This window comes from Bacillus sp. FSL M7-1020 (genome assembly GCF_038050415.1).
In the GTDB taxonomy this organism is placed as follows: Bacteria; Bacillota; Bacilli; order Bacillales; family Bacillaceae_G; genus Bacillus_A; species Bacillus_A toyonensis.
Map to the genome: position 1 here is coordinate 4,852,508 of NZ_JBBOTW010000001.1, position 57,671 is coordinate 4,910,178.

Below are 57,671 nucleotides of genomic sequence, written 5' to 3' on the forward strand. Positions count from 1 at the left end.
CATTAAAGCTCCTAAATCTTTTGCCTCTTGGATCATATCAAGCTCTCCATAAGCAGTCATTAAAATTACTTTAATACTCTCATCAATTTCTTTTACATGCTTTAAAATCTCTATACCATCCATACCTGGAATTTTCATATCTAACACAACTAAATCTGGATTATCTTTTTTCACGATATCTAAAGCTTGAAATCCATTCGCTGCTTGGAACGTCTGATAACCTTCTTTTTGGAACACTTCATGTAATAACACACGAATGCCATATTGATCATCAACGATTAAAATTTTCCCTTCCATAACTCCCAACCTTTCTGTATAAATACAAGATTTAAAGCTTCTTATATCTTAACGATTTATTTTCGCTATTCTTTGGCAAATTCCTTCCTATTCTTTCTTATTTTACCGTTTCCTTTTTTGTTATGCTACCCTACGATTTCACCTTTCTAAAAAAATACACTATAATGAAAGCCGGCGAACACGTACGAAGGGAGTAACATTATGTTAAAAATTTTTTCGACTCAATTAAGTGGTTATTTCTCCAGAGTTTCTCAAAAAGAGGAAATGAATATAGAAGATAGCGCTCGTCTACTTGCTCAAGCATTAGTTGGCGATGGCTTCATTTATTTACATGGTACAAATGAAATGGATGGTGTCGTTGCTGAAGCACTATTCGGTGCTGAACCAATGCAGCAAGCGAAACGTTTATTTGAAAATGATAAAGAAGCAGAAGTAACTTCTGCAGACCGTGTACTTCTTATTAGCCGTTTTTCAACAGATGAAGAAGCGGTAAGTATTGCAAAAAAACTTCAAGAAGAAGGCCACTCTATCGTTGGAATCTCTGCTATTCAAGAAGGTATTGAATCACTGGAACAATATACAGATGTACATATTGATACAAAGCTGTTAAAAGGTCTTATTCCAGACGATGAAGGTAATCGCTACGGATTCCCAAGTTTAATGATAGCCTTATTTGCTTATCACGGATTGAAATTTACAATTGATGAAATGTTAAACGAATATTAAAAAAAGCGCCCTATTTCAGGCGCTTTTTTATTACTTGCTCTCTTTATTCGTAATAGAAGCACTTACGAAATCATGGAACAATGGTTGTGGACGGTTTGGACGAGATACAAGTTCTGGGTGGAACTGTGCTGCCACGAACCAAGGATGATCTTTTAATTCAATGATTTCAACTAGGCGACCGTCTGGGCTTGTACCAGAGAATACAAATCCTGCTTTTTCCATATCCGGACGGAATTGATTGTTGAACTCATAACGATGACGATGACGCTCATATACAACCGGCTCACTGTAAGCTCTATAAGCATTCGTTTCTTCAGAAAGCTTACATGGGTATAGACCAAGACGAAGTGTACCACCTAAGTCTTCTACATCTTTTTGCTCTGGTAATAAGTCGATGATTGCATAAGGTGTGTCAGGATTAATTTCAGAAGAGTTAGCTCCTTCTAATCCTAATACGTTACGTGCAAATTCGATTGATGCAAGTTGCATACCTAAGCAAATTCCTAAGAATGGAACTTTGTTTTCACGAGCATATTGAATTGCAACGATTTTACCTTCTACACCACGATCTCCAAAACCACCTGGCACAAGAATACCATCTGTGTCACCAACTAATTCTTTTACGTTCTCTGCTGTTACGTGCTCAGCGTTTACCCATTTCACTTCTACATCTGTGTCGAATGAATAACCTGCATGACGAAGTGCTTCTACAACAGAAATATATGCATCTTGAAGCTCTACGTATTTACCAACAAGAGCGATTTTTGTTTTCTTAGAAAGGTTACGTACTTTATCAACTAGCGCAGTCCACTCTGTCATATCTGCAGCTGGATTGTCTAATTTTAAGTGATCGCAAACGATTTGGTCCATGTTTTGCTCTTGAAGAGATAATGGAACCGCGTATAAAGTATCTGCATCGCGTGCTTCGATAACTGCTTTTGTATCGATGTCACAGAATAATGCAAGCTTGTCTTTCATATCTTGAGAAACAGGCAGTTCTGTACGAACAACGATAATATTTGGTTGAATACCTAAGCTACGAAGCTCTTTAACGCTATGTTGCGTTGGTTTTGTTTTCATTTCACCCGCTGCTTTTAAGTACGGGATTAACGTACAATGAATGTACATTACATTGTCACGACCGATGTCGCTCTTAATTTGACGGATTGCTTCTAAGAATGGTAGAGACTCGATATCACCAACAGTTCCACCGATTTCTGTAATAACAACGTCCGCATTTGTTTCGCGACCAGAACGATATACACGTTCTTTAATTTCGTTAGTAATGTGAGGAATAACTTGAACTGTTCCTCCTAGATATTCACCACGACGCTCTTTTTGAAGAACTGAAGAGTAAATTTTACCTGTTGTTACGTTGCTGTATTTGTTTAAGTTGATGTCGATAAAACGTTCATAGTGACCAAGGTCTAAGTCCGTTTCTGCACCATCATCTGTTACGAATACCTCACCGTGTTGGTATGGGCTCATAGTCCCTGGGTCTACGTTAATGTACGGATCAAACTTTTGAATCGTTACGTTTAAACCACGATTTTTTAAAAGTCTTCCAAGAGATGCTGCTGTAATACCTTTACCTAAAGACGATACTACACCGCCTGTTACAAAAATATACTTAGTCATGAAAAAGCTCCCTTCTACCTTGTTGTTATATAATCACCGTTGCAAAGCGCAACGTATGTAGATAACACTGTATCTATCTTATTGTTAGACTCTTTTTGTATTCTAAACAAAAAACAAAAAAGAAAATTGCTCCCCTCATCACAAAAAGTAACAAGTAGGGAGCAATTTTCTTTTATATTTACACTTTAAAAGTATTATCGTCCTTTTTTAAAGAGCCCAAAAATGATTCTACATGGACGATAATGAAAAGTCAAGAACTACAGTTCTTCCTCTTCTTCTTCAGTTTCATCATACTCAAGTTCTTCTTCAGCGAAGTCATCTTCATCATCTTCATCTAAATCATCAAGATCATCGTCATCTCCGTCTTCTTCTTCAAGAACCTTGTCCAAATCTTCTACTTCTTCTTCCTCTACATTTCCGTCTGCATCGTCGAAGTCATCTTCGTCTTCCATGTAGTCGTCAAAACCGTCCTCTTCAACTTTACGTTTCTTCTTCGGTTTTGGCTGAGGCAGAATTTCTTCATCGATTTGCTCATATGGGTACCAGCTACGTAGTCCCCAACGATTTTCTCCTAAATTAATGAAGCGTCCATCGATGTTTAAATCTGTATAAAATTGTGCGAGTTTCGCATTAACTTGCTCTTGAGATAGTCCCAGCACTTGAGCGATTTCTTTAACCAACTCGTTGAATGTCGTTGCTTGTCTTTTATCCCCTAAAACGCTATGTACAACTTCAATCATTGAACATTCTTTTAGCTCTTCTGGTGAATATTGCTTAAAATTCACTTATGCGGCACTTCCTTTCATCAAATATAACCTTATATATAACGGTCTGCTTAAAAAAATCCATACTATTCATTATAAACAAAAGTCGCACAAATATGCTACAAAAAAAACGGGAAACTTTTATCCCGCTATTTGCGAGCAGTAAAACTCCCGCCTCAACATTCGGCTGGAGCAAAGAAGTTAGGCGGAAGCCCCGCTACCTGTAAACGCCTGATTTGTGAAGGCTACTAATCGGCTTTGGATGAACATCCTCACTTTATATGGTAATAAAATTATAATTTGTCCATTCCTTACTTCGGAAGCATATGCGCCCCTTGCAACACATACCTAATTTGCATTTCTGTATATTCTTCGAGCGTATACAGTTTTTGCAGCGCCCAACGTCTAAATCCCCACATCTGTCCTTGTATGAAAATGTTATGCGCAAGAAGCTGTATTTCTTTTTTATTTAATATAAATGTTCCATTTTCTGTACATTGTTCTAAAATATTCTCAAACATTCCTACCATTTGAAACTCTTTCTCTAGTACGTATGGGAGTGATTCTTTTGGTAAAAACCGTACTTCTTGATACATGATTAATACTTCTTCTTGCAATTCGTCCATCACTTTAAAGTAATTTGTTATCGCTATCTTTAAACTGTCTATACTTCCCTTCTCCGTGCATACTACTTCCTCTAATCGTTCTTTTACATGTTCATAAATACTATCACAAACTAAATATAACACGTCATCTTTCGTACGAATGTATTCATATAGTGTTCCGATACTAAATCCAGCCGCTTTTGCAATCTCTCTCGTTGTTGTACGCGGGAATCCTTTTTGCTTAAACAGTTGCACCGCACCTTTAATCATTTGTTCACGCCTTAACGCAACTAATTTTTCATCTTTTACTGACGCATGCACATTATGTTTAACCATCCCCTTCACCTCTCTCTATTATTTTTTGGAAGGAAAAAGCGTAGGAAAATACCTACGCCTTTGCCCCTACTTCGTTAACATACGAGAAATTACGAGCCTTTGAATTTCTTGTGTTCCTTCATAAATCTGTGTAATCTTTGCATCTCGCATATAACGCTCTACTGGATAATCTTTCGTATAACCGTAACCACCAAATACTTGCACAGCTTCAGTCGTCACCTTCATCGCTGTATCACCTGCAAATACTTTTGACATCGCTGATTCTTTCCCATACGGAAGCCCTTCCGATTCAAGCCACGCAGCTTGATATGTTAAAAGGCGCGCAGCCTCTACATCCGTTGCCATATCCGCAAGTTTAAAGCCAATCCCTTGCTGCGCCGCAATCGGCTTTCCAAATTGATGGCGCTCTCTTGCATATTCTACAGAAGCATCTAAAGCCCCTTGTGCAATACCAACTGCTTGTGCAGCAATACCGTTACGACCGCCATCTAACGTTTGCATTGCAATCTTAAATCCTTGCCCTTCTTCTCCTAGTAGATTTTCTACAGGAATACGGCAATCTTCAAACATAATTTCAGTCGTTGGCGAAGAGCGAATCCCTAGTTTACTTTCCTTCTTCCCAACCGAAAATCCTAGCGTGTCGCTTTCCACAATAAATGCGCTCGTGCCGCGCTGCTTCGATTCAGGATCTGTTAACGCAAAAACAACATAAATGTCAGCAATACCGCCATTTGTAATGAAAATTTTCGATCCATTTAATATGTAATGGTCTCCATCTCTTTTGGCGATTGTCTTCATTCCACCAGCATCTGATCCAGAACTCGGTTCCGTTAAACCGTATGCACCAATTTTCTTCCCTTCAGCCATCGGTCGCAAAAACTTTTGCTTTTGCTCCTCCGTTCCGAATTTAAAAATCGGCCACCCAGCAAGTGAAGTATGCGCGGACAGCGTTACACCTGTAGAAGCACAAACGCGTGATAATTCTTCAATCGCAATTACGTACGCTAAGTAATCGCTTCCAATTCCACCATACTCTTCAGGCCATGGAATACCTGTCAAACCAAGCTCCGCCATATGATCAAATAGCTCGCGGTCAAATCTCTCTTCCTCATCACGCTCAGCTGCCGTTGGTCCTACTTCGTTCTTAGCAAAATCCCGAACCATTTTTCTTATCATTTCATGTTCTTCTGATAATTTAAAATGCATTTCCGTCTCCCCCTCTTCCCTTTATAAAGCACGGCTAATAACAAGTTTTTGTATCTCACTCGTTCCTTCATAAATTTGCGTAATCTTCGCATCACGGAAAAATCTCTCTACCGGATAATCTTTCGTATAACCGTAACCGCCAAATACTTGTACCGCTTCAATTGCAACTTCAACTGCTGTCTTAGAAGCAAATAACTTCGCAATAGACGCTTCTTTACCGCATGGTAATCCTTGTGCTCTAAGCGATGCAGCCCTATATACAAGTAATCGTGCCGCCTCCACACTTGTCGCCATATCTGCAAGTTTGAAGCCAATCCCTTGCTGCGCCGCAATCGGCTTCCCGAATTGCTCTCGTTCCTTTGCATAATCTATCGCACATGCGAGCGCTGCTTCCGCGATCCCTAACGCCTGCGCCCCGATTCCAATTCGTCCAACATCTAAATTCGCCATCGCTACCTTGAATCCTTGTCCCTCTTCACCGAGTAAATTCTCAGCCGGCACTATCATATCTTCGAACGTAAGTTGAACTGTACGAGAACCGAGAAGTCCCATCTTATGTTCATCTTTTCCGATAATTAAGCCTGGCGTATCTTTCTCTACAATAAATGCAGAAATACCACTTTTTCCTGCATCTGGATTTGTAGAAGCGAAAACGATGTATGTACTTGCTTCGCCGCCATTTGTAATAAATACTTTCGATCCATTAATGATGTAATTATCACCTTTCTTGACAGCTCGTGATTTCAAACTCCCTGCATCTGATCCAGCATTTGGCTCAGTTAAGGCGAATGCACCTAAATATTCACCAGCCGCAAGCTTAGAAACATATTTCTGCTTCTGCTCTTCTGTTCCAAAGTATAAAATCGGGTTCATTCCAACTGACGTATGTACAGCTAAAATTACACCAACCGTTGCGCTTACTTTTGAGATTTCCTCAATTGCTAAAATGTAAGAAATAAAATCCATTTCTGCGCCGCCGTATTTTGCAGGCGCTGGAATACCCATTAATCCAAGCTCACCCATCTTTTGCAAAATCTCTGTCGGGAACACCCCTTGTTCCATGCTAGGAACAAAGGGTGCTATTTCCTTCTGTGCAAAATCCCTAACCATTTTCCTCATCATCTGTTGCTCTTCATTAAAACGAAAGTTCATATACTCCGCCTCCATTTGCTATATATCTTTTAACAATTTGGTAAGACCACTACTCTATACAAGGAGGGATTTACTCATAAACGTAGAAACCACGGCCCGTTTTACGCCCTAACCATCCTGCATTTACGTACTTACGTAGTAATGGACATGGGCGATATTTACTATCTCCTAATCCTTCATGCAACACTTCCATAATGTATAAACACGTATCTAAACCGATAAAATCAGCTAGTGTCAGAGGCCCCATTGGATGATTCATCCCAAGTTTCATTACTTCATCAATCGCTTCTTTCGTCGCTACACCTTCATATAACGTATAAATTGCTTCGTTAATCATCGGTAATAAAATACGATTCGATACAAATCCCGGGAAATCATTTACTTCAACTGGCACTTTTCCGATTTTTTTCGTAATATCTTCAATCGTTTCATAAACTGTATCATCTGTAGCTAAACCACGAATAATTTCAACGAGCTTCATAACGGGAACTGGATTCATAAAGTGCATACCGATTACTTTTTCTGGGCGTTTCGTTACCGCTGCAATTTCAGTAATTGGAAGAGATGACGTATTCGTTGCTAAAATTGTATGATCTGGAGCAATTTCATCTAAATTCGCAAATATTTTCTTTTTAATATCCATTTTCTCAACAGCTGCTTCAATAACAAGATCAGCTTCTTTCACACAATCTAAATCAAGAGTTACTGTAAGACGATTTAACGTTTCCTCTTTCTCTTCTTCCTTCATGCGTCCTTTTTCTACTTGACGCACTAAGTTTTTCGTAATGATAGCTAATCCTCTATCTAATTGCTCTTGTTTTAAATCTTGAATCTTCACATCATATCCTGCCATTGCACACACTTGCGCAATTCCCGATCCCATTTGTCCCGCACCAATTACAACTATTTTTTGTACACCCATTCTTTCTTCCCCCTTAATATAAGTCTGTAATAAATGAATCGTTTTCTCGCCGTAAATTAATGAACCTCAATCATAACTGCATCACCTTGACCGCCACCGCTACAAATCGAAGCAATTCCAATTCCGCCGCCGCGCTGCTTCAGTGCATGGATAAGTGTAACGATAATACGCGCTCCGCTTGCTCCAATTGGGTGTCCCATTGCTACCGCGCCGCCATTTACATTCAATTTTTCTGGGTCAATACCTGCAATCTCTGTACTCGCAATTGCTACTGCCGCAAACGCTTCATTAATCTCGAATAAATCGATGTCTTCAATTGTCTTGCCGGTCTTTTTCAATAATTCGTTAATTGCATAACCTGGCGTTCTTGGGAAATCTTTTGATTCTACCGCGATTGCCGTATGTGCTAAAATCGTCGCCAAAGGCTTTCTTCCTTCTTGCTTCGCTCTGTCCTCGCTCATTAATACAAGTGCAGCACCGCCATCATTCAGTCCTGGAGCGTTACCAGCTGTTACTGACGATGTCTTATCAAATACAGGTTTTAATTTCGCTAACTTTTCAATTGTTGTATCTTCACGCGGCGCCTCATCTTTAGCAACGACGATAGGATCGCCTTTTCTTTGCGGAATTGTTACTGGTACAATTTCCTCTTCAAAACGCCCTTCTTTATGCGCTGAAACCGCACGCTGATGACTACGATATGCCCATTCATCTTGGGCTTCGCGAGAGATTCCGTCTTCCTTCGCAACTTCGCCGCCATAAACGCCCATGTGTATGCCTGAAAATGCGCATGTTAAACCATCTGCCACGTTTAAATCGATAACTTCGTTGTTACCCATTCTGTATCCCCATCTTGCACCTCGTAAAATGTAAGGACTGTTACTCATTGATTCCATTCCACCAGCTACAATAAGTGATTGATCACCAGTACGAATAATTTGATCTGCTAACGTAACCGCACGAAGTCCCGATGCACAAACTTTATTTACTGTTTCCGTCTGTACTTCCCAAGGGATTCCAGCAGCTCTCGCAGCTTGACGAGATGGAATTTGCCCCTGTCCACCTTGAATAACCGTTCCAAATATAACTTCTTCAACATCACTAGCAGAAACATCTGCTCTTTCAAGCGCTGCTTTAATTGCAATTCCTCCAAGTTCTGTTGCCTTCACATCTTTTAAAGATCCTCCAAATTTTCCAACCGGTGTTCTTGCAGCACTTAAAATAACTGTCTTATTCATATTTCTTTCCCCCGTTTCTTTTTTAGTACCGAGCGCTCGCTCGGTATCCTTGCGTTGAGAAGAGGTGCAATAATTGCACCTCTTTCTAAAGTTGTATACATGCTTACAAACTACATTGCTTCTTTCTTCTGTCCGATAACAGATCGTTCTAAAATCTCTGTTACATCAAGTGTTTGAACTTTCTCTTCTACTTCCTTCGCTTTCGTCCCATCACTAATCATCGTTAAGCAATACGGACAACCTGTACCGATAATGGATGGTTGCACAGCTAGTGCTTGTTCTGTACGAGCAACGTTAATACGAGAACCCGTTGTCTCCTCCATCCACATTAAGCCACCACCTGCGCCACAGCACATTCCTGTTTCACGGTTACGTGCCATTTCTACAAGATTCACACCAGGAATTGCTTTCAAAATATCGCGCGGTGCTTCGTACACTTCGTTGTATCGTCCTAAATAACAGGAATCATGGTACGTAACTGTCTCCTCAATAGCGTGAACAGGTTTTAAGAGTCCTTCTTTCACCCACTGAGCTAACAATTCTGTATGATGATAGACTTCTGCTTGTAAGCCAAAGTCTGGATACTCATTTTTGAATGTGTTATAAGCGTGAGGATCAATCGTAACGATTTTCTTCACTCCTGCTTTTTCAAATTCTTCGATATTCTTTGTTGCCATCTCTTGGAATACGAACTCATTTCCAAGGCGGCGCGGTGTATCTCCAGAGTTCTTTTCTTTATTACCAAGAATCGCGAATGAGATGCCTGCTTCGTTCATTAACTTCGCAAACGATATCGCAATCTTCTGACTACGATTGTCGTATGATCCCATCGAACCTACCCAGAATAAATATTCGAACTCCTCGCCAGCTTTTGATTTTTCTTTTACAGTCGGAACTGTTACTTCATCATCACCTTGGCGCCATGTTTCACGCTCTTTACGGTTCAGACCCCATGGATTCCCTTGACGCTCGATATTCGTCATCGCACGCTGCGCTTCCGCATCCATCTTTCCTTCTGTTAAAACAAGATAGCGGCGTAAATCAATAATTTTGTCAACATGCTCATTCATAACCGGACACTGATCTTCACAGTTACGGCACGTTGTACAAGCCCAAATTTCTTCTTCTGTAATAACATCTCCGATTAAACTCGGATCGTAAGCTAGCGCTGTAGCTGCTGATTCTTGCTGCCCTTTTCCAGCTGCCATCATCGCTAATTGATTTCCTTGTGTATTATTAAAAGCAACTACTGGAACCCAAGGTGCTTTCGATGTTACCGCCGCTCCTTTATCAGTTAAATGATCCCGAAGTTTTAAAATTAAATCCATCGGTGATAACATTTTTCCTGTTCCTGTTGCCGGACACATATTTGTACAGCGCCCACACTCTACGCAAGCGTATAAATCAATAAGCTGATTTTGTCTAAAGTCTTCAATTTTACCAACACCAAATGTTTCTTGCGTTTCATCTTCAAAATCAATCTTTTCAAGCTTCCCTGGATTTGAGAGACGACCGAAGAAAACGTTAGCTGGTCCAGCAATTAAATGTGCATGTTTTGATTGTGGAACATAGACTAAAAATGTTAACAAAATTAGTAGATGCACCCACCAAGAAAAATAGAACACTGAAATGGCTACGGTTTCATTTATTCCCGAGAAAACGTAAGCGATTGCAGAAGCGATCGGTTCACTCCATGAAAGTTCCTCGCCGTGCCATATAATTCCCATCCCATTACCAAGTAGTACAGAAATCATTAAACCACCGATAAAGATAAGAACAAGACCTGATTTAAAATTACGTTTCAAACGAACTAGCTTCTCAACATAACGTCTATGAAAAGCCCAAAAGACTGCGATTAATATAACGAGTGTGACAATTTCCTGGAAGAATGTAAATGCAGGGTATAGTGGTCCAAGTGGAAGATGCGATCCTGGTGCGAGTCCTTTCCAAACGAAGTCAATTGCTCCAAATTGGACAAGAATAAATCCGTAAAAAAACATAACGTGAATAATGCCGCTCTTTTTATCTTTCAGCAGCTTTTTCTGACCGAAAACATTGACCTTAAGAAGATCCCAACGTTCTTTGAAGCGACGGTCAAATTCAATCTTTTTTCCTAATTGTATGTAGGCCATTCTCGTTCGTATAAGATATACAAACAAATATCCCGCATAAGCAATAACAGCAATGGCAGCCAGCCAATTAATGATCAGTAAGCTATTCATTTTTATGCTACCCCTCTCTTTGTAAGCCTTCTTTCTTTTTTTAGAATCTTCAAAAACATATAATTTTCTGAATTTTATCCCCTACCTTCATTATATAATGAGTGAGCATTCAGTCAACAGTTTTTTGTTATACAACAACATATTTTTTAATAAACCTGTTTATTTGGGTGAAACTATAAAGTGAAACTTTAGTCAATGGGGACTGTCCATCCCCCACTAATTATTAGTTAAATCAATCGGGCTTTTACGGGCAGTTGATTTCAACCGAGCTTCCTCGTATTCAGCGGATTTTAAGGCGATTGTCTTACTGCCCGTTGAAGCGGGATAAAGTGAAACCTTAATGAACAAACCGGGCTATCTTCTAGTTAAATTTTTGGTAGCATTCTTACTCCCCATATCATTTGTAACACACTGAAGGTGAAAAGAATGCAAAGGAGGGACTTCACTCATGTTCTATTTCTCTCTCTTATTCATATGCGTTACTCTTTGGATCACAATTGACCTTTCATATGGGAGACTTCTTCATTTAAAACGTGTGCGTTCCCGTACTTTCCCTTTACGTCAAAGTGATTTTCACCTTTATACATATGGGAAAGATTTATACGATGCTTTATTTACTGATATAAAACAAGCCCAGCACCACATTCACGTTTTATTCTTCATTGTAAAAAATGATAAGATCAGTCGTGAATTTTTAAAGTTACTTATTGATAAGGCAAAAGAAGGCATTGAAGTAAGACTGTTACTTGATCGATTTGGTAGCCATTATTTATCAAATGAAGCAATTCGTTCCCTACAAAAACATGGTGTCTCTTTTTCTTTTTGTCATAAAGTCAGATTCCCTTTCCCTTTCTTTTCTGCCAATCAACGCAATCATAGAAAAATTACAGTGATTGACGGGAAAATTAGTTATATTGGGGGATTTAATATCGGCGAGGAATATTTGGGACATAATGAGCAATTAGGATTATGGCGAGACTATCATTTACGTCTTACAGGAGAAGGCGTTCAAGATTTACAAAAACAATTTTTACATGACTGGTTGGATGATACGAACCAAAATTTATTGGATGCTCCTCTTTATTTTCCGAAACAGGAACCTGGTACCATCCTACATCAATTCATTCCAACCGATGGTGCCTATTTACAACATACCTTTTTACATTTAATTAAAAGTGCGAAAAAGGAACTTTTTATCGGTACACCATATTTCATTCCTGGCAAAAAAATTATGAACGCTCTATTAAAAGCACGAGAAAGAGGGGTCCAAATAACAATTCTCGTTCCAGAAAAGGCTGATCATGCCCTCGTTCGAGAAGCGAAATTCCCGTACTGCCGAAAGTTAATACGGGCTGGTTGCAATATTTACGCATTTCAACAAGGTTTTTTTCACGCTAAAGTTATTATAGTGGACGATGATATTTGCGATGTTGGAACTGCAAACTTTGATATGAGAAGTTTATATAGTAACCATGAAATCAACTGCCTCTTATACGATAGGCACTTCATACAGGTGGTAAAAAATAAATTCCATGAAGATTTAAAAAATGCGTCATTACTTTCCTATGACGATGTTAGCCCGCTTTCCCTTATAGATAGAGGAAAGGAATGGATAGGAACGATACTTGCTTTCTTCTTATAAGAAAGGTGATGAATAAAAGAGGTGTATTCCTTATGATTATGCGGTTTGGATACGTCTCACATGCAATGGCATTGTGGGACTGTTCTCCTGCTAAAACGATGACATTTACAACTTTTAAAAAACTCAATAAACAAGAGCGAGAGGATAAACTGTACGATGTTACAAGGCAAAATTTAGAACATACAATACGTATCCTTCATTACAATATCGCACATGAAATCCCATTATATCGTCTTTCTTCTTCCATCGTTCCACTTGCAACACACCCTGAAGTTGAATTTGATTATATTGGAGCATTCATGCCGCTTTGGCGTAAAATAGGGTCGTTAATTCAAGAGCACAATTTACGAGTAAGTTTTCACCCAAATCAATTTACATTATTCACAAGCGATAAGCCGCATATTACAACTAATGCAGTTACGGATATGACCTATCATTATAAAGTATTACATGCGATAGGAATTGCAGATTCTTCTTACATTAACATTCATGTAGGTGGTGCCTACGGAAATAAAGAAGCAGCAGTTGGACGCTTCCATGAAAACATAAAAAAACTTCCTGTACATATAAAAAAACAAATGACTCTAGAAAATGATGATAAAACATATACAACTGCTGAAACTTTATCAATTTGCCAAAAAGAAAAGATCCCTTTCGTATTTGATTATCATCATCACATGGCTAATCTTTGCGAAGAATCACTAGAAGAATTACTTCCTGCAATTTTTGAAACTTGGTCACATACAAATATCCCACCTAAAGTTCATATTTCCTCTCCTAAATCAGAAAAAGAATTTAGGGCTCATGCAGATTATATTAATTTAGAATTTATTAAGCCCTTTTTACACATTGCAAAAAAAATTAATTATAATTTTGATATTATGATTGAAAGTAAACAGAAAGATTTAGCAATGTTACAATTAATAAGTGAGCTTTCTTCTATAAAAGGAATCAAAAGAATAAATGGCGCAACATTACAATGGTAAATTGTCATGTTGCGTTGTTTTTTTCAAAAAGTAATTCTTATAGTAAAAAAGTTCCTATTTTATATGATATTATTTAAATTAGCATTTTCATCCTGCGATTCAACTTTATTGAAACGGAGTCATCATATGATTAATCAAAAAAAATATGTACAATTTGTCATGATGTATATAATTGTATTTTCTCTTTGGATATTCCTTATTCCAAATGAGTGGAACATAAAAGAAATTGGAATCCTTTTCTTATTTTGTTTTGCCGCAATCTTTTCTTGTTATTGTTCCTATAAAGCAATTAAAAAAATGAAGCGTGGTGATAAATTATTTTGGGTGTTATTATTATGTACTTGCCTATGTGGATTGGCTATGGAGATAACTTTATTCCTTCATTCACTTTCTATATGCGATCAAGTCCTATTCTCTTATGAGGCACTACCTTTTTTCATCATACAATATATTTTACTCTTTTCTGGATTTGCTATAAAGTTCATAAAACATTACTCTATTAGAGGCCTTGCTCAATTTTCATTCGATAGTATCTTTATCGTTATTATGAATATTTATTTTACCTTAACCTTTATTTTAGATCTTTCAAGCTTTCATACGTTAACAAAGGATACGTGGGTTTTAATTGGATATTTTATTGCACAATCATTAGTCATTTACGCCGTTATTAGCCTATATAGAAGAGAACAATATTCTTCTAGTAGAATTTCATTAATTATTGGCTTTACTATCATTCTTGTATACGGATATATACAGCTATTCCAGTTAAACACAGGAATAAAAACTTCTGCTGAATTCTCTTATTTAATACATACTGCTTCGATTTTATTAATTGGTTTATCGTCCATACTATACATTTTAGATAAGCCAATGCAACATGAAACAAAAACGAAATATTATCGATTTGATTATGTACGCTTTATATTGCCTTATTTTAGTATAATCATTACTTTTTCCTTTATTATCATTCAGCCTTGGGATGATAAATTCATGTTAATTGGTCTTGTATTATCACTTATTTTATTATTCTTGCGACAACTTTACATGTGGAAAGATAATAAAGTCTTAATTGATACATATGAACAGCTGACTACACAACTAGAAGATGAAGTTGAAGAAGGTGCTTCTGCGTTATCAAAAAGTGAACAACGTTATAAATCTTTATTTGAAGATCATCCTGATGCCGTTTTCTCTTTAAATATGCATGGTGTTTTTCAGCAATCTAACACAGCTTGTGAAAGCTTATTTACTGCTTACTATTGTGAAGTAGCAAGCTATTCCCTTCTGCACTTTATTGATCCAAAAGATCATGACTTACTAAAAAGAGCATTACAAATAACAAAAGAAGGTAGACCACAAACTTTAGAGGTTCGTACGAAAGAACAAGAAGGCTATTACTATTACCTTCACATTACACTCATACCTACTTTTATAAATAAAGAAGTTGTTGGGATGTTTGGGATAGCGCGTGATATTACGACTTTATATGAAAAACAAAAACAAGTAGAACATTTGGCATTTCATGATGCACTTACTGGATTACCAAATCGCCGCAAATTCGAAAAAGATTTAAAAACTATTTTAAATACAGCTCAAACTAGCGCAAATGATGTTGCCGTCATGTTTCTTGATTTAGATCGATTTAAAAAAATTAACGATCGACTCGGTCATGATGTCGGAGACTTATTACTAATTGAAGTAGCAAAAAGGTTACGCGGATGTTTGCGTTCAAAAGATATCGTTGCCCTCCAAGGCGGAGATGAGTTTACAATTCTATTACCAGATATGTACTCAGAAAAAAGTGCGGCTTTTATAGCTGAACAGATTTTAACTATTTTAAACAAACCATTCTTCATTAAAGATGAAGAACTATCTGTTACACCGAGTATCGGCATTGCAATGTATCCTGATTACGGAACCGATGTAACTGAATTAATGAAAAATGCCGATTTAGCTATGTATCGTGCGAAAGCAAATGGAAAAAACAGATTTGTTTTCTTCTCGAAAGAAATGAGTATTGCACAAAATGAGATTGAGTTCTTAGAAGGTGAACTTTCAAAAGCATTACAACAAAATGAATTTTTCCTTGAATACCAACCACAAGTAAGCACAAAAACAAAACAAATTATCGGTTTTGAAGCGTTAATTCGTTGGAAACATCCAAAACTCGGTATCGTATCTCCTGCCCAATTTATTCCTCTAGCAGAGGAAACAGGATTTATTATTGAACTTGGAAATTGGATTTTACGTACTGCCTGCTCAGAAGCAAAAAGATGGCATAATCAAGGTTTTTCTCACTTAAAAGTTGGTGTGAATTTATCTGTTGTTCAATTTAACCATACAGATTTAATCCCAACTATTTCAAAGGTGTTGAAAGAAACAGAACTAAAACCGGAAGCACTAGATATTGAAATTACAGAAAGTATCGCTATTAACCAAAATCAATCTGTAGTTGCAAAGCTAGAGCAGCTTCAAAATCTCGGTATTCAAATTTCAATAGATGACTTTGGAACTGGTTATAGTTCTTTAGCTTATTTAACAAAATATCCAATCAACACATTAAAAATTGCTCGAGAATTTATTTGTGGAATTACAACAAGTCCTTTAGAGGAAGCAATTATCTCTTCCATTATTACACTATCAAAAGAATTAAATTTAGAAGTTATTGCAGAAGGTGTAGAAACAGAAGAACAATGGAAATTTCTTTATGAACAAAACTGTGACCACATTCAAGGATTCTTTATTAGCAAACCTGTTTCTAGTAAAGACGTTTGGATGTTACTCCATAAAAAAACAACCGCCTAAGTAAGACGGTTGTTTTTTAGTACTCATAAGGTACCTCTTGAGCTAATTGTACCTCTTGATCATTATGAGAAATTATTTGGCTTTTCTCTAATGCTATATCTCCTAATGAAATACCCCATGCCATCGCTAACGTTAATAGACTACCAATAAGCAGTTTCTTCATATTCCATCACCTGCATTTTTTCTTTAAATATACCATGAAAATTTATCCACATTTTATGCAATTATGCATATTTGTTTTTTAGGTCTTTTTTATTTTTTCATTTTTTTCATAAGTGATTCTTTTAATGCGTGGTTTCCTAACATATCAAAAAAGAAGCATGCTTTTTCGTAAGCATCTTCAATTTCTGCTCTATCAGACCCTAGCTTTGCTAGGCATTCACCTTTTCGAAAGTATAGCTGTCCAATCAATGTCATACTATTAATTTGACACGATAGTTCAATAGCTTTATTTGCGTGGCAAAGCGCTTCTTCGTATTGATTATCTGAGTATAATGCTTTTGCATGATTATGTCTCACCTTTACATCAAATTCTTTATTATCATGCAATGTCTCTAACTGTTTTAATATATTTTCAAATAACTCAATAGCCTTCTTCAAATAGCCATTTTCAGCATAAATGTTTGCAATTGCGTTTTCAATATAAAGATTCTGATATACATCTATTCCTGCCAATTGTTGATTGAGCAATTTCTTTAATTCTAAAATACAATATTCGTAATCAATTTTTTTCAATACGTAAGCTGCTACATGATATTGCCATTGAAGAAATTGCTGAAGCTCGGGATGATATTCTTCCTTTTTCAGTTCATTCCATACCCTATTATAAATTTCTTTATATTTTTTTTGCTTACAAAGCATAATAATTCGATCTTTTAACTGCTTATTCCTCTCAATATCAGAATAAATGAGTACCTCATAAAAATGAATAATGGGAACTTGTAATTTTGCTGCTATACCTTGCAATATATCCATACTTGGGTATACCGCACCCGATTCAATTCTACTCACTTCTGATTGATGACATATGTTCTCGGATAACTGTTTTTGTGTTAATCCTCTCATCACCCTAATTTTCTTAATTTCAATTCCTAATTTTTCTGCGTGCATACTTACTCACCATCCCATTATAACAATCTAATTTTTTGAGTTGTCATACCACTACAATAATGTGAATTCGACAATTTTTGATATGAAATAATGCATAATATATATAAAATCTGGCAAATGTTTCATACAATTCATCTCACATACAATAGATTAGGAGTGTTATAGATGAATTATAGAAAACTTGCTAGTGCATTCGTTACATTCGGTCTCCTTTGTCCTTTATCCACAGAAGCTATTCATGCCCAAGAATTAAACAAAAATGAAGTGAAAGTTGAAATTGCTCAGCCTGGTTTAACAATCGGTAAATTAACAGAACCTCAAAATGATACGAAAGAGAATATTGCTAAAAAATATTTAAAAGGTGAGGTAAACGGGGCTAAAGCTCAACAAGAGCAAGTTACAACTGAAAAAAATGTTGATTTTCAACCTACAAATAAAGAAACAAAAGAAAATCAAACCGAAGTTCGCCTTGCACAAACTTACAAAAACTATAAAGTATATGGTCAAGATCTTATTGTAAACGTAGATAAAAATGGAGTAATTACAACTGTTAGTGGTAAAGTTGTCCAAAATTTAGACCAACAACCTAATCTTACTATAACAAATTTTTTGTCGAAAAATGAAGTAAAATCTAAATTACGCGATATACTTCAAATTCCAAGCGATGCGACTGAGACAGAATTCACCAACGAAACCGTTGTTTATAAGAAAAAAGATGGATATTACACATTTGCAACTGTTATTACCTTTACTTACGAAAACAATGAACAAATTATAAACGGTAATGCAATCCTTGATTTAAAAACTGGCGAGGTACTTTTCCAAGAAAAATTCATTAAAAATAAAGAGAATAAAACTATAAATCAAGTAACATCACCTAGACTATCCCTCGCAAGTGAGCAAGGAACTGGAAAAAATGCACTTCAAGAAAACATCTCTTTCAATATCGCCAAAGGGACTGACGGAAAATTTTATTTAGCTGATTTATCACGCGGAACTGGCATATATATTTATAATGCAAACTATGCGGACTCTCTCGGCGGATATAGTCAAGCTGGTTATCCAGGGACACTAGTTTCAAGTAGCACTCCTAACTTTGCAGATAAAGAAGCAGCGGGTGCTATGAAGAATATGAGTGATATTTATGACTACTTCAAAAAAGAACATAATCTAAAAAGTTACGATAATAAAGATTCAAAAGTTGTTGCTAGTGTACACGGTTTTGATTCTACTGAAGTTAGTGATGGTGTAAAAGAAGATTATGTAAATGCATTTTGGCACCCTGCTTGGAATCAAATGGTATTTGGTGATGGTTTAAACGGAAAGCTCACTTCAGCCCTTGATGTAACAGCCCATGAATTTGGACATGCTGTATTCAGCGGTACGACAAAGAATAAAATTGTGAGATATCCAAGCGCTGAAACATCTGCGTTAAACGAGGGACTAGCAGATTTCTGGGGCACACAAATCGAATATTATGTAAAGAAAGATAAGGGAAACTGGATTATGGGCGATACACTAGGTGGCCTAACAATCCGTGACATCCCGGGAGAAATTGGTGACGGTGGTCATAAATTATATACAAACTTACAAGATTTTTATAACGATGGAAATAATCAAGAGTCTCACGTAAATTCTGGTATCATCAGCCACGTATTATATCAATTAGCTGAAGGTAAAACATATAACAATGTTGCTGTTCAAAAACAAGGCAACGAAAAAGTAAGTAAAGTTGTTATGCGCACATTGCAAAATTACGCAACTTCAGCTGAAGATTTTGAATCACTCCAATCCCACATCGTACAAGCTGCAAAAGATTTATACGGAAATGCCGTATCAAATGAATTTGCAAAAGCATTTGAAGCACATGGTTATAAACCATTACAAAAAATAAATAGAGTAATAGAAGTATAATAATAAAAAAGAAGTTTACCGTTCGTAGGTAAACTTCTTTTCATATCCATCCCTTTTCTTCCGCAATTGTAATTGCCTCAATTCTATTTTTCGCATCGAGCTTCGTTAACACTTCAGAAATATAATTACGTACTGTGCCCGGTGAAAGATAAAGTGTTTTCGCAATTTCATTTGCAGTCTTTCCTTCTTTAGCAAGTAACAATACTTCTTTTTCACGATCTGACAACGGATTTTGCTCCTGCCATAAACCAAACATTAAATCTTGAGAAACCTCTCGTTTTCCCTTCATTACATTACGAATCGCTGCGGCTAAATCTTCACTTGGGCTATCTTTTAACAAATATCCGTGCACACCAGCTTTCATTGCTCGTTCAAAATAACCAGGTCTTGCAAATGTTGTTAAAATCATTACTTTGCATGATGATTTTTCTTTCTTTAAAGTCTCAGCGACATCCAATCCACTTTGAATCGGCATTTCAATATCCATAATACTTACATCTGGCTTTAACGATTCAATTAATTTTAACGCCTCTTCTCCGTTCGCAGCTTGCCCAATCACTTCCATATCATCTTCTAAATCAAGTAGGGCTCCTAATGCACCACGAAGCATCCGTTGATCTTCCGCAATAATAATTCGAATCATACCCTCACCTCATCTTTTCCTGTTCTAATGACCACTGGTACTTTTACTGTTAATAGCGTCCCTGAATGTATCGTATTTAGTTCAACAAATCCATCAATAAGAGCAATTCGTTCTTTCATGCCGCGAATACCATTTCCATCATTGTTTTGATCCTCTAAACCAATTCCGTTATCTTCTACTTTCAAAATCAGTTCACCTTGTGATTCTAATACAGAAACTGTACACTGCGTCGCCTTACTATGTTTTACAACATTCGTCACAGCCTCACGTAAACACATGCCTAAAATATTTTGTTCAATCGGTGATAACGAACTTGCACTCGCTTCTTGTTCTATTTCTAACTCAATGTTAGCAGCTTGTAAGATCGCTTTTATTTGCTCAAGCTCTTCTTCTACTGTAATCATGCGCATATCAGAAATTAATTCCCTCAGCTGTTTTAAAGCGGTACGAGATGTTTGTGTAATTTCCTTTGCTTCCACACTTGCACGCTCTGGATTTTTTACGATTAACTTCTCAACAAGCTGGCTTTTTAACGTAATAAGAGATAACGTATGACCTAACGTGTCATGAAGATCCCGTGCAATTCGCTGCCGTTCTTCACGTTTTACTAAATCTTTAATTTGCTCATTCGCTTCGTTTAATTGGTTCTTTAACATCTTTTTCTGATTAAAATTACGCATACCAAATGGCGTAAGAAGCATTAAAATAAACATCGGAACGATATTTACTAAATTTGCCGGTGTTAGTTGATTCATATTTACAAATACAAATGCTCCGAGCATTACAACTAACAGACATAGTAGCACTCGAAATACTTTCTTACTTCGCGCAAAGCCCATCGCACTTGCCGTGAAAAAGCCAAAGAATATCATGAAAGGATTATAAAATATGGCAAATAAAAAGGTTAATATCATTTGAATAAACGCCCACAAAACGAACGTCTTCTGAACAAAATAAAGTTGACGGTATGTGATAATGAAGACTATCAACATACCGATCCCCATTACAAGTTTCCATCCTGATACTTGTGTTAAATTATAAATTGGAAATAACAAATATACGAGCCACATATACGGAAAAAAACCCATATGTTTCGGAAAAATTTCCATCCTCTTCTCTATCATTTATACCGCTTCCTGTCTTTTTCTTATATATATTGATACTACAACAAATATAAGGAAATAACCTCCTAATACCGCGATATTTTCCCATCCAATTGATTTTCCAGCTACAATATCCCACGCACCGCTTCCAAAATGATATGTCGGTGTCCATTCACCAATCGTTCTTAATATTTTCGGGAATACTTCAATCGGCATCCATAACCCGCCAATTACAGCTAAACTCATATTTAAAATATTTGCTAGGCCAGCAGCTGCATCCGCCTTCTTAATGGAACCTATTACTGTTCCGAGTGCTAAAAATGGTGTCACACCTAACAATAACCATAATCCAGCACCAATCCATTGTCCTACCGTTAACTCAACATGATTAATTAATATCCCTGCCATAAAAATAACTAAGATTGAAAAAGCATTTACTACTGTTTGAGCGATAATTTTTGCTGTTAAATACGCCCCTTCAGGAAGCGGTGTAATTTTTAGAAGATGTGTCCAACCTTGCCCTCTTTCCTGAGAAAGTCTCACACCAAAACTAAAAAGTGCAGTCCCTACAATACTAAAAGTCGCCATAGAAATTAAATAATGTGCTTTCCACGCATCTCCGTTTTGTGGCACTTGCACAACATTTGTGAAAATGTAGTAAAACATAACTGGCATTAATAATGAGAAAAAGATAAATAATTTATTACGGAACGTACGTAAAATTTCTATTTTGCATTGCATCCATAAAGCTTTCATGCAATTTCCCCCTTTTGATTTGCGACAAACTGTTCAAATGCTTCATCGAGACTTCCACGTTCAACTGAAACATTTGTTACAGGTAGATTCTTCTGATAAATTGCTTGTAGAGTGGCATCTGTATCTTCCGTCGTTAAAGTGAAGCGCCCTTCATTTGACTGTACTTCTGTTACATGCGGTAATTCCTTTAGTAAACTCTTAGGGATTTTTTCTTTCGAATAAAACGAGATCGTTTTTCGAGAAATCGTCGCTTTCATTTCATCTGGTGTGCCATCTGCGATAATATTTCCGTTCGCAAACAATAAAATACGATTCGCCAACGCATCTGCTTCCTCTAAATAATGTGTTGTTAAAATAATCGTTTTCCCTTCACTTGCTAACGTTTTAATCGTTTCCCAAAACGTTCTTCGAGACGTAATATCCATTCCAACTGTCGGCTCATCTAAAAATAACAAATCTGGATTTCCAGCAAGTGCGAGTGCAAAATTTAATCTTCTTTTTTGCCCACCTGATAACTTTTCACATCTTTGCTTTCGCTCTGATTCCAAATTTGATAACTGTAGTAATGTTTCTTTCGCTACCGGGTTTGTATAATAACTGCGGAATAGCTCAATTGCCTCTTCCACTGTAATGCTATCAATCACACTTACTTCTTGTAACATTGCCCCAAGGCTATTACGAACGCCTCTATGCTTTGGACTCTTTCCAAATATAGAAACTGTCCCTTCTGTAGGATCTTTTAATCCAAGCATCATCGAAATCATCGTCGTCTTCCCCGCACCATTTGGTCCAAGTAATGCTACTATTTCCCCTTTATCCACGTGAAATGAAACGTTACTTACTGCGTTTTTATGTTTAAATGTTTTAGTAACACCATTTATCTCAATAACCTTTTCCATCTCTCCACCCCCGCTGTTTCTTATATTTACATTGTATTCCTTGGAAAAGTTAGGAAACAGTATGATGCGTCATGACATCGATATGACAATTGTCATGTATTCTTTGTGTGAGTAATCAACCCGCATACCGCAAGCGAGTAGCAGGACGAAAATAAACATGATACAATCGGGTAAGATATATATTCGAGGAAGGACAGTGGTTTTCATGATTATTCGTAATGAACAGGATTTAGAAAGCTTACGAAAAATCGGCCGCATCGTTGCGCTTGCACGTGAAGAAATGAAAAAAGAAGCGAAGCCAGGTATGACAACGAAAGAGCTTGATTTGATCGGTAAAAAAGTATTAGATGAGCATGGTGCTATTTCTGCACCTGAAAAAGAATATGATTTCCCTGGTGTAACTTGCATTAGTGTAAATGAAGAAGTTGCTCACGGCATTCCAGGAGATCGTGTATTAAAAGAAGGCGACTTAGTAAACGTCGACGTATCTGCCGCACTTGATGGTTATTATGCAGATACGGGTATCTCATTTGTACTTGGGAAAGACGAAGAAAAAGAAAAACTTTGCCAAGCAGCTGTTGACGCATTTTGGGCAGCAATGAAAAAAGTTAAAGCTGGTTCAAAACAAAATCAAATTGGTCGTGCGGTTTCAAACTTCGCACATAAAAGTGGATACAATGTTATTCAAAACTTAACTGGTCATGGTATCGGTCTTAGTTTACATGAAGCACCAAACCACATTTTAAGCTATTATGATCCAATGGATAGTGCACTTCTAAAAGACGGTCTTGTTATCGCTGTAGAGCCATTTATCTCTATGAAAGCTGATCATATTATCGAGCGCGGTGATGACGGTTGGACATTCGTTACTCCTGACAAAAGCCTTGTTGCACAATGTGAGCATACAGTTGTCGTAACACGTGGTGAGCCGATAATTTTAACAGAAATATAAAAAATAGCCGTTTGGTAGCAGAAACCTACCAAACGGCTATTTTTTATTACTTTTAGGTATGCAAAAATTTATATAAATAAAAGGTGATGCATCAAAGCATCACCTTTTTAACGGGGTGAGGCTGCCCAAAAGTACGGAAAACCTTTGAACAGCCTCGTATTTTCATATGGATGCCTTACATATATCACTGATGATAATTATGAAATGCGGAAACATATTTATCATCACATGATTCAAACATGAGAAAAGAAACCCTACAGTGGATTCTTTTCTCTACATAATCTAAAGTTTGGGTACACTAGATTCATGCAATGTAGGAGCTTTCCAAGCAGAAAGCGAACCTTCATTTAAAATGATAGCATACATATCTCCATCAAAAATATGCAAATATGCATATAGTATTTTTTATTTATCAATGTCAGAATATTGAAAAATAAAAAATATAAAGGTAAAATAAAGTCGTTATCCGTCTTCTTTTGTCAGTCAGAGAGAATAGAAGAATAGGAGAGGAAAAAATGAAAAAATCTTTAAAACAAAAAATAGTAAGCTCTTTACTTGCTGTATCACTCGCTGTTAGCTTGGCTCCAATTGGACAAGTCAAAGCTGATTCCACGTCAGAAATCACACAGACTTCACCTATCACAAAACAAGTTGATGCAAGTCGCGCCATCGAACACATCCGTTTCTTATCCGAAACAATTGGTCCTCGCCCTGGTGGAACAAAATCAGAAGAATGGGGTTCTCGCTACGTTGGTATGCAACTTAAATCAATGGGTTATGAAGTAGAATATCAGCCATTTCAAGTGCCGGATCAATACGTTGGCTTTATTGAATCCCCATTATCCACAAAGCGTAATTGGCAAGCTGGCGCTGCTCCTAACGCACTAATTTCTACAGAAACTGTTACAGCTCCTCTTATCTTTGTTCAAGGTGGGACAAAATTAGAGGATATTCCAAATGAAGTAAATGGAAAGATTGTTCTATTTGAAAGAGGAACAACAGTTGCAGACTACAATAAACAAGTTGAAAACGCTGTTAGTAAAGGAGCAAAAGGTGTTCTTTTATACAGTTTAATTGGCGGTCGTGGAAACTACGGACAAACTTTCAATCCTCGCCTAACGAAAAAGCAGTCTGTCCCTGTCTTCGGTCTTGCTTATGCGCAAGGAAATGCATTTAAAGAAGAAATCGCTAAAAAAGGGTCAACAATTCTTTCCCTAAAAGCGAGACATGAATCTAATTTAAAATCCTTAAACGTCATCGCTAAAAAGAAACCAAAAAACAGTACAGGTAATGAAAAAGCTGTCGTTGTAAGTTCGCACTATGATAGTGTCATTGGAGCACCTGGAGCAAACGATAATGCTTCTGGTACAGGATTAGTATTAGAGTTAGCTCGTGCTTTTCAAAATGTAGAAACTGATAAAGAAATTCGTTTTATTGCTTTTGGTTCTGAAGAGACTGGCTTACTCGGCTCCGATTATTACGTTAATAGTCTATCCCAAAAAGAACGTGATCGAATTTTAGGTGTCTTTAACGCAGACATGGTTGCAACAAATTACGATAAGGCAAAAAATTTATATGCTATGACGCCTAACGGTTCTCCAAACCTTGTAACAGACGCAGCCTTGCAAGCAGGTAAACAGTTAAATAATGATCTCGTACAACAAGGGAAATTTGGCTCTAGTGATCATGTACCGTTTGCTGAAGTCGGTATTCCTTCTGCACTATTTATTTGGATGGGCGTCGATAGTTGGAATCCATTAATCTATCATATTGAAAAGGTATATCACACACCCCAAGATAACGTATTAGAAAATATTTCGCTAGAACGTATGAAAATGGCATTAGAGGTCATTGGTACAGGCGTCTATAACAGCCTTCAATCTACCTTGAAAACAGAACAAAAAGCCGCTTAATACTATTTCAAGCCACCGATTAATCGGTGGCTATTTATTGAAAAAGAAAAAAAAACAAATATGCATAAAAGCATATTTATTACATGGTATTATCGTGTATAATTAAAATCGTAATATATAAATAAAAACACATTTATTGTATAGTATTGACCTTACATTACATGCGATACCACGCTCTAAGCTTATGGCCCAATGGATAATAGGCTTTTTAAAGACGGTTTTGTTATTACTTTAGGGCCGCTGATTGAGTCCACCTTGAAATTGCTCTCTTTTTTCTATAAAAAAACCCTTCAGGCTGTATTCTTCCCTTCACTTTATCGTGAAGTGTTTTTGAATACTTACCCAAAGGGAGCAATATCAATAGTAATTTTTTAATTTGTCAGCTACTCAGATTACAGTGTAATCAATAATCTAAAGCTTTTTTATTATTTTATTCGCTGACGAGCGAGTAGGATTCCACCTAAAAGGAACAATACCATACCTCCAAGAATTGAACTCATTTCTGCTGATGTTCCTCCTGTGTTGGGAAGTAATGTTGGCTTATCATTTTCTGTAGTAGGTGGAACTTTTGAATCGCTATTTTCGTCTGCATTTGTGTTTGGATCTTTCGGATCTGTGCTTGGATCTTTTGGATTTGTGCTTGGATCTTTCGGATCTGTGCTTGGATCTTTCGGATCTGTGCTTGGATCTTTTGGATCTACATTTGGTTCGTCCTTGATTTTTGTATTTGTGATGTCATAACCATGTACGTCAGATTGGTATCCGGCTACTGGCTGTTCTTTCACTTCATACTTGTACGCTACTCCGTTTGCATCGTATGCTGCTAAATCTTTAAATTCGTATTTCCAGCCTGTTGCTTCGCTTACTTCTTGCGTCGCAATCACTGTACCATTTTGTAGAAGGTCTACTTTAATCATTTTCGGACGATCTTTCGCGTTATCGTCTTTCCATGTTTTCGTTCCTTCTACTTTTGTTTCACCTACTTTTGTATTCGTGATGTCATAACCATTGACTTTGGATTCGTATCCAGCTACTGGTTGTTCTTTCACTCCATACTTGTACGCTACTCCGTTTGCATCGTATGCTGCTAAATCTTTGAATTCGTATTTCCAGCCTGTTGCTTCGCTTACTTCTTGCGTCGCAATCACTGTACCATTTTGTAGAAGGTCTACTTTAATCATTTTCGGACGATCTTTCGCGTTATCGTCTTTCCATGTTTTCGTTCCTTCTACTTTTGTTTCACCTACTTTTGTATTTGTGATGTCATAACCATGTACGTCAGATTGGTATCCAGCTACTGGTTGTTCTTTCACTCCATACTTGTACGCTACTCCGTTTGCATCGTATGCTGCTAAATCTTTGAATTCGTATTTCCAGCCTGTTGCTTCGCTTACTTCTTGCGTCGCAATCACTGTACCATTTTGTAGAAGGTCTACTTTAATCATTTTCGGACGATCTTTCGCGTTATCGTCTTTCCATGTTTTCGTTCCTTCTACTTTTGTTTCACCTACTTTTGTATTCGTGATGTCATAACCATTGACTTTGGATTCGTATCCAGCTACTGGTTGTTCTTTCACTCCATACTTGTACGCTACTCCGTTTGCATCGTATGCTGCTAAATCTTTGAATTCGTATTTCCAGCCTGTTGCTTCGCTTACTTCTTGCGTCGCAATCACTGTACCATTTTGTAGAAGGTCTACTTTAATCATTTTCGGACGATCTTTCGCGTTATCGTCTTTCCATGTTTTCGTTCCTTCTACTTTTGTTTCACCTACTTTTGTATTTGTGATGTCATAACCATGTACGTCAGATTGGTATCCAGCTACTGGTTGTTCTTTCACTCCATACTTGTACGCTACTCCGTTTGCATCGTATGCTGCTAAATCTTTGAATTCGTATTTCCAGCCTGTTGCTTCGCTTACTTCTTGCGTCGCAATCACTGTACCATTTTGTAGAAGGTCTACTTTAATCATTTTCGGACGATCTTTCGCGTTATCGTCTTTCCATGTTTTCGTTCCTTCTACTTTTGTTTCGCCTACTTTTGTATTCGTGATGTCATAACCATTGACTTTGGATTCGTATCCATCTACCGGTTGTTCCTTCACTTCATACTTGTACGCTACTCCGTTTGCATCGTATGCTTGCAGTTTTTCAAACGTGTACTTCCAATTTGTTGCCGCTGTTACTTCCTTTGTATCTACTACTTTACCGTTTTGTAAAAGATCTACTTTGATCATTTCCGGACGATCTTTCGCGTTATCGTCTTTCCATGTTTTCGTTCCTTCTACTTTTGTTTCGCCTACTTTTGTATTCGTGATGTCATAACCATTGACTTTGGATTCGTATCCATCTACCGGTTGTTCCTTCACTTCATACTTGTACGCTACTCCGTTTGCATCGTATGCTGCTAAATCTTTGAATTCGTATTTCCAGCCTGTTGCTTCGCTTACTTCTTGCGTCGCAATCACTGTACCATTTTGTAGAAGGTCTACTTTAATCATTTTCGGACGATCTTTCGCGTTATCGTCTTTCCATGTTTTCGTTCCTTCTACTTTTGTTTCGCCTACTTTTGTATTCGTGATGTCATAACCATTGACTTTGGATTCGTATCCATCTACCGGTTGTTCCTTCACTTCATACTTGTACGCTACTCCGTTTGCATCGTATGCTTGCAGTTTTTCAAACGTGTACTTCCAATTTGTTGCCGCTGTTACTTCCTTTGTATCTACTACTTTACCGTTTTGTAAAAGATCTACTTTGATCATTTCCGGACGATCTTTCGCGTTATCGTCTTTCCATGTTTTCGTTCCTTCTACTTTTGTTTCGCCTACTTTTGTATTCGTGATGTCATAACCATTGACTTTGGATTCGTATCCATCTACCGGTTGTTCCTTCACTTCATACTTGTACGCTACTCCGTTTGCATCGTATGCTTGCAGTTTTTCAAACGTGTACTTCCATTCACTTGCTACTGTTACTTCTTTTGTATCTACTACTTTACCGTTTTGTAGTAAGTTTATTTTGATTGTGCTTGGACGATCTGTTGCGTTGTTATCGTTCCACGTCTTTGTTCCTTCTACTTTCGTTTCGCCCACTTTTGTATTCGTGATGTCATAACCGTGTACGTCAGATTGATATCCGGCTACTGGCTGTTCCTTCACTTCATACTTGTACGCTACTCCATTTGCGTCATATGCTTCTACATCTGCAAATGCATATTTCCAGTTTGTTTCCGCTGTTACTTCTTTTGTATCTACTACTTTACCGTTTTGTAGTAAGTCTACTTTGATTGTGCTTGGACGATCTGTTGCGTTGTTATCGTTCCATGTTTTTGTTCCTTCTACTGTCAATTTCGCTACTTTTGTATTTGTGATGTCAGTACCACTTACTTGGGATTCATATCCGGCTACTGGCTGTTCTTTCACTTCATACTTGTACGCTACTCCGTTTGCATCGTATGCCTGTAGTTTTTCAAACGTGTACTTCCAATTTGTTGCCGCTGTTACTTCCTTTGTATCTACTACTTTACCGTTTTGTAAAAGATCCACCTTGATCATTTCCGGACGATCTTTCGCGTTATCGTCTTTCCATGTTTTCGTTCCTTCTACTTTTGTTTCGCCTACTTTTGTATTTGTGATGTCATAACCGTTGACTTTGGATTCATATCCAGCTATCGGTTGTTCCTTCACTTTATACTTGTACGCTACTCCATTTGCATCATACGCTACTAAATCTTTGAATTCATATTTCCAATCTGTTACTTTGCTTACTTCTTGCGTCGCAATCACTGTACCATTTTGTAAGAGGTCTACTTGAATCATTTCTGGACGATTTGTTGCGTTATCGTCGTTCCATGTCTTCGTTCCTTCTACTTTTGTTTGACCTACTTTTGTATTTGTGATATCAGTACCACTTACTTTGGATTCATATCCTGGTACTGGCTGTTCTTTCACTGTATACTCGTAAGCCTTTCCTTCCGCATCATATGCTTCTAGATCTGAGAATATATATTTCCAACCCAATACTGCTAGTACGTCGTGTGTTTGAATCACATTCCCGTTTTGTAGTAAGTCTACTTTGATCATTGTCGGACGGTCTGTTGCATTTCCGTCGTTCCATGTCTTCGTTCCTTCTACTTTTGTTTTGCCTACTTTTGTATTTGTGATATCAGTACCACTTATTTTGGATTCATATCCTGGTACTGCTTGTTCTTTCACTTCATACTTGTACGCTGCTCCGTTTGCATCGTATGCCTGAAGTTTTTCAAATGTGTACTTCCAATTTGTTTCCGCTGTTACTTCTTTTGTATCTACTACTTTACCGTTTTGTAAAAGATCTACTTTGATCATTTCCGGACGATCTTTCGCGTTATCGTCTTTCCATGTTTTCGTTCCTTCTACTTTTGTTTCGCCTACTTTTGTATTTGTGATGTCATAACCTTTTAATTCAGACTTGTATCCGGCTACCTGCTGTTCTTTCACTTCATACTTGTACGCTACTCCGTTTGCATCGTATGCTTGCAGTTTTTCAAACGTATACTTCCAGTTTGTTTCCGCTGTTACTTCTTTTGTGTCTACTACTTTACCGTTTTGTAGTAAGTCTACCTTAATCGAGCTTGGACGATCTGTTGCATTGTTATCGTTCCATGTTTTCGTTCCTTCTACTTTTGTTTCGCCTACTTTTGTATTTGTGATGTCATAACCGTGTACGTCAGATTGGTATCCGGCTACTGGCCGTTCTTTCACTTCATACTTGTATGCTTTTCCATTTGCATCGAATGCTACTAAATCTTTAAATTCATACTTCCAACCTGTTTCTTTGCTTACTTCTTGTGTCGCAATCACTGTATCATTTTGTAGTAAGTCTACTTTGATGGCTTTATGCTCTTCCTCTGTGCCACCTTTCCACGTCTTCGTTCCTGCAACTGATGTCTTGCCTACTTTTGTATTCGTGATGTCATAACCATTGACTTTGGATTCGTATCCGGCTACTGCTTGTTCTTTCACTTCATACTTATATGCTTTTCCGTCTGCATCGTTTATCGCCAAATCTTTAAATTCATATTTCCAGCCTGTTGCTTCGCTTACTTCTTGCGTCGCAATCACTGTACCGCTTTGTAGTAAGTCTACTTTAATCATCGTTGGACGACCTTCCGCATTTCCGTCCTTCCATGTTTTCGTTCCTTCTACTTTGGTTTTTTGTACCACTTTTGTATTTGTAATATCATAACCGTTTATTTCTGTTGTGTATCCATCTATCGGTTGTTCTTTTACTTCATACTTGTACGCTACTCCATTTGCATCATACGTTGCTAGGTTGTCAAATTTGTATTTCCAACCATCTGCCGCTGTTACTTCTTTCGTGTTTACTACTTCCTCATTTTGTAGTAAGTCTACTTTGATTGAACTTGGACGATCTTTCTCGTTATCGCCTTTCCACGTCTTCGTCCCTGCAATAGATGTAGTTTTCAACTTATTCGGAATTGGCAACTTAACTCCATTTACAGCATCTGATTTAACTTCAAAAATTACTTTTGCTTGAGGATCGAAATCAACATAGTCTGGAGCTGAAACTTCTTTCACATAATATTTACCTGGTTGTAAATTAGGGATTTCAATTATCCCTTTTTCATCTGTTTTATATACATCTCCAACTTGTTCATCAGACTCTTTATACAACTTAAACGAAACATTTGGGATTACTTTTTCTTCATCCCCTTCAATATGCTTCACAATTTTTAGTGTTCCTTTTGGAGTCACATTACCTTCAGCACCACCGCCAGCTATCATATTTTCGACTGGATGAGTACCCGATTCGGTAACTGGTTCCTTGTTTAGAACTTGGTAATCAATCGTATAATCATTCTTAAAAAACTCTTGCTTCTTCCCAGCTTCCGTTATAGTAGATGTATAACCAATCGAAAAGGAGGCAAGACGCGCTTTACCCTTATTAAGCACAACTTTAAATGATTTGTCTCCAGTAAAGGTAATCGTTCCGTAACCTTGCTTTTCAAGCTCTTGTAGCGTTAAAGATCGACGACCTATATAATCATCTACAATTATATAGAAACTATCCTTATTAAGTGTTTGACCTTCCTGTAAATTATCAGTCACAACAATATCACGACTTAACTCTTCTTTAGCCAAGTTTATATTCAAGAACCAACGTACTTCATCGCTCTTACCTGAGTTCATATCACCAGTTTTATAAAAAAATGGTGGCTTTCCAGGATCTGTACCCCCACCACTGCTTGGGCCGGTAATTGTTACAGATTGCTTATCTACATTTGTACCGAAATTGGTTTCAATCTCTTTCTTTTCATCCGTTCCTACATTAGCAGCTTCCACAAAAAAGTTTAAATACCCTTTAATATTTTGATGTGTACTCACTTTATCATTAAATGTACATACCACAGTACCTGCAGTGACTTTACAAGTACCATAATCATCTAATAGAAACTCTGTATTTAATCCTTTTAATTCTGGAGGCAGTGTTAATGTTAGTGTGTCTCCAGGCTTCATCTTAAGACTATCTTTTTCACTGAAGTTTATAGTTACTTTAGTCCGTTGTCCGATAGAAAGATCTGTTTTATCAATTTTAAAACTATCCACAAGTCCTAATGTATTTAATTCTTGTGCGTTTGCTACTATAGGTAAAAGACTCTGACCTATAGTAAACATGAAAATCATTATAATCGAAAAAATTGAAGTTATCCTTTTTAAATACATGCTTTCTGTTATCCTCCCTATAAAATGTTTCTAGATTCTAGAACAAATATACTATGACAAAGATTCCACTATATCAATGTCATTAAGCCACTCTACTAAAATATGTTTGATAGCTATTATCATCACCAACGCAAACGCTTGCTCTATAAATACAAAAATTTATTGCCGACAAGTATGGAAGAGCTATTTCACAGTAAATATGCATTTGGACAACTTCCTTACTTATCCTCCTAAAGAATACCAAGAAGTACAATCTATAATCGAATTTAGCATATCCGCCGAAGAAGGTTACGACTGTGAAACATGCTAGGATACTCGTATTCTAAAAGATGTCATTGAAGGTGCGTTTTCTGTCATTATGAGTTGAGGTGAAATTGGGCATATGTTAAAACGTTTTGTGTTTAGTTACACAACCAACCTACACACCGAAACAAATAGAACAAGAAGCATTATATAATTAAAAACGTTCTGGATGAAGTATTGGTTGCCTATGCAAGATGAAAGTCATATTCTCCAAATTTGAATACAGTGGAACGAATTTGGGGGTAACTAAAAAAGGGTATGATTGTCAACTGATTTCATATAAATCGTATAGAAATACGAAATTCAGCCTTTTCATTTTTGGAGTATATAAATGAGTGTCGAGAAAAAACACTTTGCCTAATGGGTTCCATGGCTATGTCGAAGAATTAAAATGAGCTTATATGTGATGATACTATCAAAACCGAGAGATTTATATCCTTTCATTATTTTTTATCAAATCATGAAAACTTTAATTGTACTATATGTACTATTTTAAACATACCACCCCTAGTTTCTTGACTAAGTTGGAAGTTTTCAAGATTGATTACTAATTGTTTAGATACTTGGTTAGATGCATTGTTATTTTAGTATTTGGCATAGCTGTAACAATATCTTTCAAAACAATCACACCATTTCCTAGTAACATTCCAACAACTAATAATACATATATGGATTTTGATAATCTTACCCCCAACAGTCTATTATTCTAGAATCGTTCCTAAAAATCAATAGTTAATTGGTATTTTTCTATTTTCACTTCATCACTATCACATATATTTAGATTAGAAAATTGGGCACAGAAAAAGAGATAGCTTTGCCATCTCTTTTTCTGTTTCAACTTCCCCTTATCAAGCCATACAGCTTTTCATTGGTCTTCTTTGACATCTAATCAGTCTATACATTGAATAGATGTTTTTATGTCAACTCGTATATCACTTCTAAACAAAAATAAGCATCTTTTCTTTTGTCTATTACATTTTTTCTGGTGCAGATACTCCTACGATTGCTAGTGCGTTTTGAAGTGTAGTTCGTACTGCTTTCATTAATTCGTAACGAGCTTTACTTAACTCTAAGTTATCTTGGTTTAATACTTTCTCTGCATTGTAGAAGCTGTGTAGTGCTGCAGCTAATTCAAATGCATAGTTTGTAATGCGGTGTGGCAGACGTTTTTGCGCTGCATCCGCAACTACAGCTGGGAATTCACCAAGTTTTTTCAGTAATTCTACTTCTTTCTCAGAAGTAACAAGTTTATAGTTCACGTCTCCGCCTGTAGCTAATCCTAACTCTTCACCTTGACGAAGGATACTGCATACACGAGCATGTGCATATTGCGCATAGTATACTGGATTTTCATTAGATTTTGATACAGCTAAGTCCATATCGAAGTCTAAATGAGAATCACCGCTACGCATTGCAAAGAAGTAACGCATTGCGTCCACGCCTACTTCTTCCATAAGCTCACGAAGTGTAACTGCTTTACCCGTACGCTTACTCATCTTCATTTTTTCACCGTTTTGGTATAGTTGTACCATTTGGATGATTTCTACTTCTAATGTGTCTTTATCGTAACCAAGTGCTTGAATCGCAGCTTTCATACGAGGAATGTAACCGTGGTGGTCAGCACCCCAAATGTTGATTAATTTATCGAAACCACGCTCTAATTTGTCGCGATGGTAAGCGATATCTGGCGTTAAGTATGTGTAAGAACCGTCGTTTTTAATTAATACACGGTTTTTGTCGTCACCGTAAGTCATTGAACGGAACCAAGTTGCGCCGCCTTCTTCAAAGATTTCGTCACGCTCTTTTAATACAGCAAGAGCCTGATCAATCTTTCCGTTTTTGTATAATGATGTTTCTGAGAACCATACATCGAATTTAACACGGAAGCTCTCTAAGTCTTTTTGAAGTTTTGCTAACTCATATTTCAAACCGTATGAACGATAGAACTCATAGCTTTCTTCTGCATCAGCTTTCGCATAACGATCGCCAAACTCTTCAGCTAAACGTTTACCGATACCGATAATATCTGCACCGTGGTAACCGTCTTCTGGCATTTCTTTATCTAAACCTAACGCTTGCATGTAACGAGCTTCAACAGAAAGAGCTAAATTATGAATTTGGTTACCCGCGTCATTAATGTAGTACTCACGAGATACATCGTATCCTGCTTTTGCTAATACGTTACATAAAGTGTCACCTACCGCAGCACCGCGTGCATGTCCTAAGTGAAGGTCACCTGTTGGATTTGCAGATACGAACTCAATTTGTACTTTTTCACCTTTACCAGTGTTCGTTTCACCGTAAGCTTCACCAGCATTAACGATTGTTGGGATTAAGTCTGTTAAGTAACTATTATCCATATAGAAGTTAATAAAACCAGGACCAGCGATTTCAATTTTTTCAATAGAAGCTTTTGCTTTATCGAAGTTTGCAACTAATTCTTCTGCAATCATACGAGGTGCTTTTTTCGCAACACGTGCAAGTTGCATTGCCATATTTGTAGAGAAATCACCATTTGTTTTATCTTTTGGAGATTCTAATACAACGTTTGGAATTTGTTCTTCTGTTGCTAATTCTGCCTTTAATACAGCAGCTTGAATTTCTTCTTTAATCAATCCTTTTACCTGTTCTAAAGAATTCATTATTTTGCCTCCTTCAAGTTAATTGTAATTGTATATCTGCCAGCTTCTTGTTCACTTAGAAGCAATGCGTACGTTAAGAAGAGTTGTCCTTTTTTCTTTTCATCCGACCATTTAAAAAGAACGTTATCAGTTTTCGTTTGCAGTGCAAACGTACCAAGTTCACTCGTGTACGTACCAGTTGTCCATTCACCTTTCACATGCGCCTGACGCATAGAAATAGCACCTGAACGCATAATGAGAACTTGTTCATCTTGAATTTTTATAATTGTCTTCACTTCGCCTTGTTCGTTCGGCTCTTGGAATGTTACGTATGTACCTTGACCTTTTACATAGTATTGACCATTTGCTTCAAAAGCAACGGTTTCCTTCCTCGCCCCTTCACGGATTTCTGTTACGAAATGAACGTGTACCGGCAAGCCTGCAAGTTGTTTCTTCACGTCTTGCACACCTTTCAAATGTTATAGATATTAAATACTACTTATAATAAATCACTTTTCCTATCATATCAAAAAAAGATGCTGTCTGTCTGCTGAAAAATCAGGAAAACTCCTTTTCAAAAAATAATTCACCCTCACTTTATTTCATATGATAAAATATTTTTTAAATCTAAATATTCTTTTAATTAAAGGGGGGAATGTTGTGATACCAACAAAATTAAAAAAAGGGGATGAAATAAGAGTTATTTCACCATCTTGTAGTTTAAGTATTGTCTCAAATGAAAACAGAAACCTTGCTATAAAAAGATTAACCGACATGGGCTTTCAAGTTACATTCTCAAAATATGCTGATGAGATAGATCGATTCGCTTCCTCTTCTATTTCTTCACGTGTTCAAGACCTCCACGAAGCATTTAGAGACCCTAATGTAAAAGCAATTTTGACGACACTTGGCGGATATAACTCTAACGGCTTATTGAAACATCTCGATTACGATTTAATTCGCGAAAATCCAAAGTTTTTCTGCGGCTATTCTGACATTACTGCTTTACATAACGCACTTTATACAAAAACAGGTCTTGTTACATATTCAGGTCCTCACTTCTCTTCATTTGGAATGGAGAAAGGTCTTGCGTATACAACCGATTACTTTTTTAAATGCTTAACTTCTAATGATTCTATTGAAATCCTACCATCTGAAACGTGGAGTGATGATTCTTGGTATATAGATCAGGAAAATCGAGAATTTATTAAAAATGAAGGATATATTTCGATTCAAGAAGGAGAAGCTACAGGGGATATTATCGGCGGAAATATGAGCACTTTACATTTACTACAAGGTACACCGTATATGCCAAGCTTACGAGATAAAGTTTTATTTCTTGAAGAAGATAGTTTAACGGGAAAAGCTACACTTAAAACTTTCGATCGATACTTACATTCTCTTATGCAACAAACTGATTTTGAATACGTAAAAGGTATCGTTATAGGAAGAATGCAAAAAGGAGCAGAATGTATGATAGAGGACATTCAAGAAATGATTACTTCAAAGCCTGAACTTGCACATATCCCTATTATTGCGAATGCAAGTTTCGGACATACAACTCCGATCTTCACTTTCCCAATTGGCGGACGTGCAAAAATCATTTCTAATAAAGAAAGTTCAGCTATCACCATTTTAACGCACTAAAAAAGGAGCGAACGTTTCGCTCCTTTTATGGTTTTTCTATTTTTTGCAACGCTTTTTGTGGGATTGATTCTTTCGGGATTTCAGCCCATCCTTTTCCCTGCATACCTTTTGCATAAATTTTTATAAAAGCACCCGTATGCAATTCACGGTTCACCATTCTTTTAATAACTTGTAAATTTCCATCTTCTGTATATCCTTTAAATGTATACAAATATTCATCGTCTTTTTTCTCGCTTTTATCTATAACAGCATAATAATCTTGTATTTCTTTATTTGAAAAGAAGTTGTCTACAAAAGCATGCACACCTTCTGTTTTCGTGTTTAAATAATATGCTGTTCCTCCTAAAATAATGGCGAACACAGCTAAAACTTTAATTACCAATTTCATAAATGCGCCTCCTGTTTGCACTACTTTCTCACTAACCGTATGTCTATACCTGTATTATACGAAAAAAAGCATACTATACTCTATCGAAATGCCTTACACTTTCCTTACATTATTGTAAGGGTTTTTCACCTTACAGCAATTTCCCAATAAAAAATTTTTCCGTTTCACAAACTTTTATATTATTATTGAATGATACAAATTTTTATTACAAAAATCAAAGGAGACAGTTTTCAAATGGCTATCTTGCAAGGTTTAGCACTATTACTTGTTGTACTTTGTCTATTTACACTTTTCAGTTACCGTGCGCCTTACGGAATGAAGGCGATGGGTGCTTTAGCTAATGCAGCAATCGCAAGTTTTCTTATTGAAGCATTTCACCGTTATATAGGTGGAGAAATGTTTCATAATGACTTTTTACAATCAGTAGGAGAAGCTTCTGGTAGTATGAGCGGTGTTGCAGCAGCAATTTTAGTAGCATTAGCAATCGGCGTTTCACCCGTATACGCTGTTTTAATCGGTATCGCTACTAGTGGATTCGGTATTTTACCAGGATTTTTTGCTGGATACGTTTGTGCCTTCGTCGTGAAATTTCTCGAAAAGAAATTACCAGCTGGTGTAGAGTTTTTAGCAATCCTATTTATTGCTGCACCAATCTCACGTGGAATGGCCATGCTTATGGATCCACTCGTTAACGCAACACTTGGTAAAATCGGTTCTATGATTTCAGTTGCAACTACAGAAAGTCCTATCATTATGGGTATTATGCTTGGTGGATTAATAACAGTTATTTCTACCTCTCCATTAAGTTCTATGGCATTAACTGCAATGCTTGGATTAACAGGTTTACCAATGGCAATTGGCAGTCTTGCCGTTGCGGCCTCAGCCCCGATGAACTTTATTTTCTTTAAACGACTAAAAATTTGTTCAAAGAAAGATACAATTGCTGTAGCAATCGAGCCTTTAACACAAGCCGATGTTGTCTCAGCAAATCCAATTCCTATCTATATGACAAACTTCGTTGGCGGCGCGCTTGCCGGTATTATTACATCGCTATTCCAGCTCGTTAATAATGCGCCAGGAACAGCATCACCAATTCCAGGGCTTCTCGTCTTGTTTGGATTTAATGACGTTATAAAAGTAACGATCGCTGCTGTACTATGTGGAATCGTTACCACTATTGTCGGATACATCGGATCTATTGTGTTCCGCAAATATCCGATCCGCTCTGCTGATGAAATTCGCGGCATTGCTTCAGAAGAAAAGGTTGCATAAGAAAAAGAGTTATTCTCACCTTTTGAGAATAACTCTTTTTTTCATGTCTTGCTATGGTAAATGGGATTATATCGACGATTTTTTTAATATATCGACTTACCGACACATAACGGATAAAATAAAAGCCCCTATTCATAGGGGACTCTTACTTTATCCAGCTACAGCGGCTAGAATGGTCGGTGGCTTCGCTTCTTCCTTCGAGGCAAAAAGCGCCTCTACGTCTGAAGCTCCATCCTCCTCACATTCTGAGCGAGCCGCTTCCGCTTTTATTTCTATCCAGTTACGCCTCCTAGCCCCTTGCGTCTAAGAACCTTCCCTGCCAAAAGATAAAAAGCACCTTTTGCAGGAAAGAACCTTAGTCACCGGGTCTAAACAGTCGGCTTCACTTTTACTTTACCCAACCGAGCAGCATTTCCCGCACGAATTTGCTTGCTGCGACTGGTGTTTGATCACTATGGTCGTAGACAGGAGCTACTTCTACTAAGTCTGCTCCAACTACATTTATATTTGAATTTGCAATTGCCATGATGGAATCTAATAGTTCTTTAGATGTGATACCTCCAGCCTCTAACGTTCCTGTTCCAGGAGCATGAGCTGGGTCTAATACATCAATGTCGATTGTGACATAGACTGGACGTCCTGCAAGTTTCGGTAATACTTCTTTTAACGGCTCTAATACGTCAAATTTGTATAAGTTCATACCTACTTCTTTCGCCCATTCAAATTCTTCCTTCATTCCAGAACGAATTCCGAAAGAATATACGTTTTCCGGACCAATTAAATCACACACTTTACGAATTGGTGTAGAGTGGGATAAAGGCTCCCCTTCATACGATTCACGTAAATCAGTATGAGCATCCATGTGGATGATTGCTAAATCCGGATATTTTTTTGCCATTGCCTTAAAAATTGGCCAAGACACTAAGTGCTCACCGCCGAGACCTAGTGGAAACTTACCGGCATCTAAAAGTTTTGATACATACTCTTCAATCATGTCTAAGCTGCGTTGTGCATTTCCGAATGGTAATGGGATATCACCCGCATCAAAATATTTTACCTCTTCTAGTTCACGATCTAAATACGGACTATATTCTTCAAGACCGATTGATACTTCACGAATACGTGCAGGGCCAAAGCGAGATCCTGGACGGAAACTTACTGTCCAATCCATAGGCATCCCATAAATAACCGCCTTTGACTCTTCAAAACTTGGATGACTTTTAATAAATACTTTACCTGAATAAGCTTCATCAAAACGCATATTCTTTTCCTCCTTATGTGGAACTTAAGGTATCCCAACCTTTCATTATTTCTCAAATTTGGAGCGTACTGCTCCTCTTTCTCGATTTACCTGGGCCTTCTTGTTATCACAAGAAGACTACTTCATTTGTAGCAGTGTAAGTAACTAGCATGTTCAAGCCTTCTAGACAAACACCTTAAATGAGTTACTTACACTTTATTTATTTCAATTTAACGCTCTTACTTAATTAAATCGCCAACAAATTTCGGTAATGCGAATGCTGCATTGTGTAATTCTTTTGTGTAGTATTTCGTTTCGATTTCGTGGAAACGCTCTTCACTTACTTCTAGTGGATCATGTTTTTTAGATCCGATTGTGAATGTCCAAAGTCCACTTGGATACGTTGGAATGTTTGCTGTGTATAAACGAGTAATTGGGAAGATCTCTTTTACGTCTTTGAACACAGTTGTAATTAGTTCTGGTGTGAACCAAGGGTTGTCCGTTTGTGCAACGAAAATACCATCTTCTTTTAACGCTTTAGAGATTCCAGCGTAGAAACCTTTCGTAAATAAGTTTACTGCTGGTCCTACCGGCTCAGTAGAATCTACCATAATTACGTCATATTCATTTTCGCTTTCTGCGATGTGTAGGAAACCGTCTCCTACTTTCACCTCTACACGCTCATCATCTAATGCGCCTGCAATTGATGGTAAGTACTGTTTAGAGTACTCAATTACTTTTCCATCAATTTCAACAAGAATTGCTTTTTTTACGCTTGGGTGTTTTAACACTTCACGAATAACACCGCCATCACCACCACCGACAACTAATACGTTTTCAGGGTTTGGATGTGTAAATAAAGGTACGTGCGCTACCATTTCATGATAAACGAACTCATCTTTTTCTGTTGTCATAACCATGCCATCTAAAATAAGCATGTTTCCGAACTCTTCCGTTTCAACCATATCAAGTTTTTGGAATTCTGTTTGCTCCGTATGTAATGTGCGGTTAATACGTGCCGTAATCCCAAAATGTTTTGTTTGTTTTTCAGTGAACCATAGTTCCATCGTACAATCACGCCTTTCAATGCAAATTTATAATAGGGACATCATTAATGTCCCCTAACAAAAATAAAACAAAACATCCAAAATGTATAGTTAAAAGTACAAAAATACCGAAAATATATTTTAGTCAGAGGGTTCTAACATATATGTGGAAAGGGTTTGCCTTGTAATAGGAAAGAAAACCCTTTCTTAAGAAAGGGCTTTTGTCTCTATTTCTACCGGTTTACGAATCGGAATTAAGATCATAACGCAACCAACTAATACAACAACTCCACCGACTAAAAATGGACTTTGTGGTGAAACAGTGTGTCCGATAACTCCTGATAAAATGGGAGCAATCGCTCCTCCTAACCAACGAACGAAGTTATAAACACCTGAAGTAACAGATCTTTCATAAGGTGAAATATCCATTACATAGCTTGTATATAATGCATTATTTAAACCAGATGCTAATCCTGATAGGACAATTAATACGATTTGTAACCACATAATTTTCACAAAGAATAATGCAATTAAGAAAATCGCAAATACGAGTAAACTACCTTTTAACAATGTTTTCGGTTCATATTTTCCTTCTAGCCTATGTGCTAAAATTGCGGAACCGTAAGCTAACGCTAATCCCCATCCACAAAATACAAAACCTAATTGAATAGCTGATAAATGCATAATAAGTGGTGAATATGCTAGCACGACGAAAAATCCGTAGTAGTATAACATCCCTGAAATCGCACCTTGCATAAACGGTTTATATTTCACCAAGTTAAGTAATTCACCTACGCCCGCTGCTTTACGCTTCACTTTTCGCTCCGGTTCTTTTACAAAAAAGAATACTAAAATAAATGCTAAGAAAATTAAAATACTCGTTGCGAAAAATGGGTAACGCCAAGAATGTCCACCTAATATACCACCTAACAATGGGCCACCTGCCATTCCTAAACCGATAGCTGCTTCATATAATCCTACTGCTTCATGAACCTCCTTACTTAATGCTATTAAAAGTGTCATTGCTGTAGCAAAAAACATCGCATTTCCTAATCCCCATCCAGCACGGAAAAGAGATAATTGAGCAATCGTTTGCGATATACCGCATATAAACGCAAATACAGTTACAATTGCAAGACCGATTGTCATCATGCGCTTATCACCAAATCTTGATGCGAATATACCAGCTGGTAACATCATAATTGCCATCGTTAAAATATATGCGGTAAATAACATTTCAACTTGCCAATGTGTTGCACCAATTTTCTCAGCAATAATTGGCAAGATTGGATCGACTACCCCTATACCAGAAAAGGCAAGGAAAGTAGCCACCACTGTAATCAATCTCCCTAGTTTTTGTTTGCTCTCCATTTCAATCATTCTCCTTTTATGCTCTCTAAAAATGTCACTGCACGATGTAAACTATCTTCAAGTTCTGCCTTTACACGCTGCATTTGCTCCATTTTTTCATCCAACGTTTGCACTTGTTTCTCAAGCATATCTTTAATTTCTTGAATCACTTCGCGGTCGCGAGGATTCTCGCTATTTCTTCTTTGTTCCATTCTTTCTTTTAACGATAAGAAATGTTGCATTTCTTGAAGCGTGATTCCTAATACTTCTTTCGCTTCCACGATCCTTTTAATTCTTGCAATATCCTCATCCGTATAAAGCCGAATGTTCCCCTCACTACGCTCCGGGGGATGAATTAAACCAATTTCCTCATAATAACGAAGTGTACGCTTTGTTAAACCAACTTGCTTTGTTACTTCATCAATTTTATACATGTTTATTCCTCCCTTCACTCAATTATTACATTTTACGTTAACGTTAACTTTTGTGCAACTGTTAGACTTTTGTAAATTTTTTTCATATAAATTGTATTTTTCTCATAGCGGTTTCATAATGAAGGAAAAGAGATGATAAGGAGATTTTCACATGAATAAACCACTTATTTTCGCTCACCGCGGGGTAAAAGGAACACATCCAGAAAATACGATGATCGCCTTCCAAGAAGCTGAACGCATTGGCGCTCATGGGATTGAACTTGATGTTCATCTATCAAAAGATGGCGAACTTGTCGTAATCCACGATGAAACAGTTGATCGCACAACAAATGGCGCAGGGATTGTTTCTGAAAAAACGGTAGAGGAACTACAATCATTGGACGCTGGTAGCCATAAAGATCCTTCTTTCCATGAAGCAAAAATCCCAACGTTACGCGAAGTTTTCATCTGGCTTTCCACAACGAACTTACAACTAAATATCGAATTAAAAACAGATGTGATTCACTACCCAAATATTGAAGAGAAAGTTGTTGCACTTGTTCGTGAATATCATCTTTCTAATCAAATTGTATTCTCATCATTTAACCATGACTCTGTTTCATTATTAGCAGAAATAGCTCCTGAAATCCCAAGGGCAATTTTATATGATACGCCACTTGCTGATCCTATTGCTGAAGCAAAAATTAGAGAAGCAACTGGTTTACATCCAAACTTTCAGCTACTAACTAAAGAATTCGTACAGTTAGCACAAAAACAAGGGTACGTTTTCCGCCCTTATACAATTAACGAATACAAAGATTTACAAACGATAATTGATTATGGTGTAGATGTCATCATCACCGATTGGCCAGCACGTGCCTTTGAGCTCCTTTCTTAATTGAAGGGGCTTTTTTGTTTTCAAAATTTCATTGTTTAAAATAAATGAAAATCCTCAATACTAATACAATAATGTTTGTATTAATGAGGGGCTGAAAAAGATGAATCAAACTATGAATCCAAAACTTAAAAAATATAAACGTCTTTTCTTCACCGTAATGTTTTCTTGTGTTCTTTTTTTCGTTTTTTCCTTTTTTGTTATTATTATAGTTGCGAAAATTATGGGACCACCTCCTGTCGCAGTCCCGCAAACAAGCGTCTTTTACGCGAATGATGATACAGTTATTGGACAAAGTAACGAAATACAAAAGCGTTACAATGTCTCTCTTAATGAAATTTCCCCCTATGTAAAAGAAGCGACACTTTCTATTGAAGACCAAAGATTTTATAAGCATCATGGCTTCGATATGAAACGTATTGCAGGTGCAATTGTTGCTGATTTAAAAGCGATGGCAAAAGTGCAAGGTGCTAGTACAATTACACAACAATACGCACGTAATCTATATTTAGATCATGATAAAACGTGGAAACGGAAACTATTAGAGGCAATGTATACTGTCCGCCTTGAAGTGAATTATAATAAAAATCATATTTTAGAAGGTTATTTAAATACAATTTATTACGGACATGGTGCTTATGGCATCGAAGCTGCGTCTCGTCTATATTTCGATAAAACAGCAAAAGAATTAACATTAGCAGAAGCCAGTATGCTTGCAGGAATCCCGAAAGGACCTAGTGTCTACTCTCCCTTTTTAAAAGAAGAACGTGCTAAAGGACGTCAATCTCTCATATTAGATGAAATGGTAGAACAAGGTTATATTACGAAGCAGCAAGCAGCTTCTGCAAAAAAGGAACCGCTAACTTTTGCCTCACTTGATACGAAAAAAGTAGCAGAGGTTGCGCCTTATTTCCAAGATGCTGTACAAGCTTCTCTTCTTCGAGATATCGGACTGGATGAGCAAGCCTTACAACGAGGTGGCTTACGTATTTATACAACGTTAGATCCTAAGTTACAATCTGTAGCAGAACAAGCTGTCAAAGATCATATACCTGAAACAGCAAACATACAAACTGCCCTCGTCTCTATGAATCCAAAAACAGGTGAAGTGGCTGCTCTTGTTGGAGGAACTGATTATAATACGAGTCAATTTAACAGGGCTACACAAGCCGTCCGTCAGCCTGGATCTACATTTAAACCCTTTCTATATTACGCAGCTTTGGAACGAGGATTCACCCCTGCTACGCGCTTAAAAAGCGAATACACTGTATTCACTTTAGGTGACGGTGTTTCAAAGTATAAACCGAAAAACTATAAAGATTATTACGCAGATGATTTCGTAACGATGGCACAAGCTCTCGCAGTCTCTGATAACATATACGCTGTGAAAACAAATTTATTTTTAGGTGATGACACGCTCGCAAAAACAGCGAAGCAATTCGGAATTAAGAGTGCATTAAAAGATGTGCCTTCCCTAGCTCTCGGTACGTCTCCTGTAAAACCAATTGAAATGGTGAATGCTTATAGTATGTTCGCAAACGGTGGAAAAGAAGTAAAACCTATCTTTATTCGCCGTATTATGGATCATGAAGGGAACATGTTATACGATGCTCATTTGGAGAGCAAACAAGTTCTCGATAAGAGCAAAGCGTTTGTGATGGAAGAAATGATGACTGGTATGTTTAATAAAAAACTAAGCAGTTATGCCGCTGTAACTGGTCAATCTATGTTATCAAAACTATCAAGAACATATGCCGGAAAGTCTGGTTCTACTGAAACCGATAGTTGGATGATTGGATTCACTCCGCAAATTGTAACTGGTGTATGGGTTGGATACGATCAACCTAAATCTATTTCAAACGTAGCAGAACAAGGATATGCGAAAAAAATATGGACCGATACGATGGAGAAAGGCTTAGATGGACAGCCTAAAAAGGATTTTAAACAACCAAGTGATGTCGTAGCCGTTAATATTAACCCAGAAAACGGCAAGATCGCTACAAAGAACTGTCCAATTTCAGTTAAAATGTATTTCGCCAAAGGCACCGAGCCTACTGAATATTGTATGGATCATGTCGATGATAAAGATGAATTTGAAAAAACAAGTGAAGAAAAGAAAAAAACAAGTTGGTGGAAAAAATATCTTCCTTGGTAAAAAAAATAGCTGACGGACATCCGTCAGCTATTTTTTTATTCACTTAATAATGCATGACGCAATTCTTCACTAGACTCGTTCCAAATCGCTTCATTATGTTCTTTCAAGAACGTACCAAGTACTTTTTTAGAAGATTCATCCATATGTTCAACCATAATGTGACGCTTCAATGATTTATCCATTTTGTTTACATGCTCTGGAAGTGATTTATATCCGCGGCGAATTTCACGGTCTACTGTCATTTCACAAGCTGTTACCCCTGCGTAATAAGCACCGTTCGGTGTTCTTTCAATTGTTACCCAAACAAGCCAAAATGGTTTTCCGTTTGGAACGTCATCTTTATTTGTTAAAAACTTAATTCCTTTTTCTACTGTACTACGCGCATGCATCGCACCGATATCAACGAATGCAGTTTTCTCTAGTACATCAACAAATACAGGTGAAATGTTTTCTAAGCTTAATGCCCCAACACCAAATCCACCATGTCCATCTGTTGAATCATTTTTCACGATATTAAAACCGATTTTCTTCTTTTTCTCTGTCATATGTAACTTCCTCCTCACTTAAAAATTATAAAAGCCCAAAAATAGGCGCAATGATACTTTGTAAAAATACGAATACATACGGAATGACAACATTGAAAATAGGTTGAATTGTGTAATTGCTAAGCGGTGTAATAACAAGAATTAATAACGCAATTGCTCCATATTTTTCATACTGTGTCATTTTCGCACGAATATTTGCTGGTGCTAAATCTTCCACAACGCGATATCCATCAAGTGGCGGAATCGGTAATAAGTTAAATACAAGTAAAACGATATTAAGCATAATAAAAATTTGGAAGAATCGACCTAATGTATCTGCTACTGCAAATGGAATTGAGTCTAGTACGCCAAATGTTAATAAGCTATACCAAATAATTAAACCAATCGCACTTAAAATTAAGTTACTAATCGGTCCTGCAATAGAAACTAATATCCCTGCAAGACGTGGTCTTTTAAAGTTATACGGGTTAACAGGCACCGGTCTTGCCCAACCGAATCCAAGAATTAATACTGCAATCATCCCGATAGGATCTAAATGGGCCATCGGTGATAACGTTAAACGTCCTTGTTTTTTCGCTGTATCGTCCCCAAATTTATATGCCACATATGCATGTGCAAATTCATGAACGGATAGTGCAATAATAATCGCCATTGCTACTAACGGAATTTCGTGCAATGGATATCTAAATAACTGATCCATACTTCATCTCCTCTTCAATATGTCAAAAAAGAAATTATTTTTTTCCGATTGTTCTTCCCCATAATCCGCTATAATAAGAGTGTAACTTACATAAAAGGAGCGATTGTACATGCCATACGTAACAGTGAAAATGCTAGAAGGACGCACAGAGGAACAAAAGAAAGCTCTTGCTGAGAAAGTAACAGCAGCAGTAAGCGAAACAACTGGTGCTCCTGAAGAAAACATCGTTGTTTTCATCGAAGAAATGTCTAAAAACCATTATGCAGTTGGCGGAAAACGCTTAAGCGACAAATAATTTCAAGTTCTTTCATAAGAAGCAGCCATTAGCTGCTTCTTATTTTTTGCCTTCTAACAACTCGATAATTCTCTCTTTATATTTTCCTTTTCTTCCATCTTCATAGATTAAATCATGCGGATAGAATAACTTTTGGTCCGTTCTCTTCTTCCCCGTAATCGCCTCAACAATATCCGATTCACGTGAAAGCTCTCTAAGTTCCCCGTTCGGCATAAGGAGTAAGATTGGCAGACGCTCTTCCTCTTCTCCTGCGCGATAAAAGTCATATGGTAAATCCGATGTTGAATCAACAACTAAATAATACTCTGGATCTAGTCCAATCTTTTTAAATAAGCTGCTTAGCTCCATCCAATTATCTAAACCGTGCTTATCTGTAAACTCTACATATTTAAATAGATTTCGATTCATAAAACGACGGCATAAGTCACTTAAAATTGGATCTTCTTCGTCTTGCCATACTTGGAAGTAATAATACATTACGTTCTCGTCTAGCTTTAAATAATCCTCTACTGTCACTTCTTCTTCAAACAAAGAATAGAAATGAACAGGATGATTTTTAAACGCATAATACTTCTCATGCAATGATTTAGCACGGTGTAAAATCTTCGTTAAAATAACTTCTGCACTGCGCGTTACCGGATGGAAATATACTTGCCAATACATTTGATAACGGCTCATAATATAATGCTCAACAGCATGCATACCACTATTTTTAATAACTACTTGATTCCCATACGGACGCATGACACGCAATATACGTTCCATATCAAAGTTCCCGTACTTTACACCTGTGAAATAAGCATCTCTTAATAAATAATCCATACGATCTGCATCAATTTGACTTGAAATCATACTAATCGCTAATTTATTAGTAGATGTTTTCGCAATTACATCTGCCACTTTTTGCGGGAAGTCCTTATCCACACGACTTAATACACGATTAATTTCCGTATCTCCTACGATAATCTTTTGCGTAAATTTCTCATGATCTAATGAAAATACTTTTTCAAACGAATGAGAAAATGGGCCGTGACCGACATCATGAAGTAATGCCGCACATAAACATAACAATCTATCTTCAGCATTCCAGTTCGGTCTGCCATCAAACACATCATCAATCATACGACGAATAATTTCATATACACCTAACGAATGAGTAAAGCGACTATGCTCTGCACCGTGAAATGTAAAAAATGTTGTTCCAAGCTGCTTAATACGGCGCAAGCGTTGAAATTCTTTCGTTCCGATTAAATCCCAAATAACACGATCACGCACGTGCACATATTTATGTACTGGGTCTTTAAACACTTTTGTTTCGCTGAGTTTGTCGTTTAAATATACCACTTTTCGACATCCCCCTTTCTTTACTGCATTCTTACTATATATTATAAACGAAATAGGAAACAGAAAGAAATGAAAGACTGTATTAATTGCCCTTATATAAAGAAAAAATCACCTTTACCGAAGTAAAAGCGATTTCTTTTTATACATTATTTTCCTAAAACGAACTCAGCAACTTCATCTAAGATCATTTCTTTTCCTAGTGGGAAGTAACCTTTGTTTAGATCTTCATTTTTAATTGTAAATACGTGGTTATTTTTAACAGCATTCATGTTTTTCCAAATTGATTCTTCTTGGAATTCTTTTAGACGCTGAGAACCGTCACCCGTTGTAAATACAAATAAGTAATCTGGGTTGTAATCGATTAAAGCTTCTTTTTGTACTTGTACTAATGGTTTATCAGTTGGTGTACCTTTAACTGCTGGTAATTTTAAATCATTAAAGATTACGCTACCGTAACCGTAGTCACCATATACACGGAATGCATTTGGATATGCAGCCATTTTCATGAATGTTGCATCACCAGTTTTAGCGATAATTTTATCATGTAATTTGCTTGCTTTTTCATCATACTTTTTAAACCATTCTTTTGTTTCTTTCTCTTTACCAAGAATTTGGCCTACTTCTTCAAGCTTTGGACGCCATTGATCTAATGGAGTGTTTAACATAACTGTTGGTGCAATTTTAGATAATTGATCGTAAATCTTTTCTTGACGATTATTTACAAGAATTAAGTCTGGTTTTGCAGCAGCTACTGCTTCGATGTTAATTTTATCGCCCCAAGCAGAACCAACTGGTTTAACGTCTTTTAATTTATTTGCAATATGTGCATCAATTTTTTCTTGAGATGTATTAGCTGTAATAATTGGTTTCATACCAAAGATTAATAATTCTTCTGTTGAACCACTAAGGTCAGCAATTTTCTTTGGATTTGCAGGGATTTTAATCTCCCCTTTTGCATGTTTTACAGTGCGCTCTTCAGTCTTCGCATCTGCTTTCTTTTCTTCTTCTTTGTTAGAACAAGCTGCAAATAGTACAGAAGTAACCACTAGTACCATTGCTAATAGTGCCATTTTAAAATTCTTCATGTTCCCACTCCTTCTGGCTGTATTTATCTTATAATTTAGGATGAACTATAAGAAACAAAAATAACAATTAATCAATATATATTTATTAACCGTTGTTAATGACCCATTCTAACGGGCGTTCAACTTCCCATTTATAAGTAAGAAGCTCAACGTCCATTAGAAGTCCCCCTCTTTACGAGGGGGTTCTACTTATGCTTTTTTACGCAATTGATTACTAATCATCGCTAAATCATATGTTAAACAAATCGGTTTACAGTTTACTGGACATGGAACGATTTGCGCTTCAATCTCAAACACGTTACGAAGTGTTTCACTTGTCATAACCTCATCTGGCGTTCCTTGTTTCATTAACTTACCTGCTTTTAATGCAATCATATGATCAGAGAAACGAGAAGCATGATTTAAATCGTGAATAACCATCACAATTGTCCTACCTTCTTCTTGGTTCAATTTCTTCAGTAAGTTTAATACTTCAAGTTGATGTGCCATATCTAAATATGTCGTTGGTTCATCTAATACAAGTAAATCTGTTCCTTGTGCAAGAGCCATCGCAATCCATACCCGTTGACGTTGACCACCTGATAAGGCTTCTGCTGAACGATTTGCGAACTCTGTCATTCCCGTCACTTCAAGTGCCCAATGAATGTAGCGATAGTCTTCTTCTTTCAATGTTCCAAATCCTTTTTGATGAGGAAAACGTCCATATGAAACAAGTTCAAACACAGTAAGGCCTGTTGGCACTTCTGCAGTTTGTGGTAAGATCGCCATTTTCTTTGCGATTTCTTTCGTTGGCTGTTTCTCAATTGCTTTTCCATCAAGATAAACAGTACCTTTTTTCGCCTTCAAAATACGAGAAGCCGTTTTTAATAATGTGGATTTCCCACAACCATTTGGTCCAATAATCGTTGTAATTTTTCCTTCCGGAATTTCAACTGTTAATCCATCAATAATTAATCCTTCATTATAGCCAACAGATACCGAATCAACTGCTAAAGTTGCCATACAAAAAGCCTCCCTTTATTTTGTCCTCATAAGTAAATATATGAAATATGGTGCACCAATTACAGAAATAACAAGACCGACCGGTATTTCTGAAGTTGGCAACACACTTCTTGAAATTACATCTGCAAATAAAAGCAAGAACGTTCCTATTAATGCTGCAGTTGGTAACATGATTTGATGTTTACCACCAACAAGGCGTCTCGCTAAATGAGGAGCCATTAAACCGATAAAACCTATTCCGCCCGCCACCGCAACAGATGCACCAGCTAAACAAACTGCAATAAATAATAATTTACGTCTTTCTTTTTCTACGTTTACACCAAGGCCAACAGCTGTAGAGTCGCCTAAATTCATTACATTTAATATGTGTGCTTTACTAATAGCAAGCGGTAAGAAAATAACCATCCATGGAAGTACACTTAATACGAATTTCCAATCTGTACCCCAGAGACTTCCTGCTAACCAAATCGTAGCAAAACGAAAATCGTTAGATGTCATCTTCATAGAGAAAATTAAACTAACGGCACCAAATCCAGCCGCAACGGCAATACCAACAAGTATTAATCGAGTCGATGAAACGCCGTCTTTCCATGCTAATAAGTAAATAATAACTGCCGCTAATATCGCACCAACTAGGGCGAAAAATGGAAGGATAAATACAGATAAAAATGTACCTGTCCCAACTTTTCCAAAGAAAAAGTAGACGAATATAACAACCGTTAATCCCGCTCCAGCGTTAATACCTATAATACCTGGATCAGCAAGTGGATTTCTTGATAGTCCTTGCAGAATTGCACCTGACATGGCTAACGCAGATCCTACTAATATAGCGATAACCATACGCGGCATACGAAATTCAAATAAAATAACTGACTGATCTTCAGCCCCGAGTCCAACCAATGACTTTAATACATCCATTGGTGGTATTTTAAAAGTTCCTGTATTTAAACTAATAAGAAATATAGAAATGATTAATCCTACTAAAATTGTTAAAACAGAAACGTTCTTTTTTGTTAAAATGCTCGTCCTCACATTTTTCCTCTCCCTTCGTTACGTGCTAAGTAGAGGAAGAATGGAACCCCAATTAGCGCTGTAATTGCTCCAATTGGCGTTTCAAATGGTGGATTAATAACGCGAGATAACATATCTGCACACTCAATTAACAATCCACCTAAGACTGCAGAACATGGAATAACCCATCTATAGTCTGAGCCTACTAGGAAACGAGTCATATGTGGAATTACAAGACCAACAAACCCAACTGACCCTGCCATAGAAACTGCAGAACCTGTTAACACAAGAACAAGTACTGTTCCGATAAATTTAATTAATGTCGTATTTTGACCAAGTCCAATCGCAATTTCTTCACCGAAGCTCAAGATTGTAATATACCTCGACATCATAATTGCAATAAAGAGACAAACTAGACCAATTGGCACTAACATATTAATACTTTGCCATTTCACTCCAGCAACTCCGCCTGCATTCCACATACTCACCTCTTGGGCAAGATTGAAATACAGCGCAATTCCAGATGAAATTGCCCCTAATAAAGCACTAATTGCTGCACCTGCTAAAGCTAATTTCACAGGTGTTAATCCACCTGGTGAAGAAGACCCAATTCCATATACAATACTTGCGCCAAACGCAGCTCCAATAAAAGATGCGATAACAAACATTAAATAAGGTGAATTAGGGAAGAATGCATACATAATTGCAATCCCGAATACAGCGCCATCTGTAATCCCCATTAACGATGGTGATGCAAGTGGATTTCGCGTCATACCTTGCATAATTGCTCCTGATACTGCTAAAAAGGCACCTGCAACTACGCCCCCTATTGCTCTAGGCATGCGAAGTTCTTGAATTACGTTATGATGCGTAATAGATCCGTCAAACTGAAACACAGCTTGCCATACAGTCTTTAAACTAATATCTGCCGCGCCAAACGAAATAGAAACTGCCATGCTTAAAGCTAACAAAATTGTACCCGCTACTAAAATAATAGAAGCGATGAGCGGCCTGCTCTTAATCTCTTTAACACTCTCATCTTGTTGTTCTACACTCCTTGCGCTCGCTTCCATCCCTCAACCATCCTAACCAACAACATATATTTAATAAAATGAAATTTATTCTCAAATAGTAATAAAAAAATAGGTGAATTGGCTTATTCTTGATAATGATTATCAGAATCAGACACTTTCTATTCTACCCACCGCTTCAAAAGGCTGTCAACCATTATTTCGAAATACAAATTCATATAAATTGACAATGTAATGAACAGTTGATGTCCATCTGTCACTGACTATCAGTAATAACCAATTAAGCTTCCATAGAATAACTCATTCTTCTTATGGGTATAAAAAAAGAAGAGTAGTCTGTTCACTCTTCTTTTTCTTACTTATTTAACTTTGCTTGAATTTTTACAATTAATTCATCTTCTGTTGGAGCTGCAACTGGACGATTATTTACAAATGCGAATGATTTTTTACGACCAGGACCACAGTAAGACTGGCATGCAACTTCAATCGTTGCACATGAATCTACTTTTTTTAACTTCGGAATTAACGTTTTAACGTTCGTTGCCTGACAATCATCGCACACACGAAATTCGTTTCCCATTATATAACACTTCCTCTATTTTAAACTTTTCTCAAGTACATTTAAAAATAAACACTAAATGGTATTTTACCGCTCTTTTAAGCTCGTTGCAAGTTTCCTTGCGACGCTCTTTCCTTCATATAAAGCTACATATTTTTATGCTCTCCTACAGAAGCTTCCATCATTCTTGGCAAAATTTATCCCGCTGTTTGCGGGCAGTAAGACTTCCGCCTTAAAATTCGGCGAATGAGAGAGAGTTAGGTAGAAAATCCACTGCCCGTAAAAACCCCTAATAATCAGCGGGAGACGGAAAAAACTTTCACTGATTAAAGTTTCACTTTATTCCTTTCATCGAAATCTACCATATTTTTAAAAGCTTTGTATAAAAGCACATTTTTTTGCCCATTATAAAAATAGGAAGTTCATAAAAAGAAAGGGAGTTGAATCTATGAAAGTAAGACAAGATGCTTGGACAGACGGGGATGATTTATTACTTGCTGAAACGGTACTTCGCCATGTTAGAGAAGGAAGTACGCAATTAAATGCATTTGAGGAGGTAGGAGATCAGTTAAATCGCACATCCGCTGCTTGTGGTTTCCGCTGGAATGCCGTTGTTCGCTATAGTTATGAGCAGGCTCTTCAACTAGCAAAAAAACATCGTAAAGATAAAATGCGTGCTGCGAGCGGTGAACAAGCGAAAAAACGTTTACTTTATACACCACCAGCTTCAGGAGCGATAACTGATTATGAAGAACTAGTACAAGAGGAAACAACTGTACAATATAAAGAAGCTAGTCTATATCAAGAGCCTACTATCCCTGCTGTAAAAAGCTCTATCACAATGCAAGATGTTATTTACTTTTTACAAACTGTTGGATCTTCAAATATAAAAGTAACCGGTCTTGAAAACGAGAATACGAGATTGAAACAAGAAATTAAATCACAAATCTTGCGAAATGAAGAACTAGAAAAGAAACTAGAAAAATTAGAACAACAATCTCATACTGTACAAGAGGATTACGAAACACTTATGAATATTATGAACCGCGCTCGTAAATTAGCAGTAATGGATGATGAGGAACGTTCGCAAACTTCTTTCCGAATGGATCGAAACGGTAATTTAGAAAAAATTGCAGAATAAAAAGGATGCATGCAATGCATCCTTTTTATTATTTCACTTCAAGCACACACGCTTCTTTTACTTTAAAATCTCTCTTTATATATGGGAAAACTCCTTTCATCATTTTTTGCTATAATAGAGATTGTCATTTTAAAGATAAGGGGTTAGTTATATGAGCAATTCCCGTTCAATTTTATCTCAGCCAGAGTGGCGTATTGTAGATCAGTCTAGTTTAGGACCGACATTCCATGCCTTGCAATCATTCGCAATGGATGACACATTATGCACAAGTATTGGGAATGGCGCATCCGCTGCAACAATGCGTTCTTGGGTTCATCACAATACAATCGTTCTCGGCATTCAAGATTCACGCCTACCACACTTAGAAGAAGGTATTTCCTTTTTAAAAGAAAACAACTTCAATGTTATCGTTCGTAATTCCGGTGGACTTGCGGTCGTACTTGATGAAGGTGTGTTAAACGTATCACTTTTATTCCAAGAAACAGAAAAAGGTATCGATATTGATCTGGGATACGATACAATGTGGCATTTAATTAAGGAAATGTTAAAAGATTACGACGTTACAATCGAGGCAAAAGAAATTGTTGGTTCTTATTGTCCTGGTAGCTATGATTTAAGTATTCGCGACCAAAAATTCGCAGGTATTTCTCAGCGCCGTATTCGCGGTGGGGTTGCTGTACAAATTTACTTATGTGCTACAGGAAGCGGATCGGAACGCGCTGCGCTTGTTCGCGACTTTTACAATGTAGCAATTCAAGGAGAAGAAACACGCTTCACGTATCCCGAAATTGTACCGAGTACAATGGCCTCACTCTCAGAATTACTTGGTGAAACAATTACAGTACAAGATTTAATGATGCGTCTTTTAAAAACATTACAGCAATTCGCTCCAAAGTTAACACCATCTCAATTAACAGTAGATGAAGTTCCTTTATATGAGACGAATTTACAGCGTATTATTGATCGTAATAATAAAGCACTTGGCTTAGAAAAATAAAAATGACCACCCTAAGGGTGGTCATTTTTCATAGCAATTCATTATAGAATTAAAGTGCTTGAGCTGCTGTAATTAAAGCTAACTTGTATACTTCTTCTTCGTTACATCCACGAGATAGATCATTTACAGGCATGTTTAAACCTTGTAAGATCGGTCCTACTGCTTCGAAGTTACCTAAGCGTTGAGCGATTTTGTAGCCAATATTACCAGCTTCTAAGCTTGGGAATACGAATACGTTAGCATCACCTTTAATTGTAGAACCTGGAGCTTTTTTCTCAGCTACAGATGGTACGAATGCAGCATCGAATTGGAATTCTCCATCTAAAGTTAATTCTGGAGCCATTTCTTTTGCAATGCGAGTTGCTTCTACAACTTTTTCTGTTTCTGGAGATTTCGCAGAACCTTTTGTAGAGAAGCTTAACATAGCAACGCGTGGGTCAATGCCAAATAGTTCAGCAGTTTTCGCACTTTCAATACCAATTTCAGCTAAATCTTGACTGTTTGGTGCAATGTTAATTGCGCAATCAGCGAATACATATTTCTCTTCTTCGCGTACCATGATGAATACGCCAGAAGTTTTTGTAACGCCTGGTTTTGTTTTAATAATTTGAAGTGCTGGACGAACTGTATCAGCTGTAGAGTGAGCTGCACCACTTACTAAACCATGTGCTTTGCCCATGTATACAAGCATTGTACCGAAGTAGTTTTCGTCTTTAAGGATTTTACGAGCGTCTTCTTCAGTTGCTTTACCTTTACGGCGTTCAACGAAAGATGCTACCATTGCATCCATTTCTTCGTATGTAGCTGGGTCATAAATATCAACGCCTGCTAATGTTAAATTCATGCTAGCAGCTTTTGCGCTAATTTCTTCTTTATTACCAACTAAAATTGGTTTTACTAACTCTTCTTTTGCTAAACGCTCTGCAGCGCCTAAAATTCTTTCATCAGTTCCTTCAGGAAGTACGATAGAAATGCCTTTTCCTCGAACTTTTTCTTTTACTGTTGTAAATAAGTTGCTCACGAATAAACCCTCCTACATATGTTAAAAAACTCTATCTTTAAGAATACTGCTTTTCCTCTATATTTTAAACTTATAGCTCCCAAAAAATAGATAAAATGAAAATGATTATATTTTCATAAAATTCAGCCTAAAAATATGTCCTACTTAAGCCTTATTTTCTCCCGATTTCTAATAAATATAAATGTGACAATTTTATGTGCCGGAACTTTATATAGATGATTTTAAAACTATATATGCTATAGTTAACGTGTAAAACTATCATTAACTGAGGTGAATAGAATGAGTGAAGCAACAACAACGTTAGATGGCTGGTATTGTCTACATGATTTACGTTCTATTGATTGGGCTGCATGGAAAACATTATCTAGCGACGAACGCGGACAAGCTGTGTCTGAATTTTTAAATGTCGTTGAAAAATGGAACGAAGTAGCTACTGCAAAAAAAGGTAGTCACGCAATGTATACAGTTGTTGGTCAAAAAGCTGATATTATGCTTATGATTTTACGTCCAACAATGGAAGAATTAAATGAAATTGAAACAGAATTAAATAAAACAACATTAGCTGAATATATGGTTCCTGCATATTCTTACGTATCTGTTGTTGAACTAAGCAACTATCTTCCAGCTGATGAAGATCCATACCAAAACCCACAAATTTTAGCTCGCTTATATCCTGAATTACCAAAAGCAAATCATATTTGCTTCTATCCAATGGACAAGCGTCGCCAAGGTGATGACAACTGGTACATGCTTCCTATGGAAGAACGTAAAAAAATGATGTACAGTCATAGTAAAATTGGTCGACAGTACGCAGGTAAAGTACGCCAAGTTATTTCAGGATCAGTCGGATTCGACGATTTCGAGTGGGGCGTAACATTATTCGCTGATGATGTTCTTCAATTTAAGAAACTTATATATGAAATGCGCTTCGATGAAGTAAGTGCTCGTTATGGTGAATTCGGAACATTTTTCGTTGGAAACATTTTACCGAACGAAAAAGTAGAAAAATTTTTACACATATAAATAGTGAAAAAGGAACGAAATTCGTTCCTT

At 37.0% G+C, this 57,671-nt stretch carries 46 protein-coding genes and 1 pseudogene (1 of these 47 cut by a window edge); 15 read left to right on the forward strand and 32 right to left on the reverse strand.

Annotation, left to right across the window (positions count from 1 at the left end; translation table 11 throughout):
• Window positions 1-297, reverse strand: the 5' portion of a protein-coding gene (gene spo0F, locus MHB70_RS25060; RefSeq protein ID WP_000398594.1) for a sporulation initiation phosphotransferase Spo0F. The gene continues 72 nt to the left of window position 1, outside the view; only the first 297 of its 369 coding nucleotides appear in the window; the start codon lies at window positions 295-297; its stop codon lies beyond the left edge, outside the window.
• A 201-nt stretch (window positions 298-498) separates the two neighbouring features.
• Here spo0F and MHB70_RS25065 point away from each other — a divergent pair, with 201 nt between their 5' ends.
• Window positions 499-1,023 carry a DUF2529 domain-containing protein gene (locus MHB70_RS25065; protein WP_000912396.1) on the forward strand — a complete coding sequence of 175 codons (525 nt, stop codon included), beginning with the start codon at window positions 499-501 and terminating at the stop codon, window positions 1,021-1,023.
• Window positions 1,024-1,053: 30 nt separating this feature from the next.
• Here the strand turns inward: MHB70_RS25065 and pyrG are convergent, their stop codons facing one another.
• From pyrG to MHB70_RS25105, 8 genes and pseudogenes are all read right to left on the reverse strand, one after another.
• The gene (gene pyrG / locus MHB70_RS25070; protein ID WP_000170441.1) at window positions 1,054-2,661 is read right to left on the reverse strand and encodes a CTP synthase; all 1,608 of its coding nucleotides are present in this window, start codon (window positions 2,659-2,661) and stop codon (window positions 1,054-1,056) included.
• A 257-nt stretch (window positions 2,662-2,918) separates the two neighbouring features.
• Window positions 2,919-3,446 (reverse strand): DNA-directed RNA polymerase subunit delta, encoded by a 528-nt coding sequence (rpoE, locus tag MHB70_RS25075; protein ID WP_061529768.1) that lies wholly within the window; start codon window positions 3,444-3,446, stop codon window positions 2,919-2,921.
• A gap of 290 nt (window positions 3,447-3,736) precedes the next feature.
• Complete coding sequence (locus MHB70_RS25080; protein WP_000238592.1) at window positions 3,737-4,366, reverse strand: TetR/AcrR family transcriptional regulator; 630 nt, start codon at window positions 4,364-4,366, stop codon at window positions 3,737-3,739.
• A gap of 66 nt (window positions 4,367-4,432) precedes the next feature.
• The gene (gene acdA, locus MHB70_RS25085) at window positions 4,433-5,572 is read right to left on the reverse strand and encodes an acyl-CoA dehydrogenase AcdA (RefSeq protein ID WP_000545556.1); all 1,140 of its coding nucleotides are present in this window, start codon (window positions 5,570-5,572) and stop codon (window positions 4,433-4,435) included.
• 21 nt (window positions 5,573-5,593) lie between these two features.
• The gene (locus MHB70_RS25090) at window positions 5,594-6,724 is read right to left on the reverse strand and encodes an acyl-CoA dehydrogenase (protein ID WP_001011192.1); all 1,131 of its coding nucleotides are present in this window, start codon (window positions 6,722-6,724) and stop codon (window positions 5,594-5,596) included.
• A gap of 70 nt (window positions 6,725-6,794) precedes the next feature.
• Window positions 6,795-7,646 (reverse strand): 3-hydroxybutyryl-CoA dehydrogenase, encoded by an 852-nt coding sequence (locus tag MHB70_RS25095; RefSeq protein WP_000538855.1) that lies wholly within the window; start codon window positions 7,644-7,646, stop codon window positions 6,795-6,797.
• A gap of 56 nt (window positions 7,647-7,702) precedes the next feature.
• Window positions 7,703-8,985, reverse strand: a pseudogene (locus tag MHB70_RS25100) (acetyl-CoA C-acetyltransferase).
• A gap of 9 nt (window positions 8,986-8,994) precedes the next feature.
• On the reverse strand, window positions 8,995-11,106 hold the full coding sequence (locus tag MHB70_RS25105) for a heterodisulfide reductase-related iron-sulfur binding cluster (RefSeq protein WP_061529767.1): 2,112 nt from the start codon (window positions 11,104-11,106) through the stop codon (window positions 8,995-8,997).
• A gap of 448 nt (window positions 11,107-11,554) precedes the next feature.
• Between MHB70_RS25105 and cls the strand changes: the two genes are divergently transcribed.
• From cls to MHB70_RS25120, 3 genes are all read left to right on the forward strand, one after another.
• Window positions 11,555-12,748: a cardiolipin synthase gene (gene cls / locus MHB70_RS25110; RefSeq protein ID WP_000499186.1), complete on the forward strand. Its 1,194-nt coding sequence runs from the start codon at window positions 11,555-11,557 to the stop codon at window positions 12,746-12,748.
• A 32-nt stretch (window positions 12,749-12,780) separates the two neighbouring features.
• A complete protein-coding gene (gene uvsE / locus MHB70_RS25115) occupies window positions 12,781-13,734 on the forward strand; it encodes a UV DNA damage repair endonuclease UvsE (protein WP_000605896.1) in 954 nt (317 codons plus the stop codon).
• A 126-nt stretch (window positions 13,735-13,860) separates the two neighbouring features.
• Window positions 13,861-16,539, forward strand: coding sequence for a DUF4084 domain-containing protein (locus tag MHB70_RS25120; RefSeq protein ID WP_061529766.1), 2,679 nt, complete (start codon window positions 13,861-13,863; stop codon window positions 16,537-16,539).
• A gap of 16 nt (window positions 16,540-16,555) precedes the next feature.
• Here the strand turns inward: MHB70_RS25120 and papR are convergent, their stop codons facing one another.
• Complete coding sequence (gene papR, locus MHB70_RS25125) at window positions 16,556-16,702, reverse strand: quorum-sensing peptide PapR (protein ID WP_000734723.1); 147 nt, start codon at window positions 16,700-16,702, stop codon at window positions 16,556-16,558.
• An 89-nt stretch (window positions 16,703-16,791) separates the two neighbouring features.
• Window positions 16,792-17,649, reverse strand: coding sequence for a helix-turn-helix domain-containing protein (locus tag MHB70_RS25130; RefSeq protein ID WP_000542898.1), 858 nt, complete (start codon window positions 17,647-17,649; stop codon window positions 16,792-16,794).
• A gap of 165 nt (window positions 17,650-17,814) precedes the next feature.
• Here MHB70_RS25130 and MHB70_RS25135 point away from each other — a divergent pair, with 165 nt between their 5' ends.
• On the forward strand, window positions 17,815-19,563 hold the full coding sequence (locus MHB70_RS25135; RefSeq protein ID WP_001109521.1) for a M4 family metallopeptidase: 1,749 nt from the start codon (window positions 17,815-17,817) through the stop codon (window positions 19,561-19,563).
• Window positions 19,564-19,603: 40 nt separating this feature from the next.
• Here the strand turns inward: MHB70_RS25135 and MHB70_RS25140 are convergent, their stop codons facing one another.
• From MHB70_RS25140 to MHB70_RS25155, 4 genes are read right to left on the reverse strand one after another with little or no spacing between them, the layout of a single operon-like run.
• Entirely contained in the window at window positions 19,604-20,206 is a 603-nt protein-coding gene (locus tag MHB70_RS25140; RefSeq protein ID WP_000619274.1) for a response regulator transcription factor, read from the reverse strand.
• On the reverse strand, window positions 20,203-21,330 hold the full coding sequence (locus MHB70_RS25145; RefSeq protein WP_061529765.1) for a sensor histidine kinase: 1,128 nt from the start codon (window positions 21,328-21,330) through the stop codon (window positions 20,203-20,205). Before MHB70_RS25145 ends, MHB70_RS25140 begins: the two co-directional genes overlap by 4 nt.
• Complete coding sequence (locus MHB70_RS25150; protein WP_000646291.1) at window positions 21,331-22,065, reverse strand: ABC transporter permease; 735 nt, start codon at window positions 22,063-22,065, stop codon at window positions 21,331-21,333.
• Window positions 22,062-22,964 (reverse strand): ABC transporter ATP-binding protein, encoded by a 903-nt coding sequence (locus MHB70_RS25155; protein WP_000416596.1) that lies wholly within the window; start codon window positions 22,962-22,964, stop codon window positions 22,062-22,064. The genes MHB70_RS25150 and MHB70_RS25155 overlap by 4 nt, the downstream gene beginning before the upstream one ends.
• Before the next feature lie 157 nt (window positions 22,965-23,121).
• Between MHB70_RS25155 and map the strand changes: the two genes are divergently transcribed.
• Window positions 23,122-23,916 (forward strand): type I methionyl aminopeptidase, encoded by a 795-nt coding sequence (gene map / locus MHB70_RS25160; protein ID WP_002106654.1) that lies wholly within the window; start codon window positions 23,122-23,124, stop codon window positions 23,914-23,916.
• Between the two features lie 515 nt (window positions 23,917-24,431).
• Window positions 24,432-25,829 (forward strand): M28 family metallopeptidase, encoded by a 1,398-nt coding sequence (locus MHB70_RS25165; protein ID WP_000749150.1) that lies wholly within the window; start codon window positions 24,432-24,434, stop codon window positions 25,827-25,829.
• 425 nt (window positions 25,830-26,254) lie between these two features.
• Here MHB70_RS25165 and MHB70_RS25170 read toward each other — a convergent pair whose 3' ends face one another.
• The 3 genes from MHB70_RS25170 to MHB70_RS25180 all read right to left on the reverse strand — a co-directional run bounded on the left by MHB70_RS25170 (window position 26,255) and on the right by MHB70_RS25180 (window position 35,939).
• Complete coding sequence (locus MHB70_RS25170) at window positions 26,255-32,557, reverse strand: Cna B-type domain-containing protein (protein WP_341343697.1); 6,303 nt, start codon at window positions 32,555-32,557, stop codon at window positions 26,255-26,257.
• 1,274 nt (window positions 32,558-33,831) lie between these two features.
• Window positions 33,832-35,502, reverse strand: coding sequence for an arginine--tRNA ligase (gene argS, locus MHB70_RS25175; RefSeq protein ID WP_001086439.1), 1,671 nt, complete (start codon window positions 35,500-35,502; stop codon window positions 33,832-33,834).
• A complete protein-coding gene (locus tag MHB70_RS25180; protein ID WP_000744341.1) occupies window positions 35,502-35,939 on the reverse strand; it encodes a DUF1934 domain-containing protein in 438 nt (145 codons plus the stop codon). Before MHB70_RS25180 ends, argS begins: the two co-directional genes overlap by 1 nt.
• A 148-nt stretch (window positions 35,940-36,087) precedes the next feature.
• Here MHB70_RS25180 and MHB70_RS25185 point away from each other — a divergent pair, with 148 nt between their 5' ends.
• On the forward strand, window positions 36,088-37,128 hold the full coding sequence (locus MHB70_RS25185) for a S66 family peptidase (protein ID WP_131229125.1): 1,041 nt from the start codon (window positions 36,088-36,090) through the stop codon (window positions 37,126-37,128).
• Window positions 37,129-37,153: 25 nt separating this feature from the next.
• On the opposite strand, the gene MHB70_RS25190 is transcribed toward MHB70_RS25185, so the two are convergent.
• Complete coding sequence (locus MHB70_RS25190; RefSeq protein WP_000779927.1) at window positions 37,154-37,516, reverse strand: YxeA family protein; 363 nt, start codon at window positions 37,514-37,516, stop codon at window positions 37,154-37,156.
• Between the two features lie 234 nt (window positions 37,517-37,750).
• Between MHB70_RS25190 and MHB70_RS25195 the strand changes: the two genes are divergently transcribed.
• Window positions 37,751-38,788: a PTS sugar transporter subunit IIC gene (locus MHB70_RS25195; protein WP_000996326.1), complete on the forward strand. Its 1,038-nt coding sequence runs from the start codon at window positions 37,751-37,753 to the stop codon at window positions 38,786-38,788.
• Between the two features lie 388 nt (window positions 38,789-39,176).
• Here MHB70_RS25195 and speB read toward each other — a convergent pair whose 3' ends face one another.
• The 4 genes from speB to MHB70_RS25215 all read right to left on the reverse strand — a co-directional run bounded on the left by speB (window position 39,177) and on the right by MHB70_RS25215 (window position 42,858).
• A complete protein-coding gene (gene speB, locus MHB70_RS25200; protein ID WP_001209829.1) occupies window positions 39,177-40,049 on the reverse strand; it encodes an agmatinase in 873 nt (290 codons plus the stop codon).
• 218 nt (window positions 40,050-40,267) lie between these two features.
• A complete protein-coding gene (speE, locus tag MHB70_RS25205) occupies window positions 40,268-41,095 on the reverse strand; it encodes a polyamine aminopropyltransferase (RefSeq protein ID WP_061529434.1) in 828 nt (275 codons plus the stop codon).
• A gap of 186 nt (window positions 41,096-41,281) precedes the next feature.
• A complete protein-coding gene (locus MHB70_RS25210) occupies window positions 41,282-42,445 on the reverse strand; it encodes an MFS transporter (protein WP_000444237.1) in 1,164 nt (387 codons plus the stop codon).
• A gap of 5 nt (window positions 42,446-42,450) precedes the next feature.
• The gene (locus MHB70_RS25215) at window positions 42,451-42,858 is read right to left on the reverse strand and encodes a MerR family transcriptional regulator (protein ID WP_000276559.1); all 408 of its coding nucleotides are present in this window, start codon (window positions 42,856-42,858) and stop codon (window positions 42,451-42,453) included.
• A gap of 151 nt (window positions 42,859-43,009) precedes the next feature.
• Between MHB70_RS25215 and MHB70_RS25220 the strand changes: the two genes are divergently transcribed.
• Window positions 43,010-43,735: a glycerophosphodiester phosphodiesterase gene (locus tag MHB70_RS25220; RefSeq protein WP_001039753.1), complete on the forward strand. Its 726-nt coding sequence runs from the start codon at window positions 43,010-43,012 to the stop codon at window positions 43,733-43,735.
• 100 nt (window positions 43,736-43,835) lie between these two features.
• Window positions 43,836-45,887: a transglycosylase domain-containing protein gene (locus MHB70_RS25225; RefSeq protein WP_061529433.1), complete on the forward strand. Its 2,052-nt coding sequence runs from the start codon at window positions 43,836-43,838 to the stop codon at window positions 45,885-45,887.
• Window positions 45,888-45,922: 35 nt separating this feature from the next.
• On the opposite strand, the gene MHB70_RS25230 is transcribed toward MHB70_RS25225, so the two are convergent.
• Window positions 45,923-46,432, reverse strand: a complete 510-nt coding sequence (locus MHB70_RS25230; protein WP_000136676.1) for a YwhD family protein — start codon at window positions 46,430-46,432, stop codon at window positions 45,923-45,925.
• A 25-nt stretch (window positions 46,433-46,457) separates the two neighbouring features.
• On the reverse strand, window positions 46,458-47,132 hold the full coding sequence (locus tag MHB70_RS25235) for a site-2 protease family protein (protein WP_000372440.1): 675 nt from the start codon (window positions 47,130-47,132) through the stop codon (window positions 46,458-46,460).
• 109 nt (window positions 47,133-47,241) lie between these two features.
• Here MHB70_RS25235 and MHB70_RS25240 point away from each other — a divergent pair, with 109 nt between their 5' ends.
• Window positions 47,242-47,427 (forward strand): 2-hydroxymuconate tautomerase, encoded by a 186-nt coding sequence (locus MHB70_RS25240; protein WP_001147171.1) that lies wholly within the window; start codon window positions 47,242-47,244, stop codon window positions 47,425-47,427.
• Between the two features lie 39 nt (window positions 47,428-47,466).
• Here MHB70_RS25240 and MHB70_RS25245 read toward each other — a convergent pair whose 3' ends face one another.
• From MHB70_RS25245 to MHB70_RS25270, 6 genes are all read right to left on the reverse strand, one after another.
• A complete protein-coding gene (locus MHB70_RS25245; RefSeq protein WP_000262735.1) occupies window positions 47,467-48,771 on the reverse strand; it encodes an HD domain-containing protein in 1,305 nt (434 codons plus the stop codon).
• 146 nt (window positions 48,772-48,917) lie between these two features.
• Window positions 48,918-49,856, reverse strand: coding sequence for an ABC transporter substrate-binding protein (locus MHB70_RS25250; protein WP_061529432.1), 939 nt, complete (start codon window positions 49,854-49,856; stop codon window positions 48,918-48,920).
• A gap of 189 nt (window positions 49,857-50,045) precedes the next feature.
• Complete coding sequence (locus tag MHB70_RS25255; protein WP_000212075.1) at window positions 50,046-50,858, reverse strand: ABC transporter ATP-binding protein; 813 nt, start codon at window positions 50,856-50,858, stop codon at window positions 50,046-50,048.
• 15 nt (window positions 50,859-50,873) lie between these two features.
• On the reverse strand, window positions 50,874-51,890 hold the full coding sequence (locus tag MHB70_RS25260) for a FecCD family ABC transporter permease (protein WP_001260585.1): 1,017 nt from the start codon (window positions 51,888-51,890) through the stop codon (window positions 50,874-50,876).
• Complete coding sequence (locus tag MHB70_RS25265; protein WP_000388290.1) at window positions 51,887-52,942, reverse strand: FecCD family ABC transporter permease; 1,056 nt, start codon at window positions 52,940-52,942, stop codon at window positions 51,887-51,889. Before MHB70_RS25265 ends, MHB70_RS25260 begins: the two co-directional genes overlap by 4 nt.
• 313 nt (window positions 52,943-53,255) lie before the next feature.
• Window positions 53,256-53,480 (reverse strand): DUF1450 domain-containing protein, encoded by a 225-nt coding sequence (locus tag MHB70_RS25270; protein ID WP_061529431.1) that lies wholly within the window; start codon window positions 53,478-53,480, stop codon window positions 53,256-53,258.
• A 427-nt stretch (window positions 53,481-53,907) separates the two neighbouring features.
• On the opposite strand from MHB70_RS25270, the gene MHB70_RS25275 reads away from it, so the two are divergent.
• On the forward strand, window positions 53,908-54,600 hold the full coding sequence (locus MHB70_RS25275; protein WP_061529430.1) for an RsfA family transcriptional regulator: 693 nt from the start codon (window positions 53,908-53,910) through the stop codon (window positions 54,598-54,600).
• Between the two features lie 151 nt (window positions 54,601-54,751).
• A complete protein-coding gene (locus MHB70_RS25280) occupies window positions 54,752-55,597 on the forward strand; it encodes a lipoate--protein ligase family protein (protein WP_000071939.1) in 846 nt (281 codons plus the stop codon).
• Between the two features lie 49 nt (window positions 55,598-55,646).
• Here the strand turns inward: MHB70_RS25280 and pta are convergent, their stop codons facing one another.
• On the reverse strand, window positions 55,647-56,618 hold the full coding sequence (gene pta, locus MHB70_RS25285; RefSeq protein ID WP_061529429.1) for a phosphate acetyltransferase: 972 nt from the start codon (window positions 56,616-56,618) through the stop codon (window positions 55,647-55,649).
• 279 nt (window positions 56,619-56,897) lie between these two features.
• On the opposite strand from pta, the gene hemQ reads away from it, so the two are divergent.
• Window positions 56,898-57,641 (forward strand): hydrogen peroxide-dependent heme synthase, encoded by a 744-nt coding sequence (gene hemQ / locus MHB70_RS25290; RefSeq protein ID WP_001287596.1) that lies wholly within the window; start codon window positions 56,898-56,900, stop codon window positions 57,639-57,641.
• The last annotated feature ends 30 nt before the right edge of the window (window positions 57,642-57,671 follow it).

Bases quoted from the DNA above. Each gene is read 5' to 3' on its own strand.
- MHB70_RS25065 (WP_000912396.1), top strand. From the start codon at position 499: ATGTTAAAAATTTTTTCGACTCAATTAAGTGGTTATTTCTCCAGAGTT.
- pyrG (WP_000170441.1), bottom strand. From the start codon at position 2,661: ATGACTAAGTATATTTTTGTAACAGGCGGTGTAGTATCGTCTTTAGGT.
- MHB70_RS25080 (WP_000238592.1), bottom strand. From the start codon at position 4,366: ATGGTTAAACATAATGTGCATGCGTCAGTAAAAGATGAAAAATTAGTT.
- acdA (WP_000545556.1), bottom strand. From the start codon at position 5,572: ATGCATTTTAAATTATCAGAAGAACATGAAATGATAAGAAAAATGGTT.
- MHB70_RS25090 (WP_001011192.1), bottom strand. From the start codon at position 6,724: ATGAACTTTCGTTTTAATGAAGAGCAACAGATGATGAGGAAAATGGTT.
- MHB70_RS25095 (WP_000538855.1), bottom strand. From the start codon at position 7,646: ATGGGTGTACAAAAAATAGTTGTAATTGGTGCGGGACAAATGGGATCG.
- MHB70_RS25105 (WP_061529767.1), bottom strand. From the start codon at position 11,106: ATGAATAGCTTACTGATCATTAATTGGCTGGCTGCCATTGCTGTTATT.
- cls (WP_000499186.1), top strand. From the start codon at position 11,555: ATGTTCTATTTCTCTCTCTTATTCATATGCGTTACTCTTTGGATCACA.
- uvsE (WP_000605896.1), top strand. From the start codon at position 12,781: ATGATTATGCGGTTTGGATACGTCTCACATGCAATGGCATTGTGGGAC.
- MHB70_RS25120 (WP_061529766.1), top strand. From the start codon at position 13,861: ATGATTAATCAAAAAAAATATGTACAATTTGTCATGATGTATATAATT.
- papR (WP_000734723.1), bottom strand. From the start codon at position 16,702: ATGAAGAAACTGCTTATTGGTAGTCTATTAACGTTAGCGATGGCATGG.
- MHB70_RS25130 (WP_000542898.1), bottom strand. From the start codon at position 17,649: ATGCACGCAGAAAAATTAGGAATTGAAATTAAGAAAATTAGGGTGATG.
- MHB70_RS25135 (WP_001109521.1), top strand. From the start codon at position 17,815: ATGAATTATAGAAAACTTGCTAGTGCATTCGTTACATTCGGTCTCCTT.
- MHB70_RS25140 (WP_000619274.1), bottom strand. From the start codon at position 20,206: ATGATTCGAATTATTATTGCGGAAGATCAACGGATGCTTCGTGGTGCA.
- MHB70_RS25145 (WP_061529765.1), bottom strand. From the start codon at position 21,330: ATGATAGAGAAGAGGATGGAAATTTTTCCGAAACATATGGGTTTTTTT.
- MHB70_RS25150 (WP_000646291.1), bottom strand. From the start codon at position 22,065: ATGAAAGCTTTATGGATGCAATGCAAAATAGAAATTTTACGTACGTTC.
- MHB70_RS25155 (WP_000416596.1), bottom strand. From the start codon at position 22,964: ATGGAAAAGGTTATTGAGATAAATGGTGTTACTAAAACATTTAAACAT.
- map (WP_002106654.1), top strand. From the start codon at position 23,122: ATGATACAATCGGGTAAGATATATATTCGAGGAAGGACAGTGGTTTTC.
- MHB70_RS25165 (WP_000749150.1), top strand. From the start codon at position 24,432: ATGAAAAAATCTTTAAAACAAAAAATAGTAAGCTCTTTACTTGCTGTA.
- MHB70_RS25170 (WP_341343697.1), bottom strand. From the start codon at position 32,557: ATGTATTTAAAAAGGATAACTTCAATTTTTTCGATTATAATGATTTTC.
- argS (WP_001086439.1), bottom strand. From the start codon at position 35,502: ATGAATTCTTTAGAACAGGTAAAAGGATTGATTAAAGAAGAAATTCAA.
- MHB70_RS25185 (WP_131229125.1), top strand. From the start codon at position 36,088: ATGATAAAATATTTTTTAAATCTAAATATTCTTTTAATTAAAGGGGGG.
- MHB70_RS25190 (WP_000779927.1), bottom strand. From the start codon at position 37,516: ATGAAATTGGTAATTAAAGTTTTAGCTGTGTTCGCCATTATTTTAGGA.
- MHB70_RS25195 (WP_000996326.1), top strand. From the start codon at position 37,751: ATGGCTATCTTGCAAGGTTTAGCACTATTACTTGTTGTACTTTGTCTA.
- speB (WP_001209829.1), bottom strand. From the start codon at position 40,049: ATGCGTTTTGATGAAGCTTATTCAGGTAAAGTATTTATTAAAAGTCAT.
- speE (WP_061529434.1), bottom strand. From the start codon at position 41,095: ATGGAACTATGGTTCACTGAAAAACAAACAAAACATTTTGGGATTACG.
- MHB70_RS25210 (WP_000444237.1), bottom strand. From the start codon at position 42,445: ATGGAGAGCAAACAAAAACTAGGGAGATTGATTACAGTGGTGGCTACT.
- MHB70_RS25215 (WP_000276559.1), bottom strand. From the start codon at position 42,858: ATGTATAAAATTGATGAAGTAACAAAGCAAGTTGGTTTAACAAAGCGT.
- MHB70_RS25220 (WP_001039753.1), top strand. From the start codon at position 43,010: ATGAATAAACCACTTATTTTCGCTCACCGCGGGGTAAAAGGAACACAT.
- MHB70_RS25225 (WP_061529433.1), top strand. From the start codon at position 43,836: ATGAATCAAACTATGAATCCAAAACTTAAAAAATATAAACGTCTTTTC.
- MHB70_RS25230 (WP_000136676.1), bottom strand. From the start codon at position 46,432: ATGACAGAGAAAAAGAAGAAAATCGGTTTTAATATCGTGAAAAATGAT.
- MHB70_RS25235 (WP_000372440.1), bottom strand. From the start codon at position 47,132: ATGGATCAGTTATTTAGATATCCATTGCACGAAATTCCGTTAGTAGCA.
- MHB70_RS25240 (WP_001147171.1), top strand. From the start codon at position 47,242: ATGCCATACGTAACAGTGAAAATGCTAGAAGGACGCACAGAGGAACAA.
- MHB70_RS25250 (WP_061529432.1), bottom strand. From the start codon at position 49,856: ATGAAGAATTTTAAAATGGCACTATTAGCAATGGTACTAGTGGTTACT.
- MHB70_RS25255 (WP_000212075.1), bottom strand. From the start codon at position 50,858: ATGGCAACTTTAGCAGTTGATTCGGTATCTGTTGGCTATAATGAAGGA.
- MHB70_RS25265 (WP_000388290.1), bottom strand. From the start codon at position 52,942: ATGGAAGCGAGCGCAAGGAGTGTAGAACAACAAGATGAGAGTGTTAAA.
- MHB70_RS25270 (WP_061529431.1), bottom strand. From the start codon at position 53,480: ATGGGAAACGAATTTCGTGTGTGCGATGATTGTCAGGCAACGAACGTT.
- MHB70_RS25275 (WP_061529430.1), top strand. From the start codon at position 53,908: ATGAAAGTAAGACAAGATGCTTGGACAGACGGGGATGATTTATTACTT.
- MHB70_RS25280 (WP_000071939.1), top strand. From the start codon at position 54,752: ATGAGCAATTCCCGTTCAATTTTATCTCAGCCAGAGTGGCGTATTGTA.
- hemQ (WP_001287596.1), top strand. From the start codon at position 56,898: ATGAGTGAAGCAACAACAACGTTAGATGGCTGGTATTGTCTACATGAT.